We start from the raw sequence: 55,576 nt of genomic DNA on the forward strand, positions 1-55,576 counted from the left end.
GCGTCGCCCGCTGCGTCGCCGATCAATGGAAACCATGCCGCCAGTGGGTCCTTTTTGGACGCCGATCCCGGGTCCCTTTTCAACGCCGATTGACAATCCCGATCCATGAAGTCCCAGCGGAGGCCGACTCGCAGTTAAGAGCGGGTGATCAGGTCTGCAACTACAAGCATGAAGACTTTCTTGATCTATGGAAAGAGCATATCGATACGTTCGTAGAGATAGCTAGCAGCAAATTCGAGCATATCATTTTAAACAAGCACTATCTCGCAACGCAGCGCGTTACGAGCGGCAGGAAACGCTTAGAAGGCAGCTTCGCAAATATCGACGCTGACGATCTTTCGACAGTGAATAATCTGCTGGAGGAAATGTATTTGTATCTTTCTGGTTTTGAGAACGTGCGCTTTAACACAATCAGCCGGTCGCTCATGCTGACCGGCCGCCATGTACCGATATTTGGCCCCTTTCCGACGCACTTCGTTCCAGAGGCAAACGCGCTATTCGCTGAAAACCTTCGGTCTTACCTATTGGGGAAGCGATACATACAAGGCAACAAGTTCATATCGACCTCGCTTGAGCGGATCAGGCTTCACGAGGATCTGATCGAGGAGGCCAATGGCCTCCGAGCATCGCTTGGGCACGCATCCGGAGAGCGCGACGCTGAGCGCGCTGAGGCCGGGCGCCTTCGCTTAGAAGTCGAGCGCTTGAGCTTACAGCTTGAGCAAGCCAGTGCAGATAGGGGGCAAGCCGACGCAACGATTTCGCAGGTGACGAGCGAGCGCGACGCGATCCGCGCTGAAGTGGAGCGATTGGCTTCCGAGCGCGGGCATCACGACGCTGTGCTGGCGCAGATCACAAGCGAGCGTGACGCAAGCCGCGCCGAGATCGAGCGCCTGAGCGCGGAACGCGGCCATGTTGATGCTCTTCTCGCGCAGACGACAAGCGATCGCGACGCGACGCACATCGAACTCAGGCGGCTGGCAGACGAGAAGGGGCACACGGAAGCCCTGCTTGCGGAAACAGCGCGAGAGCGCGACGTGTCACGAGGCGAGATCGAGCAGATCACTGCTGAGCGTAACCATTTCGAAGCCGCTCTGGCGCAAGCGACGAACGAGCGCGACGCGACGCACATCGAACTCGGGCGGCTGGCAGACGAGAAGGGGCACACGGAAGCCCTGCTTGCGGAAACAGCGCGAGAGCGCGACGTGTCACGAGGCGAGATCGAGCAGATCACTACTGAGCGTAACCACTTCGAAGCCGCTCTGGCGCAAGCGACGAACGAGCGCGACGCGACCCGTGCTGAGGTGGAGCGATTGGCTGCCGAGCGCGAACGTCACGACACTGTGCTTGCCCAGATCACAAGCGAGCGTGACGCAGGCCGCGCCGAGATCCAGCGCCTAGACGTAAAGCTCAGCCAATCCGAGGCTGCTCTCTCGCAAATGTCGAGTGAGCGTGACGCGATGCAGGCTGAGCTTAACAAGATGGCGGCTGAACGTATCATTAAGAACAATAAGTCCTGGACCCTGCCGCTGTTGCGCAAATCAAATCTGCGAGCGATATTATTTTCTTTAATATTATTATAATCCCCTATCAAGAAGAAAAAACCAGTCGCTGCTGTCGGACTTTTATTGCTTGATACTGCAACCCCTGCTCATCGGGTATCGCCTAGGTGATATCGGAAAAACCCCGCCGCGGCTGAGCCGGGCGGGGCGAGTCGTAGGGAGGAACCGCGATGGTCCACTGGTCGGGCAACCGGCTGGTCCGGGCGTGGTTCAGGCTTGGTCCGAAACCGCACCCTTCGGGCTCATGGCGCCCTTCGCTCCACGCACGGCGCCCGCACCTCCTCCGGCGTTTCCTGTGCACAAAAAAGCCCCGAGGCCGAAGCCCCGGGGCGATGCGTTGACGGATATTAACGGGGGGATTAGTCGGGACGGCGCCCCGTGATCGCCTGGAGCATCTCCCGACGGGTCGCGGCCATTTCCTCGCGCATCGAGGTCACGAGGTCGTCGATGCGGCGCTCCATCCGGGTGATGACGTCGCCGGTCACGTAGGTTCGGGCGACTTCGACCTTGAAGTTGTGCAGGGCCTCGTTCTGCGCTGCGACCTGGATCTTCACCGCCGCCATGTCGATCGTCAGCGGGGACACCGCGTCCTTCGTGCCGGCGCGCAGCTTACCAGTGATCCAGTCCGCTCCCTTGCCGAGGGCGAAGAGGAACGCGGCGAAGGCGAACACCTGCACCCAGGTGATCGGGCCGGCGGCGAGGAACGAGGTGTCCATCGGATCAGGCTTTCAGCAGGCGGGCGGCACCGGCCCGGGCCAGCGTCGTGAGTGGCGAGGAGACGAAGAAGGCCGTCAGGATCGTGGCCTCAATCGCCACGTACTCGGGCGGGAGCGGCTCGATGGGCCAGCCGAGGGCGAAAGTCTTCGAGAAGCAGATCGCCCCGAAGTGGACGGCCGGCGGGATGCCGATGCCGTAGATCAGGCCCTTGAAGGCGGGCGCGATGGCCGCCTTCGCCTGATTGGCCGCGATCTCGGCCTGGACCATCTGCACCGCCACGTCGCGCTGCGCGTTCTGGCCGTTCTCGATGCCCTTCAGGATCGGGGTCAGCACCGAGTTGCCGAACACTTTGATCAGGCCGGAGCCGACGGCGCCGAGCGCCGACCCGATCGGGTTCGAGAGCCAGCCGAGGAGGTTCATCGGGGCGGCTCCCGCACCGGCAGGGTCGCGAGCTTCGTCGCGTAGGCGCGGGCTGCGAGACGGGCGACCGCGAGGAACGCCGCGACCTTCGTGCCAGGCAGCCACTCCGGCAGCAGCGGGGCGAGATCGACACCGGGGAGCGCGTCGAGGACGTCGGGCAGCGCCATGAGGCCGGCGAGCAGGTAGACGCGCCAGCCCGAGGCCGCGCGCCAGCCGCGGCGCAGGCCGAGGCGGACCCGCGCGAGGAGGGGACGGGACGCCATGGTCAGGCCTTCCGGAACGCGGTGTGGATGAGGTCGTAGAGCCCGGCGAGGCCGGAGCGGACCGCGCCGCCGGTGGCCTGGACCCCGGAACGAAGAAGCCCGCCGGTGGGGGCGGGCTGAGGGGGGAGCTTAGTAGGGGAGTTCGGCGCCAAAGGTGGGGAGCTCGCGACCGAAGGTGAGGAGCTAACCTGAGGAGCTCCTGGGATCACCGAATGCCCGGCTGCACGCAGCGCATCGACGAACTTCCCGCACTGGCCCGCGATCAGATCGTCTTTGTCCGTGCCGTTGATGATGCGTCGGGCGCCGACGGGCTCGTACCGGCCGCCGCCGAAATAGTCGGCGAGCTTCTTGCCGGTGAACCAGCCCTCGGCCATCCCCACGAAGAGGATCGCCGCCGCCACGTCGAGGCGCATGGCGAGCTTCGGCGTCTTCACCAGGTCTTCGCCGGCCCGCAGGAGGCCGAGCTGCCGCAGGCGCGTGGTCGCCTTGGCGTAGTTCGTCTCCCAGGTGAGCTGCACGAAGCCGCGCCCCCAGAAGCCGGTCGGACCGTAGGAGCGCCCCTTGCCCCGACCGTATTCCTCGATCGGCTGCATAGTGCGCGCCGTCTCGTGGAAGGTGGTGGCCAGCGCGTAGCCGAGCGACGTGGTGCCGAGCAGGGCCGGCGCGGCGTCGAAGATCGCATCCATGCCGGCGACCTGCGAGGCTGTCAGGCGCCCGTTGAACAGGGATGTGCGCACGGCCGCATAGAAGGCGGCGCGGTTCAGGCTCGCGGCCATCGTGGTCTCCGGATTGACGAGAGGTGGTAGGCGGCGGCGCAGCGGTGGCGCGGCTATTGAGCAGTTCGAACAGCGGCGAGCGGCCGGTACGTCCCGAACACCCGATCCCACGCGGTGGTGATGACGCCGAAGTTCACCTCGTCACCGCGGTGATGCATCGCGTGCCGGATCTTCAGGCCGTAGAGCAGGTGGCCCGGCGCGATCCGCCAGTGATGCACGGCATGGTGGGCGGCGATGTAGGCCAGATACCCGAGGGCGAGGCCCGCGAGTACGCCCGCCGGCAGCACCAGGAACAGCGCGCCGAACACTGAGCCTCCCCGATCTCGCCGGAATCGACCAGGCCGACCTCGCGGTGCGCTTGCAGGCCGCCGCGCTCCACCAGGATCAGTGCCGGCGGCAGGCAGCGCGTCTCAAGCTGCCCAAGGGGTTCGAGTACACGGCCGAGGCCGTCACCGAGATGGACGAACATGCCGCTTCCATCGCGGAGGGGGCGAGGCTCGCTGCTCTGGTCGCCCGCTTCGTGGTCGACGACAGCAGCGGGCGCCCAGCACCGGCCCGACGCTTCGTCCCGCACCCCTCCCGCGGTGGATTCCTCGCCTGGGTCGTCGCCGTGCTGACCGGCGCCTCATCCCGTCTCGGGAGGGCCGCATGAGCACCCTCGGCATCTACTGCGCCGATTGCGGCACCGAGTGCGAGCGCACCACCGGCCGCGAGGCCGGCGCCCGCGATCCGGACCTGATCGACGCCCAGGTTTGGGCCTGCACGGTCTGCCCGGAGGCGTGGGCCCCGTGCGCGGCCGACGGCAACCCGATCGGGCTCCCTGCCGGCGCCGAGACCCGGCACGCCCGCGCCGTCATGCGCGAGCGCCAGATCGAGCGGCTGATCGGCGAGGCCCTGCGCCACTGCCCGAACGGCCGGCCCATCGCCGAGGAGCGCGTCGCGTCCTTCCTCGCGCACGAACTGCGCCTGCCGCTGGCCGAGGCCGCGATCGACCGCCTCGACCTCACATGGTGCCGCCGCGCGTGGCTCGCCCTGAAGGGCGCCTCCTACGCCGACGCCGTGCGGCACGCTCAGACCTTCCGCCCGAGGAAGCTGGTCCCTGTCACCCTTGGCGCCCCCTCGTCTCGCGATGGAGCAGCAGCGTGAACCATTACGTGTTTTTCTCAGATGACATGTGCATTCAGCTAGTCCCGAAATTCGGCTTCACATCGAAGAGTGACACATTCAGTTCCAACATTTGTGCCAATCACCTGATAGCGGACGCGAATGGACACCTGTTCTTGGTGTGGGTTAACGCCACCCACGGGTGGGCGCCCAACGATATTCATATTGAGATAAAGGCTCAGCTTAGACGCCTCTGGCGCCGCCGGGCGGGTGCCAGGAATACGTCGCTGAATGCCTATGTTGCGCACCGAAGCGACTGCTGCGCCTACTCTGCCGACCACGTATTCGTTGAAGGAGTGGGTCGACAGCGCCATCCGCTGAGGCTTCAGTATCTCTATTCCAAGCAGATCCACCGGCCGTCGATTGTTGTTCACAATGTGCAGCACAATTTTTGGCGCCTCAGAGTAGAGCTCTCTGCCGCCCGGCTCGATCCAAAAATCTGGCCTAATATCGCCGATAGCTATAGCAGTCTGCTCTCGGCTGACAGCGACCTGATGCTGCACAGCGCGCCAAGCTACGCGCGCAGCGATAAGTGCAGTTATAGCACCAAGTGTTGTCTGATATCGGTTGAGCCAAAACTCAATACATCCGAGCATTCCGGGAAACAGCGGCCCACCGCCGTCCCTAGCCGGGAGCGCGCAAACAGATCCAGACCAACTGGATGCTGTATTCGCAAGAGTGACGGCAATGCTGCCGGCGGCCGCCAGGCCGATCAACGCCCACGTATCCCTGCTCATCCTGCACATGCTCCACAGCGTGGCTATCGCCTGATGCTCGGCCCAATCGCAAGCCGTTGCGCTGGCTTTCACCCCTCGAGCGCGGTGTGATGCGATGGTTGCCTACAGCTTCAAGAAGCGGTTCGGCCCGCCGATCCTCGCCGGCACGAAGGCGCAGACGATCCGCGCCGACCGGAAGCGCCATGCCCGGCAGGGCGAGCAGCTGCAGCTCTACACCGGGATGCGGACGAAGCACTGCCGGCTCCTCGGCCGGCCGACCTGCCTCTCCGTCATGCCCGTGCGCCTCTGCTTCTCCGAGCGCAGCGCGACCGAGCTGTTCGAGGTCGGCGGCGAGTTGCTGAGCCCGGCCCGGATGGAGACCTTCGCGCGCGAGGACGGCTTCGAGAGCGTCGAGGACATGGCCGGGTTCTGGTGGGCCGAGCACCCGCCGGAGGAGGGCGACCGCATCGCCTTCGAGGGCGTGCTGATCCGCTGGCAGCCGCTCGTCGAGGCCGTCGAGCAGCAGGCCGCGTGATGGGCGACCTGTTCAACCTCGATCGCGCCCTGACACCGAGCGAACGCCATCGGCTCCGAGGCGGCACGCAGGCGAAGGGCTACGCCGCGATGCCGGGCACCGGGCCGAAGGGCGAGACCTGCGGCTCGTGCGACCACCTTGTCCGGAAGCGCCTTGCCAAGGTCTACCGGAAGTGCGGGCTGATGGAGCGGCACTGGACCGGCGGGAAGGGCACCGACGTGCTCGCGACAGCGCCGGCTTGCCGAAACTGGTCCCCAGCGCCCAGCGAGAGCGCGGGTGGGGGGCGGCGATGAAAGGGCTCGTCGCCGTGCTGAAGAGGCGGGCCCTAGCGCTTCTTAAGAGCTTCGACCTGTGCCGCAAGGCGCGCCTTCTTGAAGCGATGCGTCTCCGCGTCGGCATAGTCCCGACCGGTCTTCATCCCGAGCATTTCCCGGAAATCCAGCTTGCCCGATCCGCGATAGGGTCCTGCATCTTTCGAATGAATTGTGGGGTTGATGGGCGACGCCATGCAGTTCTCCCGATGGCCAGCGATATCGGCGGCCGTCGCACAACTAACTCGGGCGCTGATCGGATTTTTCCAGCCAAACGTGTTGGCTCGGCCCCGGCTCCATCCACCAGCACCACCGCACGAGGGAAGGACTGACATGCCGCGCGCGCAGAAGGTCGATGCGGGCCCTATGCCGCTCTACCCGAGCGAGGACCGGATCGTCACCGAGCTCTACGGCCCCGACGCAGCCACTGCGATGTCCACCGGATGGGACGGCGTCGCCAAGGTGCTTGAGCGCGACGGGCTGCCGAAGCGCGACCCGCTGTTCGGGAATCGCCGCTACTGGCCCGCTGTCGAGGCGTGGCTCCGGCGCCGGAACGGTCTAGCCTCCACCGCGGGCGGATTCGCGCCCGATGGAGACGAGAACTGGACATGAGCAAGGACCAAGCGCCGGGCCTGGAATGGCGCGCGCGTAAGGCCGGCCGCATCCCGATCTGGGTTGCCCCGGCCGAGGCGCGCAAGCAGAGCTTCACACCACAAACCGTTCGCCTCAGCGCGGACCCGTTCGCGGGCGAACCGAGCACCGTCGAGATGCAGGTTCTGGCCTCGACGTGCCGGCGTCTGCAGGCCGAGGCGAAGGAATGGCTGTCCGGCCTGCATAACCCGCCGAAGGCGCGCTACGACGGCAGCCTGAAATCGCTGATCGACCTCTATCAGGTCCACGAACTGAGCCCCTTCCACGCCATCACGGCGGAGACCCGGCGCAGCTACGTCTACAACCTCGGCGTCCTGACGAAGCGGATCGGCGCGCGGCGGCTGGACCGGGTCACGGGCGAGGACCTGCTGCGCTGGCACCGTGAGTTTGCCAAGCCCAGCAAGGTTGGGGGGAAGCCTCGCATCCGATTCGCGCACGCCCTCATGACGCAACTGCGCATCGTCCTGAAGTTCGGGAAGGTGCTCAACATCGCCGACGCGAAGGAGCTGCGCTCGGTGATGGAGGACATGAAATTCGCGACCGCTCCGCAGCGGGACGCCTTCATCTTGCCCGAGCAGGTCGAAGCGGTGCGGAAGGCGGCGCACGCCCGAGGGCTGCCGTCGATCGCGCTGGCGACCGCCATCATGTTCGAGGCAGTGCTGCGCCAGAAGGACGTGATCGGCGAGTGGCTCGTCGACGCGAGTGCGGAGCCGGCTGGCGCCCTGGTCGATCGCGGGCGCGTCTGGCGCACCGGCATGATCTGGGGCGAGCACCTCGGGCCGACCGACCTCCTGTTGTCGAAACCGACCTCGAAGAGCCGCGGGCGGCGTCGGGCCGAGCACGACCTATCAGCGATGCCAATGGTGGTGGCCGAGCTTGCCCACGTTCCAGCGTCCCACCGCATCGGCCCGGTGATCGTCTGCGAAACGACCGGGCGGCCTTGGCGGGCTCGACACTTCCGCGAGATCTGGCGGGAGTGCGCGCGGTCGGCCGGCGTGCCCGACGCTGTCTGGTGCATGGACGCGCGCGCGGGCGGAATCACCGAGGGATCGAGCGCCGGCGCTGACCTCGCTCACCTCAGCAAGGCCGCAACCCACACCAACACCGTGACCACGAGCCGCTACAATCGCGACGCGCTATCGAAGTCGAGGAAGGTCGCCGAATTGCGGGTGATCAGCCGAGGCGGGAACGCCGCGTAAACATAGAACTCCAACAGGTCTCCAACGCCTCTCCAACGGATCGAAGGCATTGGCTGCTAAGTGTCTGATATATTTGGTGGGCGCACTAGGGTTCGAACCTAGGACCCGCTGATTAAGAGTCAGCTGCTCTACCAACTGAGCTATGCGCCCGTAGCCTCTTTTGGGGAGGCTGCGTCGCCGGGCCACCAGTCCCGTGCGATGGCGGCGAAGTAGCAACGGCCGATCGGTCTGTCCACCCCCCTCGAAACGTTTTTCCAGCGAAAGAGGTGGTTCGGTCCGAGCTCGCAGGGGGCGAACCCTTTCGCTGCGGCGTGACGAGCGCCGGTGACTCGGCTACAGCGCAGGGTATGAATGACGCGCGCCTCTTGAGAATCGGCACCCGCGGCAGCCCGATGGCGCTCGCGCAGACAGGCATGGTCCGGGATCGGATCGTCGCGGCCAATCCGGGGCTGGAGACGGAGATCGTCGTCGTCTCCACGGTCGCCGACCGGGTTCTCGATCGGCCGCTCTCCGAGATCGGCGGCAAGGGCCTGTTCACCAAGGAATTGGAGCAGGCGCTCTTCGACGACGCCATCGACGTCGCCGTGCATTCGATGAAGGACGTGGAGACCTGGCTTCCCGACGGCCTGGTCATCGCCTGCATCCTGGAGCGGGACGACCCGCGCGATGCCTTCCTGAGTGCGGGGGCGGCCGACGGCCTCGCGGCCCTGCCTGCGGGCGCACGTGTCGGCACCTCGTCGCTGCGCCGGGGCGCGCAGGTGCTGATGCACCGGCCGGATCTCCGGATCGTGCCCCTGCGCGGCAACGCCAACACCCGCATGCGCAAGCTGGAAGCCGGCGAGTGCGACGCCACGCTGCTGGCCCTGGCCGGCTTGCAGCGGCTCGGCATGGAGGACGTGGCACGCAGCGTGCTGTCGGTCGAGGAGATGCTGCCCGCGGTCGCGCAGGGCGCGCTCGGCATCGAGTGCCGGGCGGGCGACGAGGCGATCCGGGCGTTGCTGGCACCGGTGGCCTGCGCCACCACGACCACGGCCCTGGACGCGGAGCGGGGCCTCCTGGCCGAGCTCGACGGCTCCTGCCGTACGCCGATCGCCGCGCTCGCGCGGATCGATGGCGAGCGCCTGACCCTCGACGGCCTGCTGTTCCTGCCCGACGGAAGCCGCCATTGGGCCGTTCACCGCGAGGGCGCGGCCTCCGACGCCGCCGCGATCGGCCAGGATGCGGGAGCCGAGCTGAAGCGGGCGGCCGGCGACGTCTACTTCGCCCATCTGAAGTAGGGCCGCCTTCAGGCGACGCTGCGCTCGATCGCCTCCTCGTCGCAGATGACGCCGGCCGTGCCGGCGAACTCCGCCTCGCTCGCTGCCGGTGCGGGACGCGGCGGCATGCCGGCGCCGGAAGCGGGCACGAAGCTCGTCATGAACGCGCGCATCACATGGGCGACGCCCGCCTCGGCGATGCCGCGCTGGTCCTCCTCGTAGTAGCGGCCCCCGTTGGTCTGACTCGTGATGATCTCGTAGGACGGGAAGTAGACGAGGCGCGGATCGCCCCGATCGCAGACTTCGCCGGCGGCCGCGCGCAGCACCGCCTTCGAATGCGCGTTCGCGACGAGCACGTGCCGGTCGAGATAGGTCGCGATCAGCGGGACCGGCGACACCGTCACGATCACCCGCGCGCCCGCATTGACGCTCCAGAGCCGGTCGAGGAAGCCGGTGAGGTCGGCAATGACCTCCGCCGTGCCCGCATTGACGAAGGCCGTCTCGGCCGGATCGAACTGGCCGCCCGCGACGCCCGGCGCGAGGGAGAGGGCTGCTCCGTCCGCGCGGCAGCGCCAGCCTTCGGTGAGGCCGAGCGTCAGCACGAGCACGTCGAGGCTCTCGAACAGCTGGCGCACGCGGGCGAGATGCTCCTCGCGTGCCGCGATCACCGCCGCCGCGTCGGCAAAGCCGTCCGGCTCGATGGTCGGGCGGAAGGGATCGACGAAGCGCCCGTCCTCGCGCTGCCACGCCTTGAGCTGCGGATCGAACGCGCCGAAGGCCCGGTCGAACAGCTGCACGAACTGGCGCGGGCCGTAGAGGTTGCCGTAGCGGGCCGAGAAGGTGCCGTACTGGCGTGCCTGCGCCTCGGCCTCGCTCATGCCGGCCGGGGCCGGCTCGGTGACGTGGTAGCGGAAGCCGCCGCGGGCGAGCGCCTGCGAGACCCGCTGGGCAAAGCAGGAGCCCGCGGTCGCGACCCGGTCGGTGCGCGCGATGGGGAACACGCCTCGGGGCCCGGGATCGAGGGCGAAGGGGGCAACCCCGGCCACCGCCTTGCGCCAGAACTGCTCGGCCGGTAGATCGCGGTAAGGGTTCATCGCCTGATCCGATCCTGGACGCCCGCGAGAGGCCGCGCCACGCTTGGCCCCGCTCCAACGCCTTTTCAAGCCAGCCGCCGAGGCCCTGGGAGCGAGGTCCTTCTCGGGGCGATCCTGGGCGAGACCGTGGCGGCAGCCTGCCGGCAGGCCGCGCATCGCGGTGATCGGGAACTGTCAGGCGACCGGCGTCGCGCAATCGTTGCGTCTGCTGCTGCCCTCGGCCGAGGTCGAAACGATCCTGCTCGCGGGAGCCAGCCGTCGCTTCGGCACCGTCGACCGGCTCGCACACCACCTGCAAGAGTACGACTTCGTCTTCTCGCACTTCTTCCCGGACGGGTTCGTCGCGGGCGGCAACGTGCACGCCCTGGCGGCGCGCGTGCCGGCGCTGCGGCTTTTTCCGACGATCCTGTTCTCCGGCTTCCATCCCGATCTCGTGCATGTGGGCGACGAGGCGAGCCTGCGGCTGTCGCGGCTCGTACCGTCTCCGATCGGGGCCTATCACTCGGCCATCGCCCTCCAGGCATTCCGTCGGGGCCTGAGCGTCGATGCGGCGCTGCGGATGTTCGACGGACCCGTCTTCGAGCGGCTCGGCTATTTCGATCACTGGGAGGCGAGCGCCGCCTATCTCCTGCGCACCGCCCACGACGTGGGCTTCGGCCTCGATCGGGAATTCGCGCGCTGGAGCCGCGGCGGCACCTTCATGCACGTGATCAACCATCCGCGCCTGACCGTGCTCGCCGACATCGCCCGCCGCCTCGCCCGTGAGGCGGGCTGCAACCCGCTCGACATCCCGGTTGAGGCCTACGCGCCCGATGTGCTGGCGGCCGAGCCGGTCTGGCCGGTTCTGCCGGCGATCGCGGAACGCTACGGCGTAGCGGCCTCGACGCTGTTCAAGGGCGACGGACGACGCGGCCCGCCGCGCCTGCTCGACCTGCCCGACTTCGTCGCGGAGAGCTTTGCGCTCTACGCCCGGCACCGGCCGGACGATCTCGGCTGCACCCGCATCACGGCCTGGGAGGCCGATGCCGGAATCGGCGCGCTCTTCGACGAGGCGGCCTGACCATCCGATCGAACTCGGCTCAGCCGGCGACCTGCAGGGCATCCTCTGCGCCGTTCGAGGCGGCCATCATGGTGGCGAGCGCCAGGATTTCCCGAGGCTCGAAGGGCTTGCGGACGTAGATGCTTCCCGAAACCGTGCGCCGCTCGGTCCGGGCCGAGGTCGAAGCGTAGATGATCGGGCGATGCGGGTGCCGCTCGCGATAGGCGGCGGCCACCGTCCAGCCGTCGATCAGGCCCGGCAGATGGATATCGGTGAAGAGCCAGTCGATGGCCTCGCTCCCGACGCGCAGCGTCGTCAGCGCGGCCTCGCCGCTCGAGGCCGCGAGCACCCGCATGCCTTCCTGCTCACACAGCCGCGTGAGCAGTTCCAGCAACAGGAAATTGTCCTCGACGATGAGGACGGTGGGCGCCACGCGCATGGCCCTTGTCCGAGTGTGTGTCCCGCCATCACACGCCGGAACGGTTAACGTATCGTTAACGAGCTTGCGGTAGGACAAACTCCGGTGGTGCCGGGTGATGGAATGAACGTGCACGACGAGCGGATGTCAGCTTCTCCTCAGCCGGTCGCCTTCGATGTGGAGGCGCTGTCGGAACTCGAAGACTTGTTCGGCCGCCCGCGCCTGCTCGATCTGCTGACCATGCTCGACCGCGAGATCGAGAACCGGCTCGACGCGGCGGCGGACGAGCCGACGCAACTCGCCCGCGACGCTCACAGCCTCGTCTCGTCCTCCGGTGCACTGGCCTTCCAGGAACTTTCGGGTGCCTGCGCCGCGCTGGAGCAAGCCTGCCTCACCGGCAGCGGCATCGCGGAGGCGCTCGGCACGGCGCGCCACGCGGCCCAGGACGCCCGCGTCGCGATCGCGACGCTTCGGGCCGACTGATCACACGCACGGTCGCCGGAAGCGGCGTGGCGAAACGCTTGTTGCCGCGCCGCAACATCCGAAGCCAAAGCGCCGGTTTCGCCGTGGGCGCCGCCGGTGCGCCGCAATTCTCGCCAGAACGCTGAGGGGGCCGAACGCGAACGGTGCCGGTCCCGTGACGGACCGCACCGCGAACGGTCAAGCTTCGGCGCATGACGATGCGGCGGCTCTACCGTGACAGACACTTAACCATCCGCGGTTAGACACACCCGCAACTGGAACGACAACCGGCACGGCCCGGCCGTGGCGAGGAGAGAGACGATGGCGATACCCGCGCGTTACCGTGGGCTTTCCCTGACGCTGGCGCTGTGCGCGGCGCTCGGACTCGGCGCCTGCAGCAAGGACAACGACCTGGCCGACGCCTCCGGCTTCGGCGCGGGCGGGGCCGGCGGCCCGGCCCGGCCCGGAAGCGCCCAGGACTTCGTCGTGAATGTCGGCGACCGCGTCTTCTTCGAATCCGATTCCACCGACCTCACGCCGACCGCGACCGCAACGCTCGACAAGCAGGCCTCGTGGCTGCAGCGCTATTCGCGCTACTCCTTCCTGATCGAGGGCCACGCCGACGAGCGCGGCACGCGCGAGTACAACTACTCCCTCGGCGCCCGCCGTGCGCAGACCGTGCAGGACTACCTCGCCTCGCGCGGCATCGCGTCCTCGCGGATGCGCACCGTGTCCTACGGCAAGGAACGCCCGGTGGCGGTGTGCAACGACATCTCCTGCTGGTCGCAGAACCGCCGCTCCGTCTCCGTCCTCGACGGCGGCGCCGGCTCCTGAGGCCCGAGCAACCGAGATCGGCGCGTCCAGTCCGGTTTTGCGGCCGGCCGGGCATCTGCTAGGGGAAGTGACGGCCGCGAACGAGAAGTCTGACCGGTGCCCGTCGCCATGCTCCGCCGCCTCCTCCTGACCCTCGGCCTCGGCCTCGCCCTCGCAGGGCCCGCGCGGGCGCAGGACGCCTCGGAACTCATCGTGCGCCTGACCCGGCTGGAGAACATGTCCCGGCAGATGTCGGGGCAGATCGAGACGCTCCAGTACGAGAACCGGCAGCTCAAGGAACAGTTGCGGAAGTTCCAGGAGGATGTCGAGTTCCGCTTCCAGGAAGGGAAGGGGAGCGCGGCCGCGCCTGGCGCCCGTCGTGCGCCTGCCCCGGCCGCTTCGCCGCCCTCCGCTGCGCCCTACGGCACCAATCCGGGGGAGGGGAAACCCGGCAAGCGCGGGGACGCCTTCGACCCGGAGCAGAACCCAAGCGCGCCCGGCGCGCCGCGCCAGCTCGGGACCACCCAACCCTCTCTGCCGCTGCCGACCGGGGCCATCGCCGAGGCCGAAACGCCCCTGCGCCGCGCCGTCCCCCCGACGGTCGCGGAGGGGCCGGACAGCGAGGGCGACGACATGAACCTGCCGCCGCCCGGCCTCGGCGGCCCGGTCGACCTCTCGCCCCCGCCGGCCCGCACGGGCTCGATCGGCGCGGTCGAGGCTCCGGGTGCGAGCATCGCCGCCACGGGCAGCGGTGACGCACAGGCCGATTTCGAGGCAGCCTACGGCCTGATCCGCGAGCGGCAGTACGAGCAGGCCGAAATGAGCCTTCGCCAATTCATCCAGTCGCATCCCCGCGACCGGCTGGTGCCCAAGGCGACCTACTGGCTCGGCGAGAGCTACCTCCAGCGCAACCGCTCCCGCGAGGCCGCCGAGCAGTTCCTCAAGGTTTCGACCGACTACGCCAATTCGCCCGTCGCCCCCGAGGCGATGCTGAAGCTCGGTGCCTCGCTGCACGCGCTCGGTGCCAAGGCCCAGGCCTGTGCCACGCTGGCCGAGGTGGAGCGCAAGTTCCCGGGCGCGGGCGCGCAGGTGCGCCAGAGCGTCGAGCGGGAGCAGAAGCGCGCCCGCTGCGCGGCTTGAGCGGCACGAACCCGACCGCCTCGCTCGACGAGCGGCTCGCCCGCGCGCTTCGCCCCTCCCTCGCCAGCGCCGACGGCCCCGTCCTTCTCGCCGTCTCGGGCGGTCCGGATTCGATCGCGCTGATGCACGCGGCGTCCCGCATCGGGCCGGCCGACCGGCTCTTCGTCGCCACCGTCGATCACGGTCTTCGCCCGGAGGCCGCCGAGGAGGCCGCGGGCGTCGGGCGCCTTGCCGTCGCACTCGGGCTGGCGCACGCCGTCCTGCCTTGGGAGTCGCCGCGGCGCGGCAGTCGGGTCCAGGCGGAGGCGCGCGCCGCCCGCTACCGCCTGCTGGCGGACCACGCAGCCCGGCTCGGCGCCCGCCTCGTCATGACTGGCCACACCCTCGACGATCAGGCCGAGACCGTGCTGATGCGGCTGATCGCCGGCAGCGCGCCGGCCGGTCTCGCCGGCATGCGACGCCTGCGTCCGCTCACGCCCGACATCCGGCTTGCGCGCCCGTTCCTGAGCCTCGCGAAGGCTGAGCTGGTGGCCTATTGCGAGGGGCAGGGCCTGTCCTTCCTGCGCGACCCGTCGAACACCGACGCGCGCTTCGCCCGCGCGCGGCTCCGCCGCCTCATGCCCGAGCTCCGGACCGAGGGTCTGAGCGCTGCGCGCCTCGCGCGCCTCGCGGAGCGGGCGGCCCGGGACGAATCGGTCTTGGCCGAGAGGGCGGAGGCCGTGTTCGCGCAGGTCGCTCGGTCCGAGGCGGAGGGCATCCTGCTCGAGGGAGCCCGCCTGCGCGACGAGCCCGAGGCGATTTGCCTGCGCGTGATGGACAGGGCTCTCGAAGCCGTCGCATCCGGTCTGCCCGATCCCGTGCCGAAGCGGCTGGAACGGCTGGAAAGCCTTCTCTTCGACGCCCTGTTGCCGGCGCTCAAGGAGGGGAGGGTGCTGCGCCGAACGCTTCGCGGGGTGCTGATCGAGGCCGACCGGCAGGGCCGGATCCACCTCGGTGCCGCGCCGCCGCGCGGCAGCCGAAACCCCGCACGCTAACGCTTCCACGGCAGCCTCGCCGCAGGTGCAGCCGATTTACTTGGCAAGGGGAGGGGCGCCGCCTACATTGGCTGCGAGTGCGTGGGGCATGCCGCGACATTGCGGGACGAAACCCGAACGCCTCCCAGGACCGATCGATGAACCCGAATTTCCGCAATTTCGCCCTGTGGGTCGTCATCTTCCTGCTGGTGCTTGCCCTCGTGACCCTGTTCCAGAACCCGGGTCACCGCGGCGGCGGCAGCGAGATCGCCTACAGCCAGCTCCTGAACGACGCCGATGCCGGCAAGATCCAGTCCGTGACAATCTCGGGTCAGGATGTCAGCGGCACCTATGTGGGCGGCGGCAATTTCTCGAGCTACCTGCCGAACGATCCGAGCCTCGTCTCGAAGCTGCAGGCCAAGGGCGTGCAGATCACCGCGCGCCCGCCCTCGGACAACACCCCCTGGTTCATCCAGCTTCTCGTGAGCTGGCTGCCGATCCTCGTCTTCATCGGAGCCTGGATCTTCCTCTCGCGCCAGATGCAGTCCGGAGCCGGGCGGGCGATGGGTTTCGGGAAGAGCAAGGCCAAGCTCCTGAACGAGGCGCATGGGCGCGTCTCCTTCGATGACGTGGCGGGCGTCGAGGAGGCGAAGGAGGATCTCCAGGAGATCGTCGAGTTCCTGCGCGATCCTCAGAAGTTCCAGCGCCTCGGCGGGCGCATCCCGCGCGGCGTGCTGCTCGTCGGCCCCCCCGGTACGGGTAAGACCCTGATCGCCCGGGCGGTCGCGGGTGAGGCCAACGTCCCGTTCTTCACGATCTCCGGCTCCGACTTCGTCGAGATGTTCGTCGGCGTCGGCGCGAGCCGCGTGCGCGACATGTTCGAGCAGGCCAAGAAGAACGCGCCCTGCATCATCTTCATCGACGAAATCGACGCGGTGGGCCGTCACCGCGGCGCCGGCCTCGGCGGCGGCAACGACGAGCGCGAGCAGACCCTCAACCAGCTCCTCGTGGAGATGGACGGCTTCGAGGCCAACGAGGGTGTCATCATCATCGCGGCGACGAACCGCCCCGACGTGCTCGATCCGGCCCTGCTGCGTCCCGGCCGCTTCGACCGCCAGATCATGGTGCCGAACCCGGACGTGACCGGCCGCGAGCGCATCCTGCGCGTCCACGTCCGCAAGGTGCCGCTGGCGCCCGACGTCGATCTCAAGACCATCGCCCGCGGCACCCCCGGTTTCTCGGGCGCCGATCTGATGAACCTCGTCAACGAGTCGGCCCTGCTCGCGGCGCGCCGCGGCAAGCGCATCGTGACGATGCACGAGTTCGAGGACGCCAAGGACAAGGTGATGATGGGCGCCGAGCGGCGCACCCTGGTCATGACCGAGGACGAGAAGCGCCTGACCGCCTACCACGAGGGCGGCCACGCCATCGTCGCCCTCAACGTGCCGGCCACCGATCCCGTCCACAAGGCGACGATCATTCCGCGCGGCCGTGCGCTCGGCATGGTCATGCAGCTGCCCGAGCGCGACAAGCTGTCGATGTCGTTCGAACAGATGACCTCGCGGCTGGCGATCATGATGGGCGGTCGGATCGCCGAGGAAATGATCTTCGGCAAGGACAAGGTGACCTCGGGCGCCCAATCCGACATCGAGCAGGCGACGCGGCTGGCCAAGATGATGGTCACCCGCTGGGGCTTCTCGCCGGAACTCGGCACCGTGGCCTACGGCGACAACAACGACGAAGTCTTCCTCGGCATGTCGATGGGGCGTCAGCAGACGGTCTCGGAGGCCACCGCCCAGAAGATCGATGCCGAGGTGCGCCGCCTCGTCGAGGCGGGCCTTGAGGAGGCGCGCCGCATTCTCTCGGAGCACAAGGAGGATCTCGAAGCGCTGGCCCAGGGTCTGCTCGAATACGAGACCCTGTCGGGCGACGAGATCCGCAAGCTGCTCCAGGGCGAACCGCCGGTGCGCGACTCCGGCGACGTGCCGCCGACCCCGGCCCGCGGTTCGCCGGTGCCCTCGACGGGCCGCGGCCGTCCCCGCGGCACCGATGGCGGGCTGGAGCCGAGCCCGCAGCCCCAGGGCTGAGGAAACACGGCCGAGACGTGAGAAAGGGGGCGCCGAGAGGCGCCTCTTTTTTCATGGATGTCGGCCCGGAATGCGGGGCGCTGCGCCCGGCAGAGGTCCGATGACGGAGCGAGAAACGTCGGAACGAGGAACGTGGCGACTTCGACCTATCTCATCGTGGGCCTGGGCGCGGCGCTCGCCGGCTTCGTTCAGGGCCTTTCGGGCTTCGCCTTCGGTCTCGTCGCGATGTCGATCTGGGCCTGGGTGATCGATCCGCAACTCGCGGCGGTGCTGGCGGTGATCGGCGGTCTGGCCGGGCAGGTGGTCGCCGTCATCTCGGTCCGCCGCGCCATCGATCTGCGCCGGCTGGCGCCCTTCCTGCTCGGCGGTCTCGCCGGCATCCCGCTAGGGGTCGTCCTGCTGCCGCATCTCGACATCAACTGGTTCAAGACGATCCTGGGAGGCTTCCTCGTCCTGTGGTGTCCGGCGATGCTCCTGTCGAAGGACCTGCCGCGCATCACGGGCGGCGGGCGGCTCGCGGATGCTCTCGCCGGACTCGGCGGAGGCGTAGGGGGAGGACTCGGCGGGTTCTCCGGCACGCTGCCCACGCTCTGGTGCACCCTCCGCGGCTACGAGCGGGACGTCCAGCGCGACGTCATTCAGAACTTCAACCTCTCGATGCTCGCGGTCACACTGGCCGTCTACCTGCCCGCCGGGCTCGTCACTCGCAGCATGCTGCCGATGATCGCCGTGGTGCTGCCCGCCATGTTGATCCCGACGCTTCTGGGCACCCGCGTCTATGTCGGCTTGAGCGAGACCGGCTTCCGCAGGCTGGTCCTCGGCCTGCTGACCGTGTCGGGAATCGTCCTGCTGTCGTCGGGTCTGCCCAGGCTTCTGGCGTAGCTTTCGCCGTCATCGCGTCCGGGTTTCGCCGGTCGACCGCGCGCGACGGCCGTATTTCGACCGCCTTTAGCCCCGAGCAACCGGTTCACCAAGCCTGACATCCGCGCGGCGGATCGGGCCCCGATCTGATATCGTGGTCGTCTGCGAACCACACCGAGCGCGGAGAAGCGACGTTGCGCAAGTACTTTGGAACCGACGGTGTGCGCGGCCGGGCCAACGGCGTCATCACGCCGGAACTCGCCCTCAAGGTCGGGCAGGCCGCAGGCGTCGTCTTCCAGCGCGGCGATCATCGCCACCGCGTAGTGATCGGAAAGGATACGCGCCTCTCCGGCTACATGATCGAGACGGCGCTGGTCGCCGGCTTCACCTCCGTCGGCATGGACGTGCTGCTGCTGGGCCCGATGCCCACCCCCGCGGTGGCGATGCTGACCCGCTCCATGCGCGCCGATCTCGGCGTGATGATCTCGGCCTCCCACAACCCCTTCGAGGATAACGGCATCAAGCTGTTCGGTCCCGACGGGTTCAAGCTCAACGACGACGTGGAACTGGAGATCGAGGGGCTGATCGACGGCGACATGCGCCGGCGCCTCGCCGGATCGCGCGATCTGGGCCGCGCCAAGCGCATCGAGAGCGTCCACGCCCGCTATATCGAGTTCGCCAAGCGCACCCTGCCGCGCCACGTCACGCTCGATGGCCTGCGGGTCGTCGTCGATTGCGCCAACGGCGCCGCCTATCGCGTCGCGCCGGAGACGCTGTGGGAACTCGGCGCCGAGGTGATCGCGATCGGCGTCGAGCCGGACGGCTTCAACATCAACCAGGATGTCGGCTCGACCGCGCCGGCCCACCTCGTCCAGAAGGTGCGCGAGCTGCGCGCCGATGTCGGCATCGCCCTCGACGGCGACGCCGACCGCGTGCTGATCGTCGATGAGAAGGGCCAGAAGGTCGATGGCGACCAGCTCATGGCCGCCGTGGCCCGCTCGTGGATGGAGGACGAGCGCCTCACCCAGCCGGGCCTCGTCGCGACCATCATGTCGAATCTCGGCCTGGAGCGCTTCATCAACGGCCTCGGCCTGACGCTTGCCCGGACGGCGGTCGGCGACCGCTACGTGCTGGAGCATATGCGCGAGCACGGCTACAACCTCGGCGGCGAGCAATCGGGCCACATCATCATGTCCGATTACGCCACCACCGGCGACGGGCTGGTGGCCGCCCTCCAGCTCCTCAGCGTCGTGAAGCGCCGCGACCTGCCGGTGAGCGAGGTCTGTCACTGCTTCGAGCCGCTGCCGCAGATCCTCAAGAATGTGCGCTTCCGCTCCGGCGAACCCCTGCGGGCGGATTCCGTCATCACGGCCATCGCTCACGCCAAGGACCGCCTAGGCGCGTCGGGCCGCCTCGTGATCCGTCCCTCGGGCACGGAGCCCGTCATCCGCGTCATGGCCGAGGGCGACGACCGCGATCTCGTGGCTGAGGTGGTGGACGAGGTCGTCGATGCGGTCACCCGCGCGGCCGCCTGAGGCAGCGGTCGCGCCACCCGCGCTGGCCGCAAGGTCGCCCTCGGCGCAACCATGAGGCTCGATCATCCAAAGAATGTACCGGCCGCGGCAATCTGAAGTCCGGCCGAGCTTTGGGAGCGGTCGGGCCTCGATGGAACGCGACAAACAAGACTAATTTTTTACGTTAAGTGCGACTTAACCTTCATCGAGCATCCTTCACCTCGCATTTCGGGCCGGCCCTGTGTTTCGGCGCGCTCGATGGGTGAAGGATATCGTAATGCGCCGCCGCTCCGATTTTCCCGCATTGGTGCGCTCCCTCACGCTCGTTGCGGGCGTCGGGGCGCCCTGCCTCGCGCAAGCCGCCGACCTGTTGCCGCCGCCCCCGCCGCCCGTTCCGATGGCCGAGCCCGTCGAGTTCGCGGGCGGCTGGTACCTGCGCGGCGATGTCGGCTACGGCACGCTCGATCTGCGCAAGACCATTGCCGAGGACGTTTCGCACCCGTCCAAGCCGTACGACTACGTGGCCCTGCAGGACAAGCTGCAGAACCAGTACTTCATCGGCGGCGGCATCGGCTACCAGATCAATCCCTGGCTGCGCGCCGATGCGACCGGAGAGTACCGCTTCCGCACCAAGTGGAAGCTGTTCGCCGAGGACAAGACCGGCGGTGACACCGGCGGCTACAATCTCACCGAAGGCCGGTTCGACTCCATCGTCGGCCTCGTCAACGGCTACGTCGATCTCGGCACTTGGTACGGCGTCACGCCCTTCATCGGTGCCGGCGTGGGTGTCGCCCATCACAGCTTCGGCGGCGTGACCGACAAGGGCTACGGCAACTATTTCGGTGGCTACGGCATCGGCCCTCGCAACGAGCGGACGAACTTCGCCTGGGCGCTGCATGCCGGTCTCGGCTACGACATCGCGCCGAACCTCAAGTTCGAAGCCGCCTATCGCTACCTGAACATGGGCGAAGCGACGACCGGCGTTGTCACCTGTTCGCTCGATTGCCCGAAGACGGTCTACCGCGTGAAGGAGATCGAGTCTCACGACGTGAAGCTCGGCTTCCGCTACCTCCTCGCCCCACCGGTGGCCGTGGCGGCCGTCGATTACGCGCCGCCGCCACCCTTGGTGCGCAAGTACTGATCCACGACAATCAGCCAAGAGATGAAACGGCGCGGATCACTTCCGCGCCGTTTTCGTTTTTGCATGATCATTGAGGCATCTGCGTTAAGGTTAAGTCGATCATAACCATTGCCAGGCTAAAGGTGAGCCGATCGCGGCGCGACTGCGCCGGCCGGCGTACCCCGATGAGGCTCTTCATGATCGTTCCGCACCGTCTCGTGCTCGCGGCCACGCTCGCGACCGGCCTGCTCACCGCCGGCCCCTTCGCCATGCCGGCCACGGCAGCGGACCTGCTGCCCCCGATGCCGCCCCCGCCGATGCCGGTCGCGGCGCCGGTGACGATCGGCAGCGGCTGGTACCTGCGCGGCGACTTCACCCAGAGCTGGTACGAGCATCCCCGCGATGCCGCGCTGCCCGATCCCAACGATCCCGGCATGCCGCCGCTGGTCGGCCTGCGCCTGAGCCCGGAACCCGGCTACGGCGGCGGCGTCGGCTATCAGATCAATCCGTGGCTGCGCATCGACGCGACCATCGACCAGCGCGTCGCCTCGTCCTTCCGCGGCTTCTCCTCGCGCTCGGTCTTCGAAACCGGTTACAATCTCGAGGCCGGCAAGCTCGACGTCCTGACCGGCCTCGTCAACGTCTACGCCGATCTCGGCACGTGGTACGGCTTCACGCCCTATGTCGGCGCCGGCATCGGCTTTGCCGACAAGCGCATGAGCCGCAACTACACCCAGACCACCTGTCTCATCGACGGCTGCGACGGGTCCCCCGGCACCGGCCCGCGCGATCCGGCCCTGAGGGCCAGCCACTCCGTCACGACCTTCGCCTGGGCTCTCACGGCCGGCATGTCCTACGAGATCGGCGCAGGCCTCAGCCTCGACGCGGCCTACCGCTACGTCGATCTCGGACGCGCCAAGAGCGGCCTGGACGCCTATGGCGGCAGCACCCGCCTGAAGGATCTCACCGCGAACGAATTCCGGGTCGGCCTCCGCTACCGCTTCGCCGACACGCTGATGCCGACGATTCCCGGCAACGGCTACGGCCACTGAGCCGAAGCCCGACACGACAAGTCCCTCGCGGCGTCCGGCTTCGTGCCGGACGCCGCTTTCGTTTCGTGCTGACGAAGGTGATCCGCGAAGGCCTGGATCGACGCACGAACAAAAAATTAAGGTTACCGAAGTAAGATAATCAGGTCAGCCCGGCTCTTAACCGCCCCGGTGCTTGAGGACGACGACGATGCGTTTCGCGACCTTGGGTCTTGTTGTTGCTGTCCTGGCGTCGCCCGCGCTTGCCGCCGATCTCGATTACGGCGTCCTGCGCGGCTCCGACGACGATTACGCCGCACCAGCTCCGATCATCGATTGGAGCGGGTTCTACGTCGGCGGGCATGGCGGCTATTCCTCGGCCGCGCTCGGTTTCGGCAACGCGTTCCAGCCGATCGTGGCCAACGCGCTCAGATACTCGGTTGCCGAAGGGGAGTTCAACGCTTCCCAGTTGCTGGCAGCCCGCTCGACCCACGCGACGGGCGGCAGTTATGGCGCCTTCGCCGGCATCAACTACCAGTTCGACGAGGTCGTGGTCGGCCTGGAAGCCGACTACACATTCTTCGGCAAACGAGGCAGCACCTTCGACCAGATCAGCCGCTTCGGCCTCGCCAAAGACGGCTACCTGACGACCGTCGCCCTGAAGGGTCAAGCGAGCACCGAGATCGAGGATTTCGGGAGCGTGCGAGGAAGGGCGGGCTACGCCTTCGGCAACTTCCTACCCTACGTGACCGCGGGTCTTGCGATCGGTCGGGCCGTCGTCAGCAATACCGTGGACATTCAGAGCTACGGATACGATCAAGCCGCCTTCAACGCGAATCAAGCCAACGGCACGCAGAACTTCGTCAACCGATACGGCTACACCACCTTCAACCCGAACAATCCGATCCGGAGCACGCCGGCGACGGAAACCTACGGTGCGACGAAGAAGGTGACGATCGGGGGTGTCGCCCTCGGCGCCGGTCTCGAATACGCGATCACGCCCAACATCCTGCTGCGCGGCGAGTATCAGTTCGTCCTCTTCAACGACTTCCAGGGCCACAAGGCCGAACTGAACACCGTCCGCGGCGGCGCGGCCATCAAGTTCTGACCGCATCCCGACCGAGGATCACCATGCGCTGCCTGCTTCCATACTCGGCCGCGATCCTGGCCGGTCTGACGGCGGCTCTCGTGCCGGCCGGAGCCAGCAGCCAGGAGCGGCGGCTCGCGCGCCAGCCGCTTCCGCCCGAAACCGTCTACCGCGATCCGGCGCCGCGCTTCCGGGCCGGCCCGCCCGTGACTTTCGCCGTCCGGGCCTATGTGCCGCGGCCGACCTACCAGCCGATGTTCAACGCGCCGCCCGAGCGGCTGCGCTGAGACGGCGCCCGCTCAGATGTCCAGCTCGCTGTCCCAGTAGAGGTAGTCGAGCCAAGTGTGATGATATTGGCGGTGGTCGAATTCCGGCTGGCGGCGGTGCAGCTCGTGCCGAGTCGGCCGGTGCGGCTCGTTGAGGAGCGGCATCTCCGCCTCGTCCGGTGTCCGGTTGGCCTTGCGCAGGTTGCAGGGTGAGCAGGCGGCCACGACGTTCTCCCAAGTCGAGAGGCCGCCGCGGGAGCGCGGCACGACGTGGTCGAAGGTGAGACCGCCCGAGGGCAGGCGCAGACCGCAATACTGGCAGGTGAAGGTGTCGCGCAGGTAGATGTTGTAGCGCGTGAAGGCGGGGCTTCGGGCCAGGGCCACGTAGCTCTTGAGGGCGACCACGCTCGGCACCTTGAGGGACCGGCTCGGGCTGTGTGCCTCGACGTCGTAGTTGGCGACCAAGGTGACGCGGTCGAGGAATAGGGCGGTGAACGCGTCCTTCCAGGACCACAACGAGAGCGGATTATAGGAAAGCGGCCGGTAATCCGCGTTGAGCACCAGGGTCTGCAGATCGATCATCGACGCCACTCACTCACTGCTCGTGACGGCGCCCTTCGGGCGCCTCGGCCTCGGACGACTGAGGTCCGAAGGGCCATGCCGTGCCCGCGACGGCCGGAAGACCGAAGGCGATCGCCCGCGATGCCGGGGCAAAGGTCTTCGTTCCGTCGCGCGCCTCCGCACCGCACCGGCCCCGGCGCGCACGAAGGACGCTGCAGCGGGAGCGGGGTGGTCGAAGCCTGTGATATCGGGATAGGACCGGCGACAACGGTTCCTGCCGGCGAATCGTGCCGGTTCGAACCGAGGCGTGGCAGCGCGGACGATCAGCGCCGCCTCCTCGCACCGTGAGGATATGGCCAAGTCCATCGCGGCTTAGTGTAATATCAGCGTGACAAGCTTGTGAAGGCGGGAGGGTCGGCCTCGACGTCGCGGCCCACGCTTTTCCGCGAAAACTGATCCCGGTTCCGCGCCTCCGCACGCTTTCGCCCCATTACGGGAGCAGACAGGCCGCAATCCGAAGCGCTCTTGTGCGTTGCGGCAGTTTTCGGGATGGGCCTCTCGGCGGGCGGGCGATCGACCCTAGCTGACGGGGCAGCGTCGCCGGCCCGGCTCTCGCGCCCGGATCACCCGCGGAGCGTCGTCGAGCGTGCGATCCGCCTCTCGCCGCCGCAGCCCGACGCGATCCGCTTCCCCCGCGAAGGATGACGATGCACCGACGTTTCCTCTCCAGCCGTTTTCGCACCATGGCCCGCGCGACGGCCCTGATCGCGACGCTGACCGCGACGGCGACGCTGCCGAACCCTGCGGTGGGGCAGGGGAGTCCGCCGTCGACGCAGGCTCCGGCACCGCAGCAGGCCGCCCCGCCGGCGGCCCCGGCCAACGGCCAGCCCGCCCCGGCGAACGGCGCCTCCCCGCCCGCCAAGCCGGCGGCACCCAAGCCCGTCTCCGAAGCGCTGCAGACGCTTCGCGAACGGCTCGACACCATCAAGGCGGATCTGGAATCGCGCGAGAAGGCGATCACCGGACCAAACGTCGGCGCCGGCGATCTGACCCGCGCCCGCGACGGGCTGGACGGGCTGGCCGACCGGCTGCGCGCGATCATCGATCTTTTGGGGCCGCGGCTCGAAGCCGCCCGGGAACGCCTCGAACAGATCGGCCCGAAGCCCAAGGAAGGCGCGGAGGGCGAGGAAGTCGCCCGCGAGCGCGCCGAGCGTGAGCAGGCGGTCAACGACATCGACGGCACCCAGCGGCTCGCCAAGTCGCTGCTGGTGCAGAGCGATCAGATCGTCGATCAGATCTCGAACCGCCGCCGCGCCGCCTTCACCCGCGGTCTGCTCGAGCGCAGTTCCTCGCTGTTCAGCCCCGACCTCTGGATGCGGGTCGCCGCCGACATCCCACGCGACGTGTCTTCCCTGCAAACCGGCTTGGAGGACACCGTCTCCCTGTTCCGCCGGAACGGCAGCCTGTGGAATCTGCTGGTCCTCGGCCTCGCCTTCGGCCTGTCCTTCGCCCTGTATTTCGGCCGCCGCAACATCGCGCCGGCCCTCGGACGCCGGGACATCAGCGTCACGAATCCGTCCCGGCGCGCCAAGCTGCTGGGCGCCTGGCGCGTGCTGCTGCTCGGGACCCTGCCGGCGGTGGCAGGAAGCTACGCCATCTACTACGCTCTCGACGCCACCGAGCTGCTGCCGGCCCGCTACCTTCCGGTGGCGAGCGCCATCCTGGGCGGTATCGCCTTCATCGCCTTCGTCGAGGCGACCGCGGATGCGCTGCTCGCGGTGAACAAGCCCGCTTGGCGCCCGGCGCCGGTCTCCGACGCGGCCGCGTGGCGCATCACCGCGCTGGCCGTCAGCATCGCCGTCGTCATCACTGTCTCGAAATCCACGGAGGCGCTGAACTCGGCGATCTACGCCGCGCTGCCGATCTCGATCGCCACGCGCGGCATCGGCGCCGTCACGGCCGCCCTCCTGCTCGCCATCGGCCTGCACCGCTTCGCCGATACCGCCGAGAAGGAGGAGGAATGCTTCGGCCCCTATGTCGGCACCGAGACCTCCGCCAACGTCGGCGGTCCCCTGCGCCTGCTCGGCTGGGTCGCGGTCGCGGTGATCGCGGCCGCCCCCCTCGTCGGCTACGTCGCGCTCTCGGCCTTCCTCGTCGACCAGCTGATCTGGACCGCGAGCATCCTCGTGCTGCTCTGGCTGCTCATCGTCAGCGCCGATGTGCTGATCGGCGGCTCCCTGTGCGAGGAGACGCGCATCGCCACGACGCTCCAGGCCAATACCGGCCTGCGCAAGCGCTCGCTCAACCAGATTGCCGTGATCGTGACGGGTTTTGCCCGGGTGCTGCTGATCGCCGTGGCCGCACTCCTGGCGCTCGCGCCCTGGGGCCTCGACTCGACGGACGTGTTCTCCTCGGTCCGCACGGCCTTCTTCGGCTTCAAGGTCGGCGACGTCACCATCTCGCTCTCGGCCATCGCCTTCGGCATCGGCATCCTCGTGCTCGGCGTGTTCATCACCCGCGGCGTGCAGCGCTGGCTGGAGAACACCTACCTCCCGGCCACCGACCTCGATGCCGGCCTGCGCAACTCGATCTCGACGGTGGCCGGCTATGTCGGCTTCCTGCTCGCGCTCGCCCTGTCCTTCTCCTATCTCGGCCTGAGCCTGGAGAAGCTGACCATCGTGGCCGGCGCCCTCTCCGTCGGTATCGGTTTCGGCCTTCAGTCGATCGTCAACAACTTCGTCTCGGGCCTGCTGCTGCTCTGGGAGCGCCCGATCCGCGTCGGCGATCAGGTGCTCATCGGCGACAGCGAAGGCATCGTGAAGCGCATCTCCGTGCGCTCCACCGAGATCCAGACCTTCGACCGCTCGGCCGTGATCGTGCCGAACTCCAACCTGATCTCGGGCATCGTGAAGAACCGCGTGCGCGGCGATCGCACCGGCCGGGTCATCATCTCCGTCAACGTGCTGCGCAATCAGGACCCGGTGCGCGCGGCCGAGATGATGGTCGAGTGCGCGCGTGCGCATCCCGACGTGCTCAAGGAGCCGCCGCCGCGGGTGGTGTTCAAGAAGATCGGCGATCCCTTCCTCGAGTTCGAGCTGATCGCGCTCGTCAGCGACGTGAACTTCGGCCAGAAGGTGCAGAGCGACCTGAACTTCTCGGTCTTCAAGACCCTTGCGGACGCGGCGTTCATCCCGCCGATGGGGCCGGCCTCGAGCTTCATCACCGTGCAGGGGCTGGAGCCGGTCCGCGACGCCCTCGGCCAGATCGCGAGCGCGGTCGGGAGCTCGGCCACGCACGTCATCGCGGCCCCGGCCAAGCCCGCCGCAGGCTCCGCGACGAGCGAGGACCAGGCGGACGAGTCGGGAGTGTCCCGCGAGGATTCACCCCGCCTCGCGAGCCAGGGACAGGATACCGGACGCCGCCGACACGGCTGACGGCCCTCCTCGACGGAGCGGACGGTGTCGAACCCGAGAATTGCGGGGACGGTTCAACCGCTCGACCTTGAGTTTCCCGCGGGCGGGCCCCACCTCGAATGTTCGCTCGCGGGGAAATCAGCTTTCGTGTCCGGACATCGAATGGTCCTTGCCGCCCCGGCGGCTTTCGCCCTCGCAGCCCTCGTGTCGGGCTGCGCCCGGGACACGGCGCCCGATGCCGGCGGACTTCCGACCATGTACCTGCCGCTCACCACCGGCAGCACCTCGGTCGATACGACGGCGGCGCGGGACATGATCTCAGCCTACCGCCGCAACAACGGCGCGGCGCCGCTCGCGGTCGATCCGGCCCTCCAGCGTCTGGCCGAGACGGAGGCCGCGGCTATGGCGGCGGCCGATCGGCCGAGCAAGAGTCAGACGGTGCGGGCGGCGGTGTCGCGGCTCGGCTACGAAGATGCCGACGCCAACCTCTCCGCGGGCTACCACACCCTGGCCGAGGCCTTCTCGGGCTGGCGCGACAGTCCGCCCCACCGCGCCGTGATGCTCGCTCCCGAAGCGAGCCGGATGGGCATCGCCACCGCCTACGCCCCGGGCTCCAAGTACAAGGTCTACTGGGCGCTGCTGGTCGCGAAGTAGGGGCTCAGGGCACGATCTTGCCGTTCGGCGTCGGCGGCGCTTCGGACAGCAGCGTCACGGTCACCCGGCGGTTGGCGGCCAGATAGGGATTGTCGGGAAACATCGGCTCCGTGTCGGCCTTGCCGGCGACGGAGGCGAAGCGGTTGTCCGGCAGCCCGGCATTGGCCAGGATTTCGCGTACGCTGATGGCGCGGTTGGCCGAGAGTTCCCAGGGCGGAACGGTGTCGCGGGTGCCGGGGCGGGCCGTCGCGGTGAAGCCCGTGACCGCGATGCGGTTGGGCAGCTTCATCAAGGTCGGGGCGAGGCGCTCCAGCAGGCGTCGGGTTCGGTCGTTGGGCCGGCTCGATCCCTCCGGGAACATCGAGCGTCCATCCTGATCCACGATCGAGACATCGAGCCCCTTGCGGCTCGGCGCGATGATGACGTTCTTGGACAGTTCCGCCACCTCGGGCATGTCCTGCATCGCCTGCCGCAGCGAGGCGGCGGCCTGTCCGTAGGCGTCCGGGTAGCCGCGATCGGGAATGCCGTCGTCGAGGCCGCTGTCGATCTGCGGCGGGGTGGTGCGGTCGGTGGCGCGATCGGGCGAGACGTCGCGCAGGTGCTTGAGCTTGTCGGCGGTCGGTATCCCCTCGCTTTCGAGGATGCCCGCGAATTTCGATTCCTTGTTCACGCCGAAGGCGTCGCGCATCGAGCCGGCGACGACCTGAAGCTTCTTCTGGTCCTGCGTGGAATAGGCGGCGATCATCACGAAGAAGCTCATGAGGAGCGCCATCAAATCGGCGAAGGTCACGAACCAGCCGTGACCGCCATGTGCGCCGCCGCGCTTCTTTTTGGCCACCGACTAATCTCCCGTCACGCCGCTTCCGCGGCGAGATCCTCGCGGTGGTGGGCGGGCAGGTAGGCGATCAGCATCTCGCGCACCAGCGAGGCGCTCTTCTGGTCGCGGATCAGCAGGATGCCGTCGATGATGAGGGAGCGCGACACGTCTTCCTCCTCCAGCTTCACGTGCAGCTTGTCGGCGATCGGAAGGGCGGCGAGGTTGGCGATCAGCGCGCCGTACAGGGTCGCCAGCAGCGCCGTCGCCATGGCGGGGCCGAGCTTCGAGGGATCGGACATGTTGGCGAACATCGTCACCATGCCGAGGATGGTGCCGATCATGCCCCAGGCCGGAGCGCAGTCGCCGAAGGCGCGGTAGATCTTCGAACCCTCATCGAGATGCATCAGGAAGTTGTCCCGGTCGCGCTCCATCGTGTCGCGGATGAAGTCGCGGTCGTAGCCGTCGGCGATGTAGCGGGCGCCCTGGGCCAGGAACGGGTCGGAGATTTCCATGCTTTCCAGCGCGATCGGGCCGGACTTGCGCACGACTTCGGCGATCTTGGTGATTTCCTCGATCAGGTCGTGCGGCTTCACCGAGCGCATGGTGAAGGCGTAGCGCAGGCCCATCGGAAGCCCGTGCAGCATGGTCGAAAAGGGGAAGCGAATCATGGTGGCGGCGATGGCGCCGCCGAAGATCACGATCACCGCGTGCTTGTCGAAATAGGCGGCGAAGTTGCCGCCATCGATCATGATCAGCGTGAACACCACGCCGATGCCGGAGACCAGCCCGATACCGGTTGCGAGATCCATGGATGAGACGCCCGATCCCGGCCGATGAAGCGGGCCGTGACACATCTCTAAAAAAACAGGCTGAAAGAACGGTAAAGGGCTTGGCCCGATCGGCCTCGGGCCGTCATGTGCCGTTCAGGGGAAGCGCAGCATAAGTTCCCATACCGGTTGCCGGAGTGGCTGCACGCATGGCGTGGCAGGTGCGAGGGCGAGCGGTGCCGGGAGGGCCCGGCCAATCTCAAAGATCCCCTCGGCCAAGGCCGAATGGGGCGGGGAGCGGAAGCAGGATGTCGATAATTCGCCTCTATGCGCGGGTGCTCGGCTTGCTCGGAGCCGAGAAGCGGCTGGCGGTCGGCCTGATCGCGGCCAACGTCGCCCTCTCGGTCGCGGCCTTCGCCGAGCCGTTGATCATGGGCCGCATCATCGACGGCCTGACCCATCTCTCGAAGGATACCCCCGCGACGGCGCTCGCCCCGTGGATCGTGGCCTGGGTGGTGTTCGGCCTGTTCACCATCGGCGCGGGCGTGGCCATCGCCCTGCACTCCGACCGCCTGGCCCACCGCAACCGGCTCGCCACCATGGCGAACTTCTTCGAGCACGTGCTCGAACTGCCGCTGGCCTTCCACTCCTCCAACCATTCCGGCCGCGTGCTGAAGGCGATGCTGGAGGGCACCAACGGCATGGCGTGGCTGTGGCTCGGCTTCTTCCGCGAGCACTTCGCCGCCCTGCTCTCCGTCGGCGTGCTGCTGCCGCTCACGCTGCTCGTGAACTGGCGTCTCGGCGCGATCCTCGTCGTGCTGGTCCTCGTCTTCACCGCGCTCGCCAGCTACGTGCTGCGCCGGACCGAGACCCTTCAGGGCGAGGTCGAGCAGTTCCAGTCGGGTCTGGCCGCGCACGCCTCGGACGCGCTGGGCAACGTCGCCGTGATCCAGTCCTTCACCCGGGCCCGGGCCGAGAAGGAGGCGATGCGCACCATCATCCACGACCTGCTGCGGGTTCAGATCCCCGTGCTGTCGTGGTGGGCGATGGCCAATGTCGCCACCCGCGCCTCCGGCACCCTGACCATGACGGCCATCTTCATCACCGGCATCGCCCTGCACCAGAAGGGGGCCGCGACGGTGGGCGAGATCGTCGCCTTCATGAGCCTCGCCACCATGCTGGTGACGAAGCTCGACCACGTCGTCACCTTCGTCAACGGCGTGTTCATGCAGGCGCCGAAGATGCGCGAGTTCTTCGAAGTGATCGATACCGTGCCGACCGTGCGCGACCGGCCGCATGCCAAGCAGGTCGCCCGCTTCGACGGCGCGGTCGAGTTCGACGAGGTCGCCTTCACCTATGACGGCCGCCGCAAGGCCCTGGACGGCGTGTCCTTCGCGGCCCTGCCCGGCGAGACCGTGGCCCTCGTCGGCACCACCGGCTCGGGCAAGTCGACCACGCTCGGCCTGCTGCATCGGACCTTCGACCCCGAGAGCGGCGCCATCCGCATCGACGGCACCGACATCCGCGACATCGGCCTCTCGTCCCTGCGCCACAACATCGGCGTGGTGTTCCAGGAGCCGATGCTGTTCAACCGCTCGATCCGCGAGAACCTTCAGGTCGGCCGTCCCGACGCGACCGACGAGGAGATGCTCGACGCGCTGGCACGCGCCCAGGCCGGTGAGTTCATGGCCCGGCAGCTCGACGGACTCGACACGGTCATCGGCGAGCGCGGCCGGTCGCTCTCGGGCGGCGAGCGCCAGCGCCTGTCGATCGCCCGGGCGCTTTTGAAGAACCCGCCCGTGCTGATCCTCGACGAGGCCACCAGCGCGCTCGATGCCGCCACCGAGCGCAAGCTGCAGCAGGCGCTGGAGACGGTGATGGAGGGGCGCACCACCTTCGTGATCGCGCACCGCCTCGCGACGATCCGCAATGCCGACCGCATCCTGGTGTTCGAGGAGGGCCGAATCGTGGAAGCCGGCACCTTCGATGAGCTGGTCGCCCTCAACCAGCGCTTCGCCGAACTCGCCAAGGCGCAGTTCATGGCGGCGGAGACGGACGAGGATATGCCGCTGGCGGCCTGAAGCCACCGACAGGCCGTCCTCGCGGCGGGCCGGGGCGTCAGCCCGAGAGCTCTCGTCAGCCCCATCCGATCAGGTCGATCGGGTGGGGCTTTTCGTTTGATCCCGTTCCCGGATGTTCGCTTCGGGTTCAGCGCACCTGCCGTCATCGCGGGCGTGCGCGAAGCGATCCAAGAGGCGACCGTTCCGGGCAGCGCTGCGACCTGGATGGCTTCGGCTTCGCACCGCGAGGACGAAGGAAGGTGCCGAAGTCATCAGGCGAATGCCGTATGGGATGTGACCCGGCCCCGACTCAGGGGCGACGGGCTCCGCGCGGCGCCGGGCGGGGCGTCTCGTCGGCATCCGGGGCCTGCATCGCGTCGAAGGCCGTCGGGTCGAGTTCCAGCACCGGCAGCGGGCCGAGATCGACCGCGGGTGCCGCCGCCTGCCTCACGGGTTCGGCCACAGGCGGCAAGACGGCAGGGATGGTCTCGGCCGGCTCCGCAGCCGCGGTCTCCACAGGCGCGGTCTCCGCAGACGATACGGGCTGAGCCGCACCGATCACTCGGACGGGCTCGGACACGTCGCGAGGCGACTCGGCGACGGGAGCCGGCTCCGGGGCGATCGGCGCAGTCTCGCGGAGAGAGGGCGCGACGATCAGGGTCACCGCGAGCGACAGTCCCACGAGGCCGCCATAGACGGCCAAGCCCGGCCGCCGCGTCTGCCGCCGCACCGGCGCCAACGGTCCCGGCAAGATACGGTTGCGGCGCAGATGAAAACGCGGCTGTCGGCTCAGCGGCGGCAGGTCCCGCACGGTGGCTGTCTCAGCTCCGAACATGAGCTGACTCCTGGTGTCGTTGACGAATCTCCGTCGACACACCGGCAAGATCCGGAGCGAAATTGAGGCGGAGGAGCCTCCGCCCGATCAGGCGTCGGCCGCCTCACGGTCGATGTACCAGCGGACCGTGCCGACGCTCTCGACATGCCGGGCCGGCAGATCCTCGCCGTCGGCGAGGCGTTGCAGGGGCGCACGCTTGCCCGCACCGTTGACGAGGAACAGCACGGAGCGGGACGAGGCGAGCGCCGGGAAGGTGAGGGTGATCCGCGGCACGAACGGCTCCATGCCCGCCTCGGGCACCGGGGCGGCCCAGGCCTGACGCTCGGCCAGTGCCGGCTTGCCGGGAAAAAGCGAAGCGGTATGCCCGTCGCTGCCGAGGCCGAGCAGGACGAGATCGAACAACGGCCTTTCCGGATCGAACCGTCCGGCCCCGTAGAAGTCCTGGAGCGTGGCCGCGTAGGCGCGGGCGCCGGCCTCCGGCCCCTCGTCGGAGGGGATGAAGTGGAGATGCGTCGCCGGGACCGGCGACTCGTGGCCAAAGGCTTCGCGCACCATGCGGACATTGCTCAAGGGATCGTCCCACGGCACCACCCGGTCGTCGCCGAAGAACCAATGGATGCGCGACCACGGCACCCGCTCGACGAAGCCGGGCGAGGCCAGCAGAGCATAGAGGCGCTTAGGCGTCGAGCCACCGGAAAGGCAGATCGCGACCCGCTCGCCCGAGGCGCTCGACGCCATGTCCAGCAGATGCTCGGCAGCCGCGCGGGCCGTCGACTCGGCATCGGGCATCAGTTCGGTGTTCGGAGGAAGCGGGATCATGGTGCCGGTCCGCGGCGCGGGGGTTCCTTGTGGCCGCCGAAGCCCTTTCGCATGGCCGAGAGAACCTTGTCCGCGTAACTCTCGTCCTCTCGGGAGCGGAAGCGGCGATAGAGGGCAGCCGAGAGCACCGTGGCCGGCACGGCCTCCTCGATGGCCGCGTTGATCGTCCAGCGCCCCTCGCCCGAATCCTCGACATAGCCCGAGAAGTTTTCGAGCCGCTCGTCGCTCGCCAGCGCCGATGCGGTGAGATCGAGGAGCCAGGACGAGACGACGCTGCCGCGCCGCCAGACCTCGGCGATGTCGCCGAGATTGAGATCGAAGCGGCGCTCTTCCGGCAGTTCGGGCGAGTTGGCGTGGCGCAGGATGTCGAAGCCCTCGGCATAGGCCTGCATCAGCCCGTACTCGATCCCGTTGTGAATCATCTTCACGAAGTGGCCGGCGCCGCTCGGACCCGCATGGATGTAGCCCTGCTCGGCCCGCGGGTCGCGGCCGTCGCGGCCCGGGGTGCGGGGAATCTCTCCGAGGCCCGGCGCTAGGGTGCGGAAGATCGGGTCGAGGCGGTCGACGGCCTCCTTGTGGCCGCCGATCATCATGCAGTAGCCGCGCTCGAGCCCCCAGACCCCGCCCGAGGTACCGACATCGACGTAATGGATGCCGCGCTCGTTCAGTTCGAGGGCGCGGCGCACGTCGTCCTGATAGAACGAATTTCCGCCGTCGATGATGCAATCGTCGGCGCTCATCAGTCCACCGAGCGCCGTCACCGTCTCCTCGGTGATGGCGCCGGCGGGCAGCATGACCCAGGCGGTGCGGGGAAGCTCCAGCTTCGCAATGAAGTCTTCGAGGCCGGACGCGGCGGTCGCCCCGTCCGCCACCAGGGTCTCCACCGCCGCCGGATCGCGGTCGTAGACCACTGCGCTGTGCCCGTCGCGCAGGAGGCGGCGGACGATGTTGCCCCCCATCCGGCCGAGGCCGATCATGCCGAGTTGCATTCGCTCGAACTCCCATCGGCGTCGGGTGCGTGCCCGAGCGCAGCCATTCACGGGTTCGCCGTTCGAACGTTTCGGCACAGCGCCCGTTCCCGCCGGAGCGGGAGGGCTGCGCCGGGATCAGGGCTTGGGCGGCATGGTGGGAGAGGTCGGGACCCGGCCGGTGCCGGCCTCCATCCGCTTCTCCGGGTTCTTGACCTGGCTGTAGGCGACGTTGCCGAAGGATCCGATGGTCGCCGACCAGGGCAGCGGCTCGGCCTCCTTCTCGCTGCGGTTGGCCGTGCAGAAGGCCGAGAGCAGACCGTTCACGACAGCATCGTCGCCGGCCTCCGGCACCGCGGCCTTCACCTGCGGCGCGATGCGGGCGAGCACGGGGACGAAATCGTTCGGCTTGAGGCCCTTGAGCGTGTCGCCGCCGACAGCCTGCGCGACGCCCGCCTTCAGCCGCTCGTCGTCGATGGTCGAGCAGGGCGCGTTGCCCGCCATCATGGTCTTGATCTTGCCCCGCGCGGTGGCGACGACGCCGGTCTCGGACACGACCGGGGCCTTGTTGCCCCAGGAATTGCGGATGTAGTCGGTCACGTCCTTGATCTGCTGGTCGGTCATCTCCTGGCCGATGGCCGGCATCGGCGCATAGCCGCTCTGCGCCGCGAGTCCGCCGACGATCACGTTGATGACCGTCTCCGGCCCGGCCGACTGGACCGAAGTGTTGCCGGCGAGTGCCGGCACCGCGCCCTCGATGCCCTTGCCGTCCGGCTTGTGGCAGGAGGAGCAGTAGGTCAGGTAGGTGTCGGCTCCCGGCGCGCCCGGCTGGTTGAAGGCCTGCAGATCCTTCTCCTTGTAGGTCTGCTTGGCGGGAATCGTGCGCAGGTAGGCCACCATCGCCTTGAGGTCGGCCTCCGTCATCTTGGAGAGCGATTCCTCGATGGTCTGCCGCATCGGTCCGGCCGCGACGCCGGGCCGATTGCCGGGGGCCGTGCCGGTCTTGAGGTAGGTCACGACCTCGTCGTCGCTCCAGGCTCCGATGCCCTGGTGCCCGTCCGGCGTGATGTTGGGCGCGTACCAGCCGTCGATGACGCCGCCGCCGAACTTGCCCGCGAGACTTGTGTTGCCGACGAGCTTGCGCTCGTTGTGGCACATCCCGCAATGGCCGAGGCCTTCCACGAGGTAGCCGCCGCGATTGACCTCCGCGCTGGCCTTGGGATCGGGCTGAAAACGGCCTTCCGTGAAGAAGGCGGTGCGCCACGTGATCAGGGCAGTGCGGATGTTGAAGGGGAAGGGGATGTTGCTCTCTTCCCGCTTCTCCTTCACGGCCGGCAGGGACTTGAGGTAGGCGAAGATCGCCCGCGTGTCCTCGTCGCTGACCTTCGTGTACCAGCCGAAGGGGAAAGCCGGGTAGAGATACTCGCCCTCGTCGCCGATGCCCTGGCGGAACGCCTTCTCGAAGGTCTCGTAGGACCATTTGCCGATGCCGGTCTCGTCATCCGGCGTAAGGTTGGGCGTCTTGATCGCGCCGATCGGCGTGTCGAGAGTGTAATTGCCGGCCAGGAACTTGCCGCCCGGCTTGGTGTGGCAGGCCACGCAATCGCCCGCCGTCACGAGATATTCGCCGCGCTTGATCAGGTCGGCCTCCGCCTCCTGGGCTCCGGCCGGCGCGGCGGGGAAGAGCAAGGCCAGCGCCAGCCATCCGGAGCCGAGAGCGGTGAGGCGTGTCATGGGCCCGTTCTCCAGATGTGCGGGGACGATCAGCGCAGAATCATTCCAGGATGTTCGCCGGAGCGCACGCAACGCTACTCATCTACGGTTGTTCCGGCCGGCACGATCACGGCCGCGCGAGGATGTTCGGCAGCGCGGCGGAAGCGCAGCGTCATCTCGGCGAGATGCGCGAAGAGGGAGACCGTCAGCCAGCCGGCCACGACGGGCCAGGCCGCCCCGGTCAGCGCCGCGCGCAGACTCAGCATCAGGGCGGCGCCGGAGGCGAGATTGGCCAGGAGCGATGCGGGCGCCGGCCCGCCGCCCCGTCGCGCCCGGAGGGCCAGGAGCAGCAGCGCCTCCAGCCCGACCAGAACGAGGATCGCGTCGACGATCTGCCCGGACGCGAAGAGTTCGGCCACGCCTCAAGCCTCCCCGAAACGCGGGTTGAGGCGCACGATCGTGAGATTGAGGCAGGCGGCCACGCTCACCCAGGCGAGGTAGGGGAGGTTGAGCGCGGCCGCGAGCGACGAGACGCGCCCCACGGTGATCAGAACCGCGACGATCGAGAGCCAGAGCAGCAGGACCTCGAAGAAGGCCCAGTCCGGCCGACGCAGGCGGAAGAAGATCACGCTCCAAGCGATGTTGAGCGCGCCGTTGACGGCGAAGACCGCGACGAGGAGCGCGCGGGCGGCCGGGTCCGGATCGGCGTTCCAGGCGAGAACGCCAGAGGTGGTGGTCAGGGCGAAGATCACGGTCCAGACCGGGCCGAAGGCCCAGTCCGGCGGCTTCCAGGCCGGCACGTGCAGGCGGCGGTACCACGTGTCGGTGCGCGTCGCGACGCCCCCGGCCACGGCGATCGCGAGTGCGATCAGGCCGGCGACGACCGGCGGCCCCCAATCGCCCGCGAGCGCCGCCGTCACGGCGAGACCCAGCGGAACAGATGCGCCAGATCCTTGAAGAAGATCCGCGCGTGGGCGGCGGGCTTGGCCCGCACCAGCTCCTTGTTCATGTAGGCGTCCCAGGTGAGCTGCTGGACGTCCTTGTCCTTGCAGATGGCGACGAAGCGCTCGCGCAGCCCGTCGCTGCGGTACCAGACCCACTGCATCATCCCGAGGATCCAGAACACGCGCCCGTGCAGCCGCATGAAGCGCTTGCGCGCGAGCGCCAGGGAGCGTGCGTCTCCGGTGACGAGGAAGGTCTCCGCGGTCTGCGCCGCGAGGCGACCGCCGAGCATCGCGTAGTAGATGCCTTCGCCCGAGGCCGGCGCGACCACGCCGGCGGCGTCGCCCGCGAGCAGCACGTCACGGCCGTTGTCCCAGCGCTTCAGCGGTTTGAGGGGGAGCGGCGCCCCCTCCCGACGAATCGTCTCGCAGGCGTCGAGCCCGGTGCCGGCCCGCAGGTCGCGGATCGCACTGCGCAAGGAGAAGCCCTTGCGGGCGCTGCCGGTGCCGACGCTGACCGTCTCGCCATGCGGGAAGATCCAGGCGTAGAAATCCGGCGAGAGGCGACCCTGGTAATAGACGTCGCAGCGGGCCTCGTCGTGCTCCGCGCCCGCCGGGCGCCGGACGATCTCGTGATAGGCGAAGACCTGCCGCATCCGGACATGGCCCGGGATCTCGGCCCGGCCGACATTCGAGGTCGCCCCGTCGGCGCCGATGACGAGGCGGGCCTGCGCCCGACGCTCCTCGCCTCCCTTGCCGAGCCGATAGTGGATCGTGGCGACCCCCGGCGTCTCGCGGGTGATGCGTTCGAACAGGCCGTCACGAACCTCCGCCCCGGCAAGCCCGGCGCGCTCGCGCAGGAAGGGGTCGAAATGCTCGCGGTCGACCATGCCGACGAACCCGTCGCCGACCGGCATGTCGACGTGGCGCGCGCTCGGGGCGACCATCCGGGCGCTGCGGATGCGGGCGACGAGGAGCGCGTCGGGGATGGCGAAGTCGCGGATGAGCCGGGGTGGAATAGCGCCGCCGCAGGGCTTGATGCGGCCCGCCCGGTCGAGAAGCAGCACCCGGCGGCCGCCGGCCGCGAGATCCGCCGCCGCGGTCGCTCCGGCGGGCCCACCGCCCACTACCACGACGTCGAAGGTTTCGAGAGCGTCGTGGGGTGCCATGCCGCTACCTCGCGTCGAAGCCGGGATTGAACTGGAAGGCGGCCGCCTGAGTCAGCGGATTCCGTCGGGCGAGCGTGACGTGCTCGACGCGGAGGCCGATCACTAGGGCGACGAGGAACAGGACCGCCTCGGCGGCGAAGACCGACGCGTAGGCGGTGACCGGCTCGGAGGCGAAGAGGCGGGCGAGATCGACGGCGAGCGTGCCGAGAAAGCCGCCGGCACCGAAGGCGACGCCCTGCGCCGCGCCCCAGACGCCCATGCGGGTGCCGCGCTCGGCCTCGCCGCCGCGCCCGGCCAATGCCATCATCGAGCCGATGGCGGCCACCGCGTAGACACCGTTGCCGAAGCCGAGCGCGGCCACCGCGGCGCGCAAGGGGAAGCCGGGGCCGACGGGTCCGCCCGCGGCGATGGCCGCCAGAGCCAGCGCCGAGAGCGCGCAGCCCACGGCCGTCCAGACCTTCAACGATCCGAAAACGGGTCCGCCGACGAAGACGGTGATGCCGGCCACGAACAGCATGCCGGCGAGCACCCCGCCGTGCTGCAGGCCCGCGAGCTTGGTGGTCGCGCCGGGCGTCATGGCGAAGACGAGGCCGGCATAGGGTTCGAGGATCAGTTCCTGCGCGCTGTAGGCGAGCATGGAGACGAAGATGAACAGTGTGAAACGCCGCGCGGCCGGTTCGGCCAGCACCTGGGACAGCACTGCGCGGAAGGCCGGCTTCTTGTCGGTTGGGCTCGGCATCGCGCCGGCTCGGCCCGGCTCGATGCCGGTCACGGCGAGCAATGCGACGACGAAGGCGATCAGCGAGACGGTGCCCGAGACGGCGACGAGCCGCGCGCCGGAGAACGGGTCGAGGAAGTGACCGGCCAGCGGCGCCGTGACCGCGAAGCCCGCGATCATCATCACCCAGACGATGGTCGCCGCCGCGCCCCGCCGGCCCGCCTCGACCCCGGACGCCAGCAGCACGAGGAGCGAGGTGCCCGCCGCGCCCGCGCCCATGCCGACGAGCAGGAAGGAGAAGACCGCGAGCGCGAGGCCCGCCGCCGTGTGATGCGCCGCCAGCGCGGTGGCCACGGCCGCTCCGAAGCCGCCGAGGCAGAGCGCGGCCATGCCGCCGACGATCCAGGGCGTGCGCCGCCCGCCGACATCGGAGCCGTAGCCCCAGCGGGGCCGCAGGATCTGCGTCGCGTAGTGCAAGGCCACTAGTGCGCCCGGAACGACGGCGGGCAGCGCCAGCTCCACCACCATCACGCGGTTGATGGTCGAGGTCATCAGCACCACGACCGCGCCGAGCGCCGTCTGGACGAGGCCGAGGCGGACGATCTGGAGCCAGGAGAAGGAGGAGAGCGAGGCGGCGAGGGGGGCGTTTGTCATGGCCCCAGCCCTTGCACGAGGGGGCGCAGGGCGAAAGCGGCGGCAAGCATGCCGAGGACGTAGAGCGTGGTCCCGGTGCCGTTGTACCAAGCGGCGCGGGCGCGCGGCTCTTCGAGAAAGCGCACCATCAGGGCAAGCTGCCCGGCGAGCAGCGCGCCGACCACGGCCGCGTGCCAGGGCCGGTCCCAGGCGGCGAGCAGGGCGACGACGACGACCTGCGGTGCGGCCATGACGAGGCAGGCGAAGCGCGCCGCGCGCGGGCAGCCGAGCTGCACCGGCAGCGAGCGCAAGCCCATGGCGCGGTCACCCTCGACCGACTTGAAGTCGTTGAGGGTCATGATGCCGTGCGCCCCGACTGAGTAGAGCAGGGCGATGAGCAGCACGCGCCGGTCGGGCATCGCCGCGGCCATCACCGCCGCACCGGTGAACCAGGGCAGGCCCTCGTAGCAGAGCGCCACCGCGGAATTGCCCCACCAGCCGTTGCGCTTCAGCCGCAGCGGCGGGGCCGAGTAGATCCAGGCCAGGACGAGGCCGAACAGGGCGGCCCCGAGGATCCAGGGTCCCAGCATCGCGGCGACGAGGAGCGACAGCAGCGTCCAGGCGGCGGCAAGGTAGAGCCCCCAGCGGCCGGGAATGCGGCCGGAGGGAATCGGCCGGTTCGGCTCGTTGATGGCATCGACGTGCCGGTCGAACCAGTCGTTGGTGGCTTGGCTGGTGGCGCAGACGAGGGGGCCGGCCAGCAGCACGCCCGCCGCGATGACGAGCCATTGTCCCGAAGGAGACTGGCCGGAGGAAACCACGCCGCAGCCGAAAGCCCACATCGGTGCGAACCAAGTGATGGGCTTCAGGAGTTCGACGACGGCGCTCGGAGCGGGCGTTGTCATGTCCCGGAGGCTACGAGCCCGCCTCGTTATGTGTCAAGCAAGATTGACACTTAGATCGCTGAATTGACGGCCTTCCGGATGCTGAACGCAAAATGCATTATTATGCAGGAAAGCCCGCGGCCCGGTCAGGACGACAACTCAGGGTCGCTCGCATCGAGATCGCCGATCCCGTAGCGCCGCATCTTGGCGTAGAGGCCCTGCCGGCTCAGCCCGAGCATCTCGGCGGCCGAAGCGCGGTTGTCGCGGGTGATCCGCAGGGCGGCCTCGATGCACAGCTTTTCGATCAGATCCGTGGTCTCACGCACCAGCGCCTTCATCGAGACGCGCCCGACGAGTTCGGTCATCTGCTCGACGGAGCGGGGCAGGTCGTGCCCGCCGGCATGGGCCGGAGCCGCGCGGCGCGGCGCGGCCCGCACGGTGAAGCCGAAGCAGGGCTGATCGGCCTGAGCGGCGGAGACGGCCGCGATCTCGACCTCCTCCACCGAGCCGAAATCGCCCCGCATCACCGTCGTGAAGTGGCGCACGGAGCCGTGATCGCGCAGCATCGCGAACAGCGCCAGCGCCTCGGTCTCCTCGCGGCCGAGCCAGCGATCCAGCATCTGCCCGCGCACCTGCTCCTCGGTCGCCAGCTGCGTGAGATCGAGGAAGGCGGCGTTGGCGGTCAGAACCCGGCGCGAAGCATCGGTGACGACGAAGCCTTCCGGCATCCGCTGGATCACCTCGAGGGCGCCCCCCTCGCGACCCGACCGTTCGGACGCCGCCGAGGCGAGGGGCGAGAGACGCAGCAGCACCGAGGTCGCGCTCTCGCCGCGGAAGAGGGAGGCGGAGATCCGCGCCTCGCCGCGTCCACCCGCGAGCCGCGCCACGAGATCGGCGGCCTGCCCGGTGACGCGAAGGCCCGCGAACAGGCTCTGCAATTCGCGCAGGCTCGCCGGATCGAACAGGTCGGCGACATCCTGGCCAATCACACGCTTCTGCGCCCGGCCGAGGAGCCGCATCGCCGCCGGGTTGATGTCGGTCACGCGTCGCGTGCCCGCATCGATCACCAGAACGGGTTCGCCCGAGAGCTGGAACAGAAGCTTGTAGCGGGTCTCGGCGGCGCGCAGCCGGTCGTAATCACGCTCCAGCGCCTGCTGCGTCTCGGCCAGGCGCCGCTGGAGTGCGGCGACCGCGCGGAGATCCTGCCCGACCACGATGATCGGGCCATCCTTGCGCGTGCGCAGGCTGGCATAGCGGATCGGCAGATCCGTGCCGTTGGGGGAGGGGTGGTTCACCTGCCGCCAGCGCGTCATCGCTCCGGGGGCGGCGTCGCGCAGAAGGGCATCGATCTTCGGCCGACTCTCGACGGTGACGGTGTCGATCCAGGGCCGGCCGAGCCACGCCTCGATTCCCTCACCGTCGAGGTCGGACCGGTTCGACAAGGTGTCGCGAACGATGCCCTGATCGTCGATGACCAGCGAGAGATCGGACGTCGCCGCAATCAGGACCCCGGCCGATTCCCTGTCCAGGAGATCGGTCGCCTGTTGCAGCGCCGGAGAGGGGCGCCGGGGAGATGGGCTCGCCAAGCTGCTCAAGGTCAACACTTCGTGATGGCGACGGAAGCGCCCTTTCAACAGGCTCGCGTTCGCATTTCAAGCAAGCTTTCCGCGATCAGCGGCGCGAGACGCCCATCATCCGCCGTGGCGTCGGCCCCAACGGCGCGTACTTGATTCGGGTTCCTGGTGAAATACGGGCCGCCCACCAGAACCTTGACCGCCGGATTGCACGAGAGCGCACGCAGGGTGCGGATGGTCTCCGGGAGGGTGGGAAGCAGGACGTCGCAGGAGAGGGTCACCCCGATCACGTCGTACCAGTCCGACCGGATCAGCTCCGCCGCATCGAGCGCGCCGCCCTGACCGGCGATCGTCACGTCCCAGCCCGACTCGCGAAAGATGGCTGCCACGATCGAGAGGCAGAAGACGTGGGTCTCTCCGGGACAGGCCAGCAGGAGCAGGCTACGCCCCGAGGCTTCCGAGGCCTCGTCCTCGAACTGGCCGCAGAGTTCGCGGCCGGCGGCCTGCAGGCGCGCCAGGGCCACCGTTACATCGACGAAGTCGCAGGCATCCTCCTCCCACAGCCGGCCCAGATGCCGCGCGACGGGTGTGAGCAGATCGACCAGCACGCTTTCCAGCGTCAGGCCCTCGTCGAGGAAGCGCAGAAGATGCGGGGCGAGATCGGCGTTCGAGCGACCGAGCAGCAGGCCGCAGAGCCGTTCCACCTCCTCCGGGGCCGGCCTGCGACCGGGCGGTGGGACGGTCGGCCGGGCGTGTCCGCGATGGGCGAGCATGAGGCGGGGGAGGATCTCGGCCTCGACGACGCTCGCAAGGCGGCGCCGCATCCCGTCCCCGTCGGGTCCGTGCGCGAAGGCAGACGCCTCCAGCGCCTCCCCGGCGACCGTGCATTCCGGCGCGATCGCCTGGCGACCGCCGTCCTGCCTCCAGCCTCCCATGGGCCTCTCCCCAGGATGCAGCTCGGCACGGCATGCAATTTAATTCGCATGGCGACGCCCCGGGCAACGGATGCGTGTAGCGTGACGATACGCCTCCTCCAAGAATTGGCAATCCCCTGCGTTCCGTTTGGTTGTCACCGGCTGTAAATTTCCATTTGTGTCAACTTGGATTGACACTGAGTGGAGGCTGAGCCTAGGCTTCGGTCACTTCGAGGCTCGGCCCGATCGGGGCTGACAGCGAGCGGGGGCGGAGGCCATGCGGCAACGCCAAGACCGACAGAGACCGCTCTACACGAGCGCCGAGCGGCAGCGCCGCGATGCCTCGCCCTGGACGCTGGTGCAGGGCGTGCTGGCGCCGCTCCAATTCCTCGTCTTCCTCATCAGCCTCGGGCTCGTCCTGCGCACGCTCGCCACCGGCGAGGGAGCCGAGGCGGCCAACGCCTCGGTCGTCGTCAAGACGCTGGTGCTTTACGCGATCATGGTCACGGGCTCGATCTGGGAAAAGGTCGTGTTCGGCCGCTACCTGTTCGCGCCGGCCTTCTTCTGGGAGGACGTGTTCAGCATGCTCGTGCTGGCGCTGCACACGGCCTATCTCGCCGCGCTGGCCCTGGGCGCCCTCGACACGCGCGCGCTACTCGGCTTGGCACTCGCGGCCTACGCCACCTACCTGATCAATGCCGGGCAGTTCCTGCTGAAGCTGCGCGCCGCGCGCCTCGAAGCGCCCTCGCCGCTCGGCTTCACCGCGGAGGGCGCCCGGTGAACGCGCAGGCGCCTCTTCCGAATGCGGGCTGCGGGGTCGCGATCCGCTCCGAGCCCGGCCAGCGGGCAGTGTTCTGCGGCCTGACCGGCATCGTCTGGCTGCACCGGAAGATCCAGGACGCCTTCTTCCTCGTGGTCGGCTCGCGCACCTGTGCGCACCTGATCCAGTCGGCTGCGGGCGTGATGATCTTCGCCGAGCCGCGCTTCGCCACCGCGATCATCGACGAGCGCGATCTGGCCGGCCTCGCCGACATGAACGACGAACTCGACCGCGTGGTCGGGCGGCTGATCGAGCGGCGGCCGGAGATCCGCCTGCTGTTCCTTGTCGGCTCCTGCCCCTCCGAGGTGATCAAGCTCGACCTGTCCCGGGCCGCTCTCCGGCTCTCGCAGCGCCTCGCGCCGGAGGTGCGGGTGCTGAACTATTCCGGCTCGGGCATCGAGACGACCTTTACCCAGGGCGAGGATGCCTGCCTCGCCGCCCTCGTGCCGGGGCTGCCCGAGGCGACGGCCGCCGAGGCGGACCTTCTCGTCGTCGGCGCCCTGGCCGACGTGGTCGAGGACCAGTTCGCCCGGCTCTTCGACGAACTCGGCATCCCGACACGCTTCCTGCCGGCCCGCAGGGCCGGGCAGATGCCGCCGGTCGGACGCGGCACGCGCTTCCTGCTGGCGCAGCCTTTCCTGGCCGAGACCGCCCGCTCTCTGGAGGAGCGGGGCGCCCGGCGCATCCCGGCCCCGTTCCCCCTCGGAGCGGAGGGCACCACGGGCTGGCTCCGGGCCGCCGCCGAGAGTTTCGGCGTCGATCCCGCCCGCTTCGACGCGGCGACGGCGCCGGGCCTGCGGCGCGCCCGCCAGGCGCTGGCTGCGCAGCGGGACAAGCTCGCGGGGCGGCGCGTGTTCTTCTTCCCCGACTCGCAGCTCGAAGTGCCGCTCGCCCGCTTCCTGTCGCAGGAGTTGGGGGCCGAGCTGATCGAGGTCGGCACGCCCTACCTGCATCGGGCCCACCTCGCCGCCGAGATCGAGTCGCTTCCGGCCGGCACCCTCGTGGTCGAGGGCCAGAGCCTCGACGAGCAGCTCGACCGCTGCCGCGCGGCACGGCCGGACCTCACGATCTGCGGCCTCGGGCTGGCCAATCCGCTGGAGGCGGAGGGTCTCACCACGAAGTGGTCGATCGAACTCCTGTTCACGCCGATCCAGGGCTACGAGCAGGCGGGCGACCTCGCCGAACTGTTCGCGCGCCCGCTCGACCGGCGCACCCGGTTGGAGGTGTAGCCGCCATGCAGCTCACCGTCTGGACCTACGAGGGACCGCCCCATATCGGCGCCATGCGGGTCGCCACCGCGATGCGGGGCCTGCACTACGTGCTGCACGCCCCCCAGGGCGACACCTATGCCGACCTGCTCTTCACGATGATCGAGCGGCGGCCCGAGCGCCCGCCCGTCACCTACACCACCTTCCAGGCGCGCGACCTCGGCCGCGACACCGCCGAGATCTTCAAGAACGCCGTCGCCTCGGCCTACGAGCGCTTCAGGCCCCAGGCCATGATCGTGGGGGCCTCCTGCACCGCGGAGCTGATCCAGGACGATCCCGGCGGCCTCGCCAAGGCGCTCGGCCTCGACATTCCGGTGATTCCGCTGGAGTTGCCGGCCTATCAGAAGAAAGAGAACTGGGGCGCCTCCGAAACCTTCTACCGGCTGGTGCGGGCGCTCGCCGGCACGCCGACGGAACGGCCGGCCCGCGAAGGGCGGCGTCCCGCCTGCAACGTCCTCGGGCCGACCGCCCTGGGCTTTCGCCACCGCGACGATCTGATCGAGATCCGCCGGCTCCTCGACGCGCTGGGCATCGACGTCAACGTGGTCGCGCCGATGGGCGCCACGCCGGCCGATCTCGGGCGGCTCGGCGAGGCCGACTTCAACGTCGTGCTCTATCCCGAGATCGCCCGCAGCGCCGCGCAATACCTCGAAAAGACCTTCCGCCAGCCCTTCGTCGATATCGTGCCGATCGGCGTCGGCGCGACGACGCGCTTCGTGGAAGCCGTCGCGGCGCTCGCGGGCATCGACCCCGCCCCCGTGTTGGCCGGCGCCCCCTCGCGGCTGCCCTGGTACGCGCGCTCGGTCGATTCGACCTATCTCACCGGCAAGCGCGTCTTCGTGTTCGGGGACGCCACCCATGCGCTCGCCATCGCCCGGGTCGCCGCCCACGAGATCGGCTTCAAGCTCGTCGGGCTGGGCACCTACACCCGCGAATTCGCCCGCGAGACGCGCGCGGAAGCGGCGCTCCACGGGATCGAGGCGACGATCACCGACGATTATCTCGACGTGGAGGCCGCGATCCAGCGGGCGGCGCCGGAGCTGGTGCTCGGCACGCAGATGGAGCGCCACATCGCCAAGCGGCTCGGGATTCCCTGCGCGGTGATCTCGGCCCCGGTCCACGTCCAGGATTTCCCTGCCCGCCACTCGCCGCAGATGGGCTTCGAGGGCGCCAACGTCCTGTTCGACACTCTGGTCCATCCCCTGATGATGGGCCTGGAGGAACATCTCCTGGGGATGTTCCGCGAAGATCCCGAGTTCCACGACGGCGCCGCGCCCTCACATCTCGGCGCCAAGCCGAGAGGGGATGCGGCGAGCGTGGAACGGGCGCCGGCGGCTGCCCCCCTCGCCCCGGCGCCCGTACCCATTCCCGAACCCATCCACGTCCAGGGCGCGGCGGCGATCCGTCCGGCGCCGTGGGCGCCCGAAGCCGAGAAGGAGCTGAAGAAGATCCCGTTCTTCGTGCGCGGCAAGGCCCGCGCCAACACCGAGCGTTTCGCCCGCGAGCGGCAGCTCCCGCTCATCACCCTCGAGACCCTGTACGATGCCAAGGCGCATTTCGGCCGATAGGCCCCCCCTCCGCGTCGCCATCGTCACGCTCGACAATCACTTGGCGAGCGCGGTGGAACGGGCGCGCCTGCGGCTCGCCGCCGAGATGCCCGGCCTCTCGCTGAGCTTCCACGCCGCAGCGGAATGGGAGACCGATCCGAGCGCGTTGCGCGACTGCGAGGCGGAGATCGCACGGGCCGACATCGTCGTCTCGGCCATGCTGTTCCTCGACGAGCACGTGCGGGCGATCCTGCCGGCGCTGCAGCGCCGTCGCCCGGATTGCGACGCGATGATCGGCTGCCTCTCGGCCGCCGAGGTCGTGCGCACCACGCGGCTCAACCGCTTCGACATGAGCGGCACCAAGCGCTCGGCCCTCGATTTTCTGAAGCGGCTGCGCGGAAAGCCCGGCGCCGAGGGCAATGCCGCCCGGCAGATGGCCCTGGTGCGCAAGCTTCCGAAGATCCTGCGCTTCATTCCCGGCTCGGCGCAGGACGTGCGGGCCTACTTCCTCACGCTGCAATACTGGCTCGCGGGCTCCGACGAGAACGTCGCGAGCCTGGTGCGTTTCCTCGTGCAGCGCTATGCCGCCGGCCCCCGCGCCGGCTGGCGCGCGATCGCCGCCGCGCCGGCGCCCCAGCACTACCCCGAGACCGGCCTCTACCATCCGCGCATGCGAGACCGGGTCGCCGAGGATCTGTCCGCCATGCCCGCCGTGGCGAGCGCCCGGGGCCGCGTCGGCCTGCTGCTGATGCGGTCCTACGTCCTGGCCGGCAACACCGCGCATTACGACGGCGTCATCGCCGCGCTCGAGGCCCAGGGCCTCTCGGTGGTACCCGCCTTCGCCAGCGGGCTCGACAACCGCCCCGCGGTCGAGGCCTACTTCATGGCGGGCGGCCGGCCCACGGTCGATGCCCTGGTCTCGCTCACCGGCTTCTCGCTGGTCGGCGGCCCGGCCTACAACGATGCGGCGGCAGCCCAGGCGCTGCTGGCGCGGCTCGACGTTCCCTACATCGCCGCCCACGCCCTCGAATTCCAGACGATCGAGCAGTGGGAGGCGGGCAGCCGCGGCCTCTCGCCGGTCGAGGCGACCATGATGGTCGCGATCCCCGAACTCGACGGCGCCAGCGCGCCGATGGTCTTCGGGGGCCGGTCCTCGGCCTCCGGCACCGGCAACGCCCGCGACATGCGCGTGCATCCCGAGCGGGCGGCGCGGCTCGCCGCCCGCGTCGCGCGGCTGGTTTCGCTGCGGGCCCGGCCGAAGGCCGAGCGGCGGATCGCCGTCGTGCTGTTCAACTTCCCGCCCAATGGCGGCGCGACGGGCACCGCCGCCTTCCTCTCGGTCTACGCCTCGCTCCTGAACACCCTGCGCGGGCTGCGCGACGACGGCTACGACGTCGCGGTGCCCGACAGCGTCGATGCCCTGCGCGAGGCGATTCTCGGCGGCAACGCGGCCCGGCTCGGCACGCCGGCCAACGTCCATGCCCGGGTCAGCGCGGAGAGCCATGTCCGCCGCGAGACCGACTTGCCCGAGATCGAGGCGCAGTGGGGACCGGCGCCCGGCCGCCATCTCAGCAACGGCAGCGACATCTTCGTGCTCGGCGCCCAGTTCGGCTCGGTCTTCGTCGGGGTGCAGCCCGCCTTCGGCTACGAGGGCGATCCGATGCGGCTGCTGTTCGAGAGCGGTTTCGCTCCGACCCACGCCTTCTGCGCCTTCTACCGCTGGCTTCGCGAGGATTTCGGGGCCGATGCCGTGCTGCATTTCGGCACCCACGGCGCCCTCGAATTCATGCCGGGCAAGCAGACCGGGCTCTCGGCCGCCTGCTGGCCGGAGCGGCTGATCGGCGACCTGCCCAACGTCTATCTCTATGCGGCCAACAACCCCTCCGAGGGTGCGCTCGCCAAGCGGCGCTCGGCGGCGACGCTCGTGAGCTACCTGACGCCGAGCCTCGCCGCGGCCGGGCTCTACCGGGGGCTTCTCGACCTCAAGGCCTCGATCGAGCGCTGGCGGGGTCTGGAGCCTGAGGCGACGGGCGAGCGGACGGCGCTGGCCTCCCTCATCCAGACGCAGGGCGCGGCCGTCGATCTCGTTCCCGCCGAACCGGCCTGGGAGGGCGATCTCGCCGCGCGGGTCGGCGCGCTGGCGGAAGCGCTCGCCGAACTGGAGCAGACGCTGATCCCCCACGGCCTGCATGTGGCGGGGGAGGGGATGGGACGCGAGGAGCGCATCGACCTGCTGCTCGCTCTGGCCGACGCCTCGCACGGCCTGAAGCCCGCGCGCGCCGGGATCGAGGGGCTGGTCGAGGGCGTCGCTTTCAACGCGGCGCTGGAGGCCGCCGGCCTGCCGGCGACGGAAGCGAACCGTGATGCCTTCGCGGATCTGGCCCGCATCGACCGCGACCTCGCCCGCGACCACGAGATCCCCGCGCTCCTGCGGGCGCTCGACGGCCGCTTCATTCCGCCCGTGGCCGGCGGCGATCTCCTGCGCAATCCGGGCATTCTGCCGACGGGGCGCAACCTCCACGGCTTCGACCCCTACCGCCTGCCCTCCGCCTTCGCCCTGGCCGACGGCGCCCAGCAGGTGGCCCGGGTGCTCGCGCGCCATGCATCGGAAGGCCGGCCGATGCCCGAGAGCGTCGCCCTGGTGCTGTGGGGAACGGACAACCTCAAGAGCGAGGGCGGCCCCATCGCCCAGGCGCTGGCGCTGATCGGTGCCGCCCCGCGCTTCGACGGCTACGGCCGGCTGGCCGGCGCCGAGCTGATCCCCCTCGAACGCCTCGGCCGTCCGCGCATCGACGCGGTGGTCACCCTGTCGGGCATCTTCCGCGATCTCCTGCCCCTCCAGACCAAGCTTCTGGCCGAGGCGAGCTTCCTCGCGGCGAGCGCCGACGAGCCGGTCCAGCACAACTTCGTGCGCAAGCACGCGCTGGCGATCCAGGCCGAGCAGGGCTGCGACTTCGAGACGGCGGCCCTGCGCGTCTTCTCGAACGCGGAAGGAGCCTACGGCGCCAACGTCAATCACCTCGTCGAATCCGGCCGCTGGGACGACGAGGACGAGCTGTGCGAGGCCTTCTCCCGGCGCAAGAGCTTCGCCTACGGCCGCAACGGCCGGCCGGCGCCGCAGCGCGACCTGATGAAGGCGGTGCTCGCCCGGGTCGACCTCGCCTACCAGAACCTCGACTCGGTCGAACTCGGCGTCACCTCCGTCGATCATTACTTCGACGGGCTCGGCGGCATGGGCCGGGCGGTGGCCCGCGCCCGCGGCGCGAGCGTGCCGATCTACATCAGCGACCAGACCCGCGGGGAGGGCCGTGTCCGCTCCCTCGACGAGCAGGTGGCGCTGGAGACCCGCACCCGGATGCTCAATCCGAAATGGTACGAGGGTCTGCTCGGCCACGGCTACGAGGGCGTGCGCCAGATCGAGGCGACGCTGACCAACACCGTCGGCTGGTCCGCCACGAGCAACGCGGTCCAGCCCTGGATCTACGAGCGCATCACCGAGACCTTCGTGCTCGACGAGGCCATGCGCGACCGCATGGCCACGCTCAACCCGACCGCCTGCGCAAAGGTGGCCAGCCGCCTGATCGAGGCCCATCGCCGGGGATTCTGGACGCCCGACGCGGCGACGCGCGACGCGCTCGACCGCGCCGAGGAGGAGCTGGAAGACCGGCTCGAAGGCGTCACGCCAGGATCCTTGCCCGGCATCACCGCAGGAGTCGCGGCATGAACATCGCCATCCGAAACCCCGTCCCCGTCCGCCGCGAGGAGGGCAGTCTGCAGGTCGGACTCGACCCGAACGACCGGATCGACACCGCCAAGGTCTTCGCCGTCTACGGCAAGGGCGGCATCGGCAAGTCGACCACCTCCTCGAACCTCTCGGTGGCTTTTTCCAAGCTGGGCAAGCGGGTCCTTCAGATCGGCTGCGATCCGAAGCACGATTCGACGTTCACCCTGACCAAGCGTCTCGCGCCGACCGTCATCGACGCCCTCGAAGCCGTGAACTTCCACTCCGAGGAGCTGCGACCCGAGGATTTCGTGGTCGAGGGCTTCAACGGCGTGAAATGCGTCGAGGCCGGCGGACCGCCCGCCGGGACCGGCTGCGGCGGCTACGTCGTCGGACAGACGGTCAAGCTCCTCAAGGAGCATCACCTCCTGGAAGACACCGACGTCGTCGTGTTCGACGTGCTCGGCGACGTGGTCTGCGGCGGCTTCGCCTCGCCGCTCCAGCACGCGGACCGGGCCCTGATCGTCACCGCCAACGACTTCGACTCGATCTTCGCGATGAACCGCATCGTTGCGGCGATCCACACCAAGTCGAAGAATTACGGCGTCCGGCTCGGCGGCGTCATCGCCAACCGCTCGGCCAAGACCGACGAGATCGACCGCTTCAACGCGGCGGTGGGCCTGCGCCGTCTCGCGCACTTCCCCGACCTCGACGTGGTGCGCCGCTCGCGCCTGAAAAAATCAACGCTGTTCGAGATGGAGCCGACCCCGGAGCTGAAGGCCGTCACCGACGAGTACATGCAGCTCGCCGAGACGCTCTGGGCCGGCGCGGACCCCTGCGAGGCGGTGCCGATGAAGGACCGCGACCTTTTCGAATTCCTCGGCTTCGATTGATCTCGGGACGCGATCGATGAGCACGCCCTACCTCACCCGCCGTTCCCAGCTCGAAACCTACTTCGACCGCACCGCGGTCGAGGCGTGGTCGCGCCTCACCTCCGACGCGCCGGTCTCGAAGATCCGCGCCACGGTCCGGGCCGGGCGCGACGCGATGCGGGCGAACCTGCTCGGCTGGCTGCCCGACGACCTGACCGGCCGGCGCCTGCTGGATGCCGGCTGCGGCACCGGCGCGCTCGCCGTGGAGGCCGCCCGCCGGGGCGCCGAAGTGGTGGCGATCGATGTCTCGCCCACCTTGATCGGGCTTGCCCGCGAGCGGCTTCCCGTCATCGACGGACCCGGCTCCGTCGAATTCCGTGTCGGCGACATGCTCGACCCCTGGCTCGGCCGCTTCGACCACGTCGTCGCAATGGATTCGCTGATCCACTACCAGGCGCCGGACATCGTCCGGGCGCTGGCCGAACTCTCCCTGCGCACCGACGGAAGCCTGCTCTTCACGGTTGCTCCGCGCACGGCGCTGCTGACCCTGATGCACGCGGCCGGCAAGCTCTTTCCGAAAGCCGACCGCGCCCCGGCCATCGTACCGATCACGGAGAGCGGCCTGCGGCGGCGCATCGCCGGGGAGCAGGCGCTGGCCCGTTTCGCCGTGGAGCGGACGCTCCGGGTGAACAGCGGATTCTACCTCTCGAACGCGATCGAGCTGCGCAAGACCTCGTCTCCGGCGAGCGCGAGCGGGGTCGCTCGATGAAATCCGGTCTCGCCCTCACCCAGGCGTTCCTGCGCCTCGGCCCGGCGATACTTCCCTTCGCCGACGCCGCGACGAAGGAGTTGCCGCTCGGGCGGCTGATGCGGCTGTCGCTGTTCCAGGTGACCGTCGGCATGGCGGCCGTGCTGCTGATCGGCACGCTCAACCGGGTGATGATCGTCGAACTCGCGGTCCCCGCCTGGATCGTCGCGGTGATGCTGTCGCTGCCGCTGCTGTTCGCTCCGTTGCGGGCGCTGGTCGGCTTCCGCTCGGACACGCACCGCTCCGTGCTCGGCTGGCGCCGGGTGCCCTACATCTGGTTCGGCACGCTGCTGCAATTCGGCGGGCTCGCCATCATGCCCTTCGCCCTGCTGATCCTGTCGGGCGACACCACCGGGCCCCTCTGGGTCGGGCACGCGGCGGCGGCCCTCGCCTTCCTGCTCGTCGGCGCAGGGCTCCACACCACGCAGACCGTCGGGCTGGCACTCGCCACGGATCTCGCGCCGGCCCACGCCCGCCCGAAGGTGGTGGCGCTGCTCTGCGCCATGCTGCTCGCGGGCATGATGGGGAGCGCGGTGCTGTTCGGCCTCGCGCTCGCCAACTTCTCGGCCATTCGCCTGATTCAGGTCATCCAAGGGGCGGCGCTCGTCACGATCGTGCTCAACGGCATCGCCCTGTGGAAGCAGGAGCCGCGCAACCCCGACCGCACGGCCCGTCCGGCGGCGCGGCCGAGCTTCGCCCGATCCTGGCAGGACTATGCGGGGGAGGGCAGCGCCCGGCGGCGCCTCGCGGCCATCGCGCTCGGCACGGCGGGCTTCTCGATGCAGGACATCCTGCTCGAACCCTATGGCGGCCAGATCCTCGGCCTCTCCGTCGGTCAGACCACGGCGCTCACCGCCATGCTCGCGGCGGGCGGCGGGCTCGGACTGATCGCGGCGGCGCGCTGGCTCAACCGCGGCGGCGATCCCTACCGGGTCGCGGCGGTGGGCAGCGTCATCGGCATCATGGCCTTCTCGGCGGTCGTCTTCGCCGCGCCGCTCGCCTCCGCGCGCCTGTTCGCGGCCGGCGTCACGCTGATCGGCGTCGGCGGCGGCCTGTTCGCCCACGGTACGCTCACGGCCTCCATGGCGAAGGCCGGGCCGGAGGATACCGGCCTCGCGCTCGGCGCCTGGGGCGCGGCGCAAGCCAGCGCCGCCGGACTGGCCATCGCCGCCAGCGGCATCCTGCGCGATGCCGGCGCCGCCATCGCCCAATCCGGAGCCCTGGGCGAGGGCATGAACGAGCCGGCGATCGGCTACCTCATCGTCTACCACGTCGAGATCGCGCTGCTCTTCGCGAGCCTCGTCGCGCTCGGTCCGCTCGTGCGCGCGGACGCCCCCCGACCCGGCCGCCCGGACGAGGGCCGGAGCGGATCGTTCGACCCCCTCGTCAACCGTCCCACCTGATCGGGAGGCCTGCCATGCCCAGAGGCGAGATCACCGGTTACATCGACGTCGCGCAGGTCACGCTCTATGCGTTCTGGCTCTTCTTCGCAGGCCTCGTCTTCTACCTGCGCCGCGAGGATCGCCGCGAGGGATACCCGCTGGAGAACGAGGCCGCCGGCCGCCTCAAGAGCCCGGACCCGATCCTGATCCCGACTCCGAAGGCGTTCCGCCTGTCGAGCGGCCATACCACCCACGCGCCGCAGACCAACGTCGCCTACGACGCCGACGTGCCGAGCCGGCGCCGCGAGGTCTTCCCCGGCGCGCCCTACTTCCGCACCGACACCGCGTTCGAAGCCTCGGTCGGTCCCGGCTCCTGGGTGCCCCGCCACGACGAGCACGACCGCACATGGGACGACCAGTACCGCATCGTCCCGCTCCGGGTCGCCGAGAGCTTCGTGGTTCACGAGGACGGCCCGAACCCGATCGGCATGCCGGTCCTGGGCGCCGACCGACAGGTGGCGGGAACCGTCGTCGATCTCTGGCTCGACCGGGGCGAGTCCTTCGTGCGCTACTACGAGGTGGAACTCGGCGCGGGCGGGCGCCGCGTGCTGATGCCGGTCACCTTCTGCACCACCAGCCGCTTCGCACGGGAGGTGAAGAGCGAGGCGCTCCTGGCCGCGCAATTCGCCGACATCCCCGGCACCAAGGACCCGGATTCCGTGACGCTGCGCGAGGAGGAGCGGATCATGGCCTATTTCGGCGCCGGCACGCTCTACGCCTCGCCCGCCCGGCAAGAACCCATCCTCTGAACCGATCCGCCGATCCGATCCTCCGAGGGCCGAACCCGTGAGCGAGTCCGATTTCCTTCCCGAGGGCACCCTGCGGGGCCTGCCCGGCCCGCTCCCGGCCGAGGAGCGCATTCTCTGGCGCGGCGCCCCCACCGTCCACGGCGTGATGCTGCGGGCCTTCCACGCGCGCCTCGTGATGCTGTGGTTCGCCGCCGCGGCCGGGCTCCTGGCGCTCGGCGCCGGGCTGAGCGAGGGGCCGGCGCGGGCGCTGGCCGTGGCGGGACCGACCCTGCTGACCGGGCTGCTGGCTCTGGCGCTGCTGTGGCTGTTCTCGTGGCTCGTCCACCGGACGACCGTCTACACCATCACCGACCGGCGGGTCGTGATGCATGTCGGCATCGCTCTGCCGATCACCCTCAACCTGCCGCATGCGCAGATCGAATCGGCCGGCCTGCGCCTGTTCGCCGACGGCAGCGGCGACATCCCCCTCCAGCTGCCGCCCGGCGAGCGGGTCGCCTACCTGCATCTCTGGCCCCATGCCCGGCCCTGGCGGGTGAGCCGGCCGGAGCCCATGCTGCGCTCGGTGCCCGACGCGCACCGCGTGGCGGCCCTGCTCGCCCCGGCACTCGCCGCGCGGGCGGCGGGCACGGCCCGCATCGGGGAACCGCTGGTGTCGGCGCCGGAACGGCCCAAGGCTCCCGCCGGCCGCCTCGCCGCGGCCGGATCGCGCTAGCGCCAGGAGAGAACCGGGATGCCCGTCGAGCTGAACTTCAGCCCTCCCTCCCGCAAGCCCACCGCGGAGCGGCCCGCCTTGCTCGCGATCACGGCCCTGCTCGGCGTGACCCTGCTCGCCGTCGCGCTCGGACGCGGCTCCGAGACGGCCCCGAGCGCGACGGCAAGACCGGTCGAGACCCTGGCCTTCCACGCGGAGGACCGCCCGGACGGCGCCATCGACCTGCGCGCGGCCGAGGGCGGCCGGCTCGTCGGCCGGATCGAGCCGGGGCAGGACGGCTTCATCCGCGGGACCCTGCGCGGGCTCGCCCAGGCACGCCAGCGGGAGGGCCTGAGCCGCGATCCACCCTTCACGCTCACTCGATTCGACAACGGGACGCTGTCGTTGGAGGATGCCGCAACCGGACGCCAGGTGGCGTTGCAGGCCTTCGGCCCGACGAATGCCCGGGCCTTCGCCCGCCTGCTGCCGGGACGAGAGGCGCGGTGATGGGAGAGATGGGGATGGCCTGGATCGGCAAACGCGTCGTCGAGGTGCCCTGCACCGTCGAGATCGAGCAGACCCCGGAGAGCCTGCACGCGCACGTGACCCTGGATGCCGGCTTCGAGATCGAGCCCGGCGACGAGGTCCAAGTCCACGACGCCCCGACCGAGGTGCCCTACGGCGAGCGCCTCACCGTGCGCCGCACCGC

The 55,576-nt window shown here is 69.2% G+C and carries 57 protein-coding genes and 1 tRNA gene (1 of these 58 cut by a window edge); 34 read left to right on the forward strand and 24 right to left on the reverse strand.

Going from position 1 to position 55,576, the window contains the following annotated elements; genetic code table 11:
• The coding region (locus BY998_RS18605; RefSeq protein ID WP_210205504.1) for a hypothetical protein at positions 1-1,580 on the forward strand (1,580 nt) is incomplete at its 5' end.
• A 338-nt stretch (positions 1,581-1,918) separates the two neighbouring features.
• On the opposite strand, the gene BY998_RS18610 is transcribed toward BY998_RS18605, so the two are convergent.
• The 5 genes from BY998_RS18610 to BY998_RS18630 are packed head-to-tail and all read right to left on the reverse strand — an operon-like array spanning position 1,919 to position 4,043.
• Positions 1,919-2,275 (reverse strand): hypothetical protein, encoded by a 357-nt coding sequence (locus BY998_RS18610; protein ID WP_110353094.1) that lies wholly within the window; start codon positions 2,273-2,275, stop codon positions 1,919-1,921.
• Between the two features lie 4 nt (positions 2,276-2,279).
• Positions 2,280-2,696, reverse strand: coding sequence for a hypothetical protein (locus tag BY998_RS18615; RefSeq protein ID WP_110353095.1), 417 nt, complete (start codon positions 2,694-2,696; stop codon positions 2,280-2,282).
• Complete coding sequence (locus BY998_RS18620; protein WP_110353096.1) at positions 2,693-2,959, reverse strand: hypothetical protein; 267 nt, start codon at positions 2,957-2,959, stop codon at positions 2,693-2,695. The genes BY998_RS18615 and BY998_RS18620 overlap by 4 nt, the downstream gene beginning before the upstream one ends.
• Before the next feature lie 2 nt (positions 2,960-2,961).
• Entirely contained in the window at positions 2,962-3,735 is a 774-nt protein-coding gene (locus BY998_RS18625) for a hypothetical protein (RefSeq protein ID WP_110353097.1), read from the reverse strand.
• 53 nt (positions 3,736-3,788) lie between these two features.
• Positions 3,789-4,043: a sterol desaturase family protein gene (locus BY998_RS18630; protein ID WP_181425565.1), complete on the reverse strand. Its 255-nt coding sequence runs from the start codon at positions 4,041-4,043 to the stop codon at positions 3,789-3,791.
• Between the two features lie 44 nt (positions 4,044-4,087).
• Between BY998_RS18630 and BY998_RS18635 the strand changes: the two genes are divergently transcribed.
• Both BY998_RS18635 and BY998_RS18640 read left to right on the forward strand, forming a co-directional pair.
• The gene (locus BY998_RS18635) at positions 4,088-4,387 is read left to right on the forward strand and encodes a hypothetical protein (RefSeq protein ID WP_110353099.1); all 300 of its coding nucleotides are present in this window, start codon (positions 4,088-4,090) and stop codon (positions 4,385-4,387) included.
• Positions 4,384-4,881 (forward strand): hypothetical protein, encoded by a 498-nt coding sequence (locus BY998_RS18640; RefSeq protein WP_110353100.1) that lies wholly within the window; start codon positions 4,384-4,386, stop codon positions 4,879-4,881. The genes BY998_RS18635 and BY998_RS18640 overlap by 4 nt, the downstream gene beginning before the upstream one ends.
• 38 nt (positions 4,882-4,919) lie before the next feature.
• On the opposite strand, the gene BY998_RS24035 is transcribed toward BY998_RS18640, so the two are convergent.
• Positions 4,920-5,636, reverse strand: a complete 717-nt coding sequence (locus BY998_RS24035; protein ID WP_146221809.1) for a hypothetical protein — start codon at positions 5,634-5,636, stop codon at positions 4,920-4,922.
• A 94-nt stretch (positions 5,637-5,730) separates the two neighbouring features.
• Here BY998_RS24035 and BY998_RS18645 point away from each other — a divergent pair, with 94 nt between their 5' ends.
• Positions 5,731-6,150, forward strand: a complete 420-nt coding sequence (locus BY998_RS18645; protein WP_110353101.1) for a hypothetical protein — start codon at positions 5,731-5,733, stop codon at positions 6,148-6,150.
• A complete protein-coding gene (locus tag BY998_RS18650) occupies positions 6,150-6,443 on the forward strand; it encodes a hypothetical protein (protein ID WP_110353183.1) in 294 nt (97 codons plus the stop codon). Before BY998_RS18645 ends, BY998_RS18650 begins: the two co-directional genes overlap by 1 nt.
• Positions 6,444-6,475: 32 nt before the next feature.
• Here the strand turns inward: BY998_RS18650 and BY998_RS18655 are convergent, their stop codons facing one another.
• Complete coding sequence (locus BY998_RS18655) at positions 6,476-6,658, reverse strand: hypothetical protein (protein WP_110353102.1); 183 nt, start codon at positions 6,656-6,658, stop codon at positions 6,476-6,478.
• 136 nt (positions 6,659-6,794) lie between these two features.
• Between BY998_RS18655 and BY998_RS18660 the strand changes: the two genes are divergently transcribed.
• A complete protein-coding gene (locus BY998_RS18660; protein WP_110353103.1) occupies positions 6,795-7,073 on the forward strand; it encodes a hypothetical protein in 279 nt (92 codons plus the stop codon).
• Positions 7,070-8,311: a hypothetical protein gene (locus tag BY998_RS18665; protein ID WP_110353104.1), complete on the forward strand. Its 1,242-nt coding sequence runs from the start codon at positions 7,070-7,072 to the stop codon at positions 8,309-8,311. The genes BY998_RS18660 and BY998_RS18665 overlap by 4 nt, the downstream gene beginning before the upstream one ends.
• Before the next feature lie 74 nt (positions 8,312-8,385).
• Here BY998_RS18665 and BY998_RS18670 read toward each other — a convergent pair.
• Positions 8,386-8,461 (reverse strand) — tRNA-Lys (locus BY998_RS18670).
• Between the two features lie 197 nt (positions 8,462-8,658).
• Between BY998_RS18670 and hemC the strand changes: the two genes are divergently transcribed.
• Positions 8,659-9,588: a hydroxymethylbilane synthase gene (hemC, locus tag BY998_RS18675; RefSeq protein ID WP_110353105.1), complete on the forward strand. Its 930-nt coding sequence runs from the start codon at positions 8,659-8,661 to the stop codon at positions 9,586-9,588.
• Positions 9,589-9,596: 8 nt separating this feature from the next.
• Here the strand turns inward: hemC and BY998_RS18680 are convergent, their stop codons facing one another.
• Positions 9,597-10,661: a GSCFA domain-containing protein gene (locus BY998_RS18680; protein WP_110353106.1), complete on the reverse strand. Its 1,065-nt coding sequence runs from the start codon at positions 10,659-10,661 to the stop codon at positions 9,597-9,599.
• 160 nt (positions 10,662-10,821) lie between these two features.
• Here BY998_RS18680 and BY998_RS18685 point away from each other — a divergent pair, with 160 nt between their 5' ends.
• The gene (locus BY998_RS18685; RefSeq protein ID WP_245421647.1) at positions 10,822-11,721 is read left to right on the forward strand and encodes a WcbI family polysaccharide biosynthesis putative acetyltransferase; all 900 of its coding nucleotides are present in this window, start codon (positions 10,822-10,824) and stop codon (positions 11,719-11,721) included.
• 19 nt (positions 11,722-11,740) lie between these two features.
• On the opposite strand, the gene BY998_RS18690 is transcribed toward BY998_RS18685, so the two are convergent.
• Positions 11,741-12,139, reverse strand: coding sequence for a response regulator (locus tag BY998_RS18690; protein WP_110353108.1), 399 nt, complete (start codon positions 12,137-12,139; stop codon positions 11,741-11,743).
• Between the two features lie 123 nt (positions 12,140-12,262).
• Here BY998_RS18690 and BY998_RS18695 point away from each other — a divergent pair, with 123 nt between their 5' ends.
• The 11 genes from BY998_RS18695 to BY998_RS18745 all read left to right on the forward strand — a co-directional run bounded on the left by BY998_RS18695 (position 12,263) and on the right by BY998_RS18745 (position 23,530).
• Positions 12,263-12,601, forward strand: a complete 339-nt coding sequence (locus tag BY998_RS18695; protein ID WP_245421648.1) for an Hpt domain-containing protein — start codon at positions 12,263-12,265, stop codon at positions 12,599-12,601.
• A 300-nt stretch (positions 12,602-12,901) separates the two neighbouring features.
• The gene (gene pal, locus BY998_RS18700; RefSeq protein ID WP_110353110.1) at positions 12,902-13,414 is read left to right on the forward strand and encodes a peptidoglycan-associated lipoprotein Pal; all 513 of its coding nucleotides are present in this window, start codon (positions 12,902-12,904) and stop codon (positions 13,412-13,414) included.
• Positions 13,415-13,522: 108 nt separating this feature from the next.
• Entirely contained in the window at positions 13,523-14,533 is a 1,011-nt protein-coding gene (ybgF, locus tag BY998_RS18705) for a tol-pal system protein YbgF (protein WP_110353111.1), read from the forward strand.
• Positions 14,530-15,567, forward strand: a complete 1,038-nt coding sequence (gene tilS / locus BY998_RS18710; RefSeq protein ID WP_110353112.1) for a tRNA lysidine(34) synthetase TilS — start codon at positions 14,530-14,532, stop codon at positions 15,565-15,567. The genes ybgF and tilS overlap by 4 nt, the downstream gene beginning before the upstream one ends.
• Before the next feature lie 137 nt (positions 15,568-15,704).
• A complete protein-coding gene (ftsH, locus tag BY998_RS18715) occupies positions 15,705-17,633 on the forward strand; it encodes an ATP-dependent zinc metalloprotease FtsH (RefSeq protein ID WP_110353113.1) in 1,929 nt (642 codons plus the stop codon).
• 132 nt (positions 17,634-17,765) lie between these two features.
• Positions 17,766-18,515 (forward strand): sulfite exporter TauE/SafE family protein, encoded by a 750-nt coding sequence (locus tag BY998_RS18720; protein ID WP_110353114.1) that lies wholly within the window; start codon positions 17,766-17,768, stop codon positions 18,513-18,515.
• Positions 18,516-18,688: 173 nt separating this feature from the next.
• Complete coding sequence (gene glmM, locus BY998_RS18725; protein WP_110353115.1) at positions 18,689-20,029, forward strand: phosphoglucosamine mutase; 1,341 nt, start codon at positions 18,689-18,691, stop codon at positions 20,027-20,029.
• A 256-nt stretch (positions 20,030-20,285) separates the two neighbouring features.
• Positions 20,286-21,149 carry an outer membrane beta-barrel protein gene (locus BY998_RS18730; protein WP_110353116.1) on the forward strand — a complete coding sequence of 288 codons (864 nt, stop codon included), beginning with the start codon at positions 20,286-20,288 and terminating at the stop codon, positions 21,147-21,149.
• Between the two features lie 176 nt (positions 21,150-21,325).
• Positions 21,326-22,180: an outer membrane protein gene (locus BY998_RS18735; RefSeq protein ID WP_110353117.1), complete on the forward strand. Its 855-nt coding sequence runs from the start codon at positions 21,326-21,328 to the stop codon at positions 22,178-22,180.
• Positions 22,181-22,367: 187 nt separating this feature from the next.
• Positions 22,368-23,264 (forward strand): outer membrane beta-barrel protein, encoded by an 897-nt coding sequence (locus BY998_RS18740; protein WP_110353118.1) that lies wholly within the window; start codon positions 22,368-22,370, stop codon positions 23,262-23,264.
• A gap of 23 nt (positions 23,265-23,287) precedes the next feature.
• On the forward strand, positions 23,288-23,530 hold the full coding sequence (locus BY998_RS18745) for a hypothetical protein (RefSeq protein ID WP_110353119.1): 243 nt from the start codon (positions 23,288-23,290) through the stop codon (positions 23,528-23,530).
• A gap of 12 nt (positions 23,531-23,542) precedes the next feature.
• Here BY998_RS18745 and BY998_RS18750 read toward each other — a convergent pair whose 3' ends face one another.
• The gene (locus BY998_RS18750; RefSeq protein ID WP_110353120.1) at positions 23,543-24,091 is read right to left on the reverse strand and encodes an HNH endonuclease; all 549 of its coding nucleotides are present in this window, start codon (positions 24,089-24,091) and stop codon (positions 23,543-23,545) included.
• Positions 24,092-24,777: 686 nt separating this feature from the next.
• Between BY998_RS18750 and BY998_RS18755 the strand changes: the two genes are divergently transcribed.
• Both BY998_RS18755 and BY998_RS18760 read left to right on the forward strand, forming a co-directional pair.
• On the forward strand, positions 24,778-27,504 hold the full coding sequence (locus tag BY998_RS18755; protein ID WP_110353185.1) for a DUF3772 domain-containing protein: 2,727 nt from the start codon (positions 24,778-24,780) through the stop codon (positions 27,502-27,504).
• A gap of 141 nt (positions 27,505-27,645) precedes the next feature.
• Positions 27,646-28,137: a CAP domain-containing protein gene (locus tag BY998_RS18760; RefSeq protein WP_110353121.1), complete on the forward strand. Its 492-nt coding sequence runs from the start codon at positions 27,646-27,648 to the stop codon at positions 28,135-28,137.
• A 4-nt stretch (positions 28,138-28,141) separates the two neighbouring features.
• On the opposite strand, the gene BY998_RS18765 is transcribed toward BY998_RS18760, so the two are convergent.
• Complete coding sequence (locus BY998_RS18765; protein ID WP_110353122.1) at positions 28,142-28,975, reverse strand: flagellar motor protein MotB; 834 nt, start codon at positions 28,973-28,975, stop codon at positions 28,142-28,144.
• A gap of 14 nt (positions 28,976-28,989) precedes the next feature.
• On the reverse strand, positions 28,990-29,763 hold the full coding sequence (locus tag BY998_RS18770; RefSeq protein WP_110353123.1) for a MotA/TolQ/ExbB proton channel family protein: 774 nt from the start codon (positions 29,761-29,763) through the stop codon (positions 28,990-28,992).
• 266 nt (positions 29,764-30,029) lie between these two features.
• Between BY998_RS18770 and BY998_RS18775 the strand changes: the two genes are divergently transcribed.
• Positions 30,030-31,802, forward strand: coding sequence for a glucan ABC transporter ATP-binding protein/ permease (locus BY998_RS18775; RefSeq protein ID WP_110353124.1), 1,773 nt, complete (start codon positions 30,030-30,032; stop codon positions 31,800-31,802).
• A 289-nt stretch (positions 31,803-32,091) separates the two neighbouring features.
• On the opposite strand, the gene BY998_RS18780 is transcribed toward BY998_RS18775, so the two are convergent.
• The 11 genes from BY998_RS18780 to BY998_RS18830 form a co-directional block, all read right to left on the reverse strand.
• Positions 32,092-32,511: a hypothetical protein gene (locus BY998_RS18780; RefSeq protein ID WP_146221810.1), complete on the reverse strand. Its 420-nt coding sequence runs from the start codon at positions 32,509-32,511 to the stop codon at positions 32,092-32,094.
• Between the two features lie 192 nt (positions 32,512-32,703).
• Complete coding sequence (pgl, locus tag BY998_RS18785; RefSeq protein WP_110353126.1) at positions 32,704-33,435, reverse strand: 6-phosphogluconolactonase; 732 nt, start codon at positions 33,433-33,435, stop codon at positions 32,704-32,706.
• Entirely contained in the window at positions 33,432-34,424 is a 993-nt protein-coding gene (gene gnd / locus BY998_RS18790) for a phosphogluconate dehydrogenase (NAD(+)-dependent, decarboxylating) (protein WP_110353127.1), read from the reverse strand. The genes pgl and gnd overlap by 4 nt, the downstream gene beginning before the upstream one ends.
• A 117-nt stretch (positions 34,425-34,541) precedes the next feature.
• Positions 34,542-36,137 (reverse strand): cytochrome c, encoded by a 1,596-nt coding sequence (locus BY998_RS18795; RefSeq protein ID WP_110353128.1) that lies wholly within the window; start codon positions 36,135-36,137, stop codon positions 34,542-34,544.
• Between the two features lie 74 nt (positions 36,138-36,211).
• Positions 36,212-36,535: a hypothetical protein gene (locus BY998_RS18800; protein ID WP_110353129.1), complete on the reverse strand. Its 324-nt coding sequence runs from the start codon at positions 36,533-36,535 to the stop codon at positions 36,212-36,214.
• A gap of 3 nt (positions 36,536-36,538) precedes the next feature.
• On the reverse strand, positions 36,539-37,036 hold the full coding sequence (locus BY998_RS18805) for a TspO/MBR family protein (protein ID WP_110353130.1): 498 nt from the start codon (positions 37,034-37,036) through the stop codon (positions 36,539-36,541).
• Complete coding sequence (locus BY998_RS18810) at positions 37,033-38,226, reverse strand: geranylgeranyl diphosphate reductase (RefSeq protein WP_110353132.1); 1,194 nt, start codon at positions 38,224-38,226, stop codon at positions 37,033-37,035. The genes BY998_RS18805 and BY998_RS18810 overlap by 4 nt, the downstream gene beginning before the upstream one ends.
• Before the next feature lie 4 nt (positions 38,227-38,230).
• Positions 38,231-39,598, reverse strand: a complete 1,368-nt coding sequence (locus BY998_RS18815; protein ID WP_110353134.1) for a BCD family MFS transporter — start codon at positions 39,596-39,598, stop codon at positions 38,231-38,233.
• Positions 39,595-40,482, reverse strand: coding sequence for a chlorophyll synthase ChlG (gene chlG, locus BY998_RS18820; RefSeq protein ID WP_110353136.1), 888 nt, complete (start codon positions 40,480-40,482; stop codon positions 39,595-39,597). The genes BY998_RS18815 and chlG overlap by 4 nt, the downstream gene beginning before the upstream one ends.
• A 125-nt stretch (positions 40,483-40,607) precedes the next feature.
• Entirely contained in the window at positions 40,608-42,065 is a 1,458-nt protein-coding gene (ppsR, locus tag BY998_RS18825) for a transcriptional regulator PpsR (RefSeq protein WP_110353138.1), read from the reverse strand.
• Positions 42,066-42,091: 26 nt separating this feature from the next.
• Positions 42,092-42,970: a cobalamin-dependent protein gene (locus BY998_RS18830; RefSeq protein ID WP_110353140.1), complete on the reverse strand. Its 879-nt coding sequence runs from the start codon at positions 42,968-42,970 to the stop codon at positions 42,092-42,094.
• Between the two features lie 256 nt (positions 42,971-43,226).
• Between BY998_RS18830 and bchF the strand changes: the two genes are divergently transcribed.
• The 11 genes in view from bchF to BY998_RS18885 are tightly spaced (at most 37 nt apart) and all read left to right on the forward strand, a layout consistent with a single transcriptional unit that may run on beyond the window.
• Positions 43,227-43,730, forward strand: coding sequence for a 2-vinyl bacteriochlorophyllide hydratase (bchF, locus tag BY998_RS18835; protein WP_110353141.1), 504 nt, complete (start codon positions 43,227-43,229; stop codon positions 43,728-43,730).
• Entirely contained in the window at positions 43,727-44,998 is a 1,272-nt protein-coding gene (locus BY998_RS18840) for a ferredoxin:protochlorophyllide reductase (ATP-dependent) subunit N (protein ID WP_110353143.1), read from the forward strand. Before bchF ends, BY998_RS18840 begins: the two co-directional genes overlap by 4 nt.
• A gap of 5 nt (positions 44,999-45,003) precedes the next feature.
• Complete coding sequence (bchB, locus tag BY998_RS18845) at positions 45,004-46,605, forward strand: ferredoxin:protochlorophyllide reductase (ATP-dependent) subunit B (RefSeq protein ID WP_110353145.1); 1,602 nt, start codon at positions 45,004-45,006, stop codon at positions 46,603-46,605.
• Complete coding sequence (locus BY998_RS18850) at positions 46,580-50,308, forward strand: magnesium chelatase subunit H (protein ID WP_110353147.1); 3,729 nt, start codon at positions 46,580-46,582, stop codon at positions 50,306-50,308. Before bchB ends, BY998_RS18850 begins: the two co-directional genes overlap by 26 nt.
• Positions 50,305-51,198 carry a ferredoxin:protochlorophyllide reductase (ATP-dependent) iron-sulfur ATP-binding protein gene (bchL, locus tag BY998_RS18855; RefSeq protein ID WP_110353149.1) on the forward strand — a complete coding sequence of 298 codons (894 nt, stop codon included), beginning with the start codon at positions 50,305-50,307 and terminating at the stop codon, positions 51,196-51,198. Before BY998_RS18850 ends, bchL begins: the two co-directional genes overlap by 4 nt.
• 16 nt (positions 51,199-51,214) lie before the next feature.
• Entirely contained in the window at positions 51,215-51,946 is a 732-nt protein-coding gene (bchM, locus tag BY998_RS18860; protein ID WP_110353150.1) for a magnesium protoporphyrin IX methyltransferase, read from the forward strand.
• Positions 51,943-53,388 carry a BCD family MFS transporter gene (locus BY998_RS18865; RefSeq protein WP_110353152.1) on the forward strand — a complete coding sequence of 482 codons (1,446 nt, stop codon included), beginning with the start codon at positions 51,943-51,945 and terminating at the stop codon, positions 53,386-53,388. Before bchM ends, BY998_RS18865 begins: the two co-directional genes overlap by 4 nt.
• 14 nt (positions 53,389-53,402) lie before the next feature.
• A complete protein-coding gene (puhA, locus tag BY998_RS18870; protein ID WP_110353154.1) occupies positions 53,403-54,176 on the forward strand; it encodes a photosynthetic reaction center subunit H in 774 nt (257 codons plus the stop codon).
• 37 nt (positions 54,177-54,213) lie between these two features.
• Positions 54,214-54,888 (forward strand): photosynthetic complex putative assembly protein PuhB, encoded by a 675-nt coding sequence (gene puhB / locus BY998_RS18875; RefSeq protein ID WP_110353155.1) that lies wholly within the window; start codon positions 54,214-54,216, stop codon positions 54,886-54,888.
• 18 nt (positions 54,889-54,906) lie between these two features.
• A complete protein-coding gene (puhC, locus tag BY998_RS18880; protein ID WP_110353156.1) occupies positions 54,907-55,374 on the forward strand; it encodes a photosynthetic complex assembly protein PuhC in 468 nt (155 codons plus the stop codon).
• A gap of 14 nt (positions 55,375-55,388) precedes the next feature.
• Positions 55,389-55,576: the 5' portion of a hypothetical protein gene (locus BY998_RS18885; protein ID WP_110353157.1), read on the forward strand. Its footprint extends 109 nt past the window's final position; 188 of the gene's 297 nt are visible here — the first part of the coding sequence; it begins with the start codon at positions 55,389-55,391; its stop codon lies beyond the right edge, outside the window.

This window comes from Methylobacterium sp. B4 (genome assembly GCF_003201865.1).
Classification (GTDB): Bacteria; Pseudomonadota; Alphaproteobacteria; order Rhizobiales; family Beijerinckiaceae; genus Methylobacterium.

Excerpts from the sequence above, each read along its gene's own strand:
- BY998_RS18610 (WP_110353094.1), bottom strand. The coding sequence starts at position 2,275 with ATGGACACCTCGTTCCTCGCCGCCGGCCCGATCACCTGGGTGCAGGTG.
- BY998_RS18615 (WP_110353095.1), bottom strand. The coding sequence starts at position 2,696 with ATGAACCTCCTCGGCTGGCTCTCGAACCCGATCGGGTCGGCGCTCGGC.
- BY998_RS18620 (WP_110353096.1), bottom strand. The coding sequence starts at position 2,959 with ATGGCGTCCCGTCCCCTCCTCGCGCGGGTCCGCCTCGGCCTGCGCCGC.
- BY998_RS18625 (WP_110353097.1), bottom strand. The coding sequence starts at position 3,735 with ATGGCCGCGAGCCTGAACCGCGCCGCCTTCTATGCGGCCGTGCGCACA.
- BY998_RS18640 (WP_110353100.1), top strand. The coding sequence starts at position 4,384 with ATGAGCACCCTCGGCATCTACTGCGCCGATTGCGGCACCGAGTGCGAG.
- BY998_RS24035 (WP_146221809.1), bottom strand. The coding sequence starts at position 5,636 with ATGAGCAGGGATACGTGGGCGTTGATCGGCCTGGCGGCCGCCGGCAGC.
- BY998_RS18645 (WP_110353101.1), top strand. The coding sequence starts at position 5,731 with ATGGTTGCCTACAGCTTCAAGAAGCGGTTCGGCCCGCCGATCCTCGCC.
- BY998_RS18650 (WP_110353183.1), top strand. The coding sequence starts at position 6,150 with ATGGGCGACCTGTTCAACCTCGATCGCGCCCTGACACCGAGCGAACGC.
- BY998_RS18655 (WP_110353102.1), bottom strand. The coding sequence starts at position 6,658 with ATGGCGTCGCCCATCAACCCCACAATTCATTCGAAAGATGCAGGACCC.
- BY998_RS18660 (WP_110353103.1), top strand. The coding sequence starts at position 6,795 with ATGCCGCGCGCGCAGAAGGTCGATGCGGGCCCTATGCCGCTCTACCCG.
- BY998_RS18665 (WP_110353104.1), top strand. The coding sequence starts at position 7,070 with ATGAGCAAGGACCAAGCGCCGGGCCTGGAATGGCGCGCGCGTAAGGCC.
- hemC (WP_110353105.1), top strand. The coding sequence starts at position 8,659 with ATGAATGACGCGCGCCTCTTGAGAATCGGCACCCGCGGCAGCCCGATG.
- BY998_RS18680 (WP_110353106.1), bottom strand. The coding sequence starts at position 10,661 with ATGAACCCTTACCGCGATCTACCGGCCGAGCAGTTCTGGCGCAAGGCG.
- BY998_RS18690 (WP_110353108.1), bottom strand. The coding sequence starts at position 12,139 with ATGCGCGTGGCGCCCACCGTCCTCATCGTCGAGGACAATTTCCTGTTG.
- BY998_RS18695 (WP_245421648.1), top strand. The coding sequence starts at position 12,263 with ATGTCAGCTTCTCCTCAGCCGGTCGCCTTCGATGTGGAGGCGCTGTCG.
- pal (WP_110353110.1), top strand. The coding sequence starts at position 12,902 with ATGGCGATACCCGCGCGTTACCGTGGGCTTTCCCTGACGCTGGCGCTG.
- ybgF (WP_110353111.1), top strand. The coding sequence starts at position 13,523 with ATGCTCCGCCGCCTCCTCCTGACCCTCGGCCTCGGCCTCGCCCTCGCA.
- ftsH (WP_110353113.1), top strand. The coding sequence starts at position 15,705 with ATGAACCCGAATTTCCGCAATTTCGCCCTGTGGGTCGTCATCTTCCTG.
- BY998_RS18730 (WP_110353116.1), top strand. The coding sequence starts at position 20,286 with ATGCGCCGCCGCTCCGATTTTCCCGCATTGGTGCGCTCCCTCACGCTC.
- BY998_RS18735 (WP_110353117.1), top strand. The coding sequence starts at position 21,326 with ATGATCGTTCCGCACCGTCTCGTGCTCGCGGCCACGCTCGCGACCGGC.
- BY998_RS18740 (WP_110353118.1), top strand. The coding sequence starts at position 22,368 with ATGCGTTTCGCGACCTTGGGTCTTGTTGTTGCTGTCCTGGCGTCGCCC.
- BY998_RS18745 (WP_110353119.1), top strand. The coding sequence starts at position 23,288 with ATGCGCTGCCTGCTTCCATACTCGGCCGCGATCCTGGCCGGTCTGACG.
- BY998_RS18750 (WP_110353120.1), bottom strand. The coding sequence starts at position 24,091 with ATGATCGATCTGCAGACCCTGGTGCTCAACGCGGATTACCGGCCGCTT.
- BY998_RS18755 (WP_110353185.1), top strand. The coding sequence starts at position 24,778 with ATGCACCGACGTTTCCTCTCCAGCCGTTTTCGCACCATGGCCCGCGCG.
- BY998_RS18760 (WP_110353121.1), top strand. The coding sequence starts at position 27,646 with ATGGTCCTTGCCGCCCCGGCGGCTTTCGCCCTCGCAGCCCTCGTGTCG.
- BY998_RS18770 (WP_110353123.1), bottom strand. The coding sequence starts at position 29,763 with ATGGATCTCGCAACCGGTATCGGGCTGGTCTCCGGCATCGGCGTGGTG.
- BY998_RS18775 (WP_110353124.1), top strand. The coding sequence starts at position 30,030 with ATGTCGATAATTCGCCTCTATGCGCGGGTGCTCGGCTTGCTCGGAGCC.
- pgl (WP_110353126.1), bottom strand. The coding sequence starts at position 33,435 with ATGATCCCGCTTCCTCCGAACACCGAACTGATGCCCGATGCCGAGTCG.
- gnd (WP_110353127.1), bottom strand. The coding sequence starts at position 34,424 with ATGCAACTCGGCATGATCGGCCTCGGCCGGATGGGGGGCAACATCGTC.
- BY998_RS18795 (WP_110353128.1), bottom strand. The coding sequence starts at position 36,137 with ATGACACGCCTCACCGCTCTCGGCTCCGGATGGCTGGCGCTGGCCTTG.
- BY998_RS18810 (WP_110353132.1), bottom strand. The coding sequence starts at position 38,226 with ATGGCACCCCACGACGCTCTCGAAACCTTCGACGTCGTGGTAGTGGGC.
- BY998_RS18815 (WP_110353134.1), bottom strand. The coding sequence starts at position 39,598 with ATGACAAACGCCCCCCTCGCCGCCTCGCTCTCCTCCTTCTCCTGGCTC.
- chlG (WP_110353136.1), bottom strand. The coding sequence starts at position 40,482 with ATGACAACGCCCGCTCCGAGCGCCGTCGTCGAACTCCTGAAGCCCATC.
- BY998_RS18830 (WP_110353140.1), bottom strand. The coding sequence starts at position 42,970 with ATGGGAGGCTGGAGGCAGGACGGCGGTCGCCAGGCGATCGCGCCGGAA.
- bchF (WP_110353141.1), top strand. The coding sequence starts at position 43,227 with ATGCGGCAACGCCAAGACCGACAGAGACCGCTCTACACGAGCGCCGAG.
- bchB (WP_110353145.1), top strand. The coding sequence starts at position 45,004 with ATGCAGCTCACCGTCTGGACCTACGAGGGACCGCCCCATATCGGCGCC.
- BY998_RS18850 (WP_110353147.1), top strand. The coding sequence starts at position 46,580 with ATGCCAAGGCGCATTTCGGCCGATAGGCCCCCCCTCCGCGTCGCCATC.
- bchL (WP_110353149.1), top strand. The coding sequence starts at position 50,305 with ATGAACATCGCCATCCGAAACCCCGTCCCCGTCCGCCGCGAGGAGGGC.
- bchM (WP_110353150.1), top strand. The coding sequence starts at position 51,215 with ATGAGCACGCCCTACCTCACCCGCCGTTCCCAGCTCGAAACCTACTTC.
- BY998_RS18865 (WP_110353152.1), top strand. The coding sequence starts at position 51,943 with ATGAAATCCGGTCTCGCCCTCACCCAGGCGTTCCTGCGCCTCGGCCCG.
- puhA (WP_110353154.1), top strand. The coding sequence starts at position 53,403 with ATGCCCAGAGGCGAGATCACCGGTTACATCGACGTCGCGCAGGTCACG.
- puhC (WP_110353156.1), top strand. The coding sequence starts at position 54,907 with ATGCCCGTCGAGCTGAACTTCAGCCCTCCCTCCCGCAAGCCCACCGCG.